This is a genomic window from Microbispora sp. NPDC004025, from assembly GCF_053604425.1.
On sequence record NZ_JBSGHN010000010.1, the window covers coordinates 57,672 to 113,822 of the forward strand.

Annotated in this window: 53 protein-coding genes (2 of these 53 running past the window's edge); 36 read left to right on the plus strand and 17 right to left on the minus strand. The window is 72.5% G+C overall.

Features of this window, described 5'->3' with window-relative positions; translation table 11 throughout:
* Together ACWEQG_RS23870 and ACWEQG_RS23875 are read left to right on the plus strand one after the other, a co-directional pair.
* Window positions 1–34, plus strand: the end of a protein-coding gene (locus ACWEQG_RS23870; RefSeq protein WP_452287845.1) for a heme o synthase. The gene continues 920 nt to the left of window position 1, outside the view; the window shows 34 of its 954 coding nt (coding positions 921–954); the start codon falls outside the window, past its left edge; its stop codon occupies window positions 32–34.
* Window positions 35–466: 432 nt separating this feature from the next.
* The gene (locus ACWEQG_RS23875) at window positions 467–2,695 is read left to right on the plus strand and encodes a protein kinase domain-containing protein (protein ID WP_452287847.1); all 2,229 of its coding nucleotides are present in this window, start codon (window positions 467–469) and stop codon (window positions 2,693–2,695) included.
* A 34-nt stretch (window positions 2,696–2,729) separates the two neighbouring features.
* Here ACWEQG_RS23875 and ACWEQG_RS23880 read toward each other — a convergent pair whose 3' ends face one another.
* On the minus strand, window positions 2,730–4,292 hold the full coding sequence (locus ACWEQG_RS23880; protein ID WP_452287849.1) for a N,N-dimethylformamidase beta subunit family domain-containing protein: 1,563 nt from the start codon (window positions 4,290–4,292) through the stop codon (window positions 2,730–2,732).
* A gap of 137 nt (window positions 4,293–4,429) precedes the next feature.
* Here ACWEQG_RS23880 and ACWEQG_RS23885 point away from each other — a divergent pair, with 137 nt between their 5' ends.
* Window positions 4,430–5,776 (plus strand): PrsW family intramembrane metalloprotease, encoded by a 1,347-nt coding sequence (locus ACWEQG_RS23885; protein ID WP_452287851.1) that lies wholly within the window; start codon window positions 4,430–4,432, stop codon window positions 5,774–5,776.
* 21 nt (window positions 5,777–5,797) lie between these two features.
* Here the strand turns inward: ACWEQG_RS23885 and ACWEQG_RS23890 are convergent, their stop codons facing one another.
* Both ACWEQG_RS23890 and ACWEQG_RS23895 read right to left on the minus strand, forming a co-directional pair.
* Window positions 5,798–7,252: a carboxyl transferase domain-containing protein gene (locus tag ACWEQG_RS23890; RefSeq protein WP_452287853.1), complete on the minus strand. Its 1,455-nt coding sequence runs from the start codon at window positions 7,250–7,252 to the stop codon at window positions 5,798–5,800.
* Between the two features lie 217 nt (window positions 7,253–7,469).
* A complete protein-coding gene (locus ACWEQG_RS23895) occupies window positions 7,470–8,117 on the minus strand; it encodes a winged helix-turn-helix transcriptional regulator (RefSeq protein WP_452287855.1) in 648 nt (215 codons plus the stop codon).
* A gap of 112 nt (window positions 8,118–8,229) precedes the next feature.
* On the opposite strand from ACWEQG_RS23895, the gene ACWEQG_RS23900 reads away from it, so the two are divergent.
* The 4 genes from ACWEQG_RS23900 (at window position 8,230) to ACWEQG_RS23915 (ending at window position 12,349) form a co-directional block, all read left to right on the plus strand.
* Window positions 8,230–8,772, plus strand: a complete 543-nt coding sequence (locus ACWEQG_RS23900) for a dihydrofolate reductase family protein (RefSeq protein WP_452287857.1) — start codon at window positions 8,230–8,232, stop codon at window positions 8,770–8,772.
* Window positions 8,773–8,801: 29 nt separating this feature from the next.
* Window positions 8,802–9,635 carry an alpha/beta fold hydrolase gene (locus ACWEQG_RS23905; RefSeq protein WP_452287859.1) on the plus strand — a complete coding sequence of 278 codons (834 nt, stop codon included), beginning with the start codon at window positions 8,802–8,804 and terminating at the stop codon, window positions 9,633–9,635.
* 203 nt (window positions 9,636–9,838) lie between these two features.
* Entirely contained in the window at window positions 9,839–11,065 is a 1,227-nt protein-coding gene (locus tag ACWEQG_RS23910) for a CaiB/BaiF CoA transferase family protein (RefSeq protein WP_452287861.1), read from the plus strand.
* 216 nt (window positions 11,066–11,281) lie between these two features.
* Entirely contained in the window at window positions 11,282–12,349 is a 1,068-nt protein-coding gene (locus ACWEQG_RS23915) for a lytic polysaccharide monooxygenase auxiliary activity family 9 protein (RefSeq protein WP_452287863.1), read from the plus strand.
* 374 nt (window positions 12,350–12,723) lie between these two features.
* Here ACWEQG_RS23915 and ACWEQG_RS23920 read toward each other — a convergent pair whose 3' ends face one another.
* Both ACWEQG_RS23920 and ACWEQG_RS23925 read right to left on the minus strand, forming a co-directional pair.
* Entirely contained in the window at window positions 12,724–13,422 is a 699-nt protein-coding gene (locus ACWEQG_RS23920) for a SanA/YdcF family protein (RefSeq protein WP_452287865.1), read from the minus strand.
* 5 nt (window positions 13,423–13,427) lie between these two features.
* Window positions 13,428–14,423 (minus strand): COX15/CtaA family protein, encoded by a 996-nt coding sequence (locus ACWEQG_RS23925; RefSeq protein WP_363470482.1) that lies wholly within the window; start codon window positions 14,421–14,423, stop codon window positions 13,428–13,430.
* Between the two features lie 26 nt (window positions 14,424–14,449).
* Between ACWEQG_RS23925 and ACWEQG_RS23930 the strand changes: the two genes are divergently transcribed.
* Complete coding sequence (locus ACWEQG_RS23930) at window positions 14,450–15,259, plus strand: GntR family transcriptional regulator (protein WP_452287867.1); 810 nt, start codon at window positions 14,450–14,452, stop codon at window positions 15,257–15,259.
* Between the two features lie 19 nt (window positions 15,260–15,278).
* On the opposite strand, the gene ACWEQG_RS23935 is transcribed toward ACWEQG_RS23930, so the two are convergent.
* The 3 genes from ACWEQG_RS23935 to ACWEQG_RS23945 form a co-directional block, all read right to left on the minus strand.
* Window positions 15,279–16,190: an EamA family transporter gene (locus ACWEQG_RS23935; protein WP_363470487.1), complete on the minus strand. Its 912-nt coding sequence runs from the start codon at window positions 16,188–16,190 to the stop codon at window positions 15,279–15,281.
* Window positions 16,191–16,275: 85 nt separating this feature from the next.
* A complete protein-coding gene (locus ACWEQG_RS23940) occupies window positions 16,276–16,992 on the minus strand; it encodes an ABC transporter permease (RefSeq protein WP_452288207.1) in 717 nt (238 codons plus the stop codon).
* 56 nt (window positions 16,993–17,048) lie between these two features.
* Window positions 17,049–17,996, minus strand: a complete 948-nt coding sequence (locus ACWEQG_RS23945; protein WP_452287869.1) for an ABC transporter ATP-binding protein — start codon at window positions 17,994–17,996, stop codon at window positions 17,049–17,051.
* Window positions 17,997–18,347: 351 nt separating this feature from the next.
* On the opposite strand from ACWEQG_RS23945, the gene ACWEQG_RS23950 reads away from it, so the two are divergent.
* The 10 genes from ACWEQG_RS23950 to ACWEQG_RS23995 all read left to right on the plus strand — a co-directional run bounded on the left by ACWEQG_RS23950 (window position 18,348) and on the right by ACWEQG_RS23995 (window position 28,820).
* Window positions 18,348–19,079, plus strand: a complete 732-nt coding sequence (locus ACWEQG_RS23950) for a helix-turn-helix transcriptional regulator (protein WP_452288209.1) — start codon at window positions 18,348–18,350, stop codon at window positions 19,077–19,079.
* Entirely contained in the window at window positions 19,076–20,488 is a 1,413-nt protein-coding gene (gene sufB, locus ACWEQG_RS23955) for a Fe-S cluster assembly protein SufB (protein ID WP_452287871.1), read from the plus strand. Before ACWEQG_RS23950 ends, sufB begins: the two co-directional genes overlap by 4 nt.
* The gene (gene sufD, locus ACWEQG_RS23960) at window positions 20,488–21,612 is read left to right on the plus strand and encodes a Fe-S cluster assembly protein SufD (protein ID WP_363470493.1); all 1,125 of its coding nucleotides are present in this window, start codon (window positions 20,488–20,490) and stop codon (window positions 21,610–21,612) included. Before sufB ends, sufD begins: the two co-directional genes overlap by 1 nt.
* Window positions 21,609–21,938 carry a non-heme iron oxygenase ferredoxin subunit gene (locus ACWEQG_RS23965; RefSeq protein WP_363470496.1) on the plus strand — a complete coding sequence of 110 codons (330 nt, stop codon included), beginning with the start codon at window positions 21,609–21,611 and terminating at the stop codon, window positions 21,936–21,938. The genes sufD and ACWEQG_RS23965 overlap by 4 nt, the downstream gene beginning before the upstream one ends.
* 7 nt (window positions 21,939–21,945) lie before the next feature.
* Window positions 21,946–22,722: a Fe-S cluster assembly ATPase SufC gene (gene sufC, locus ACWEQG_RS23970; RefSeq protein WP_452287873.1), complete on the plus strand. Its 777-nt coding sequence runs from the start codon at window positions 21,946–21,948 to the stop codon at window positions 22,720–22,722.
* Window positions 22,722–23,984, plus strand: coding sequence for a cysteine desulfurase (locus ACWEQG_RS23975; protein ID WP_452287875.1), 1,263 nt, complete (start codon window positions 22,722–22,724; stop codon window positions 23,982–23,984). The genes sufC and ACWEQG_RS23975 overlap by 1 nt, the downstream gene beginning before the upstream one ends.
* Window positions 23,985–23,987: 3 nt before the next feature.
* Window positions 23,988–24,425, plus strand: a complete 438-nt coding sequence (gene sufU / locus ACWEQG_RS23980) for a Fe-S cluster assembly sulfur transfer protein SufU (protein ID WP_169985945.1) — start codon at window positions 23,988–23,990, stop codon at window positions 24,423–24,425.
* Window positions 24,426–24,492: 67 nt separating this feature from the next.
* A complete protein-coding gene (locus tag ACWEQG_RS23985; RefSeq protein WP_452287877.1) occupies window positions 24,493–24,882 on the plus strand; it encodes a metal-sulfur cluster assembly factor in 390 nt (129 codons plus the stop codon).
* Window positions 24,883–25,252: 370 nt separating this feature from the next.
* Window positions 25,253–26,764 carry a DEAD/DEAH box helicase gene (locus ACWEQG_RS23990; RefSeq protein WP_452287879.1) on the plus strand — a complete coding sequence of 504 codons (1,512 nt, stop codon included), beginning with the start codon at window positions 25,253–25,255 and terminating at the stop codon, window positions 26,762–26,764.
* Between the two features lie 226 nt (window positions 26,765–26,990).
* Window positions 26,991–28,820: an alpha/beta fold hydrolase gene (locus ACWEQG_RS23995; protein WP_452287881.1), complete on the plus strand. Its 1,830-nt coding sequence runs from the start codon at window positions 26,991–26,993 to the stop codon at window positions 28,818–28,820.
* On the opposite strand, the gene ACWEQG_RS24000 is transcribed toward ACWEQG_RS23995, so the two are convergent.
* From ACWEQG_RS24000 to ACWEQG_RS24010, 3 genes are all read right to left on the minus strand, one after another.
* Entirely contained in the window at window positions 28,778–29,737 is a 960-nt protein-coding gene (locus ACWEQG_RS24000) for a carbohydrate ABC transporter permease (RefSeq protein WP_452287883.1), read from the minus strand. The two genes, ACWEQG_RS23995 and ACWEQG_RS24000, sit on opposite strands and share 43 nt — an antisense overlap.
* On the minus strand, window positions 29,737–30,651 hold the full coding sequence (locus ACWEQG_RS24005) for a carbohydrate ABC transporter permease (protein WP_452287885.1): 915 nt from the start codon (window positions 30,649–30,651) through the stop codon (window positions 29,737–29,739). The genes ACWEQG_RS24000 and ACWEQG_RS24005 overlap by 1 nt, the downstream gene beginning before the upstream one ends.
* Before the next feature lie 139 nt (window positions 30,652–30,790).
* Window positions 30,791–32,047, minus strand: coding sequence for an extracellular solute-binding protein (locus ACWEQG_RS24010; protein ID WP_452287887.1), 1,257 nt, complete (start codon window positions 32,045–32,047; stop codon window positions 30,791–30,793).
* Between the two features lie 331 nt (window positions 32,048–32,378).
* On the opposite strand from ACWEQG_RS24010, the gene ACWEQG_RS24015 reads away from it, so the two are divergent.
* From ACWEQG_RS24015 to ACWEQG_RS24030, 4 genes are all read left to right on the plus strand, one after another.
* Window positions 32,379–33,344 carry an acetylxylan esterase gene (locus ACWEQG_RS24015; RefSeq protein WP_452287889.1) on the plus strand — a complete coding sequence of 322 codons (966 nt, stop codon included), beginning with the start codon at window positions 32,379–32,381 and terminating at the stop codon, window positions 33,342–33,344.
* Between the two features lie 100 nt (window positions 33,345–33,444).
* Window positions 33,445–33,708: a phosphoribosyl-ATP diphosphatase gene (locus ACWEQG_RS24020; protein WP_363469446.1), complete on the plus strand. Its 264-nt coding sequence runs from the start codon at window positions 33,445–33,447 to the stop codon at window positions 33,706–33,708.
* A 60-nt stretch (window positions 33,709–33,768) separates the two neighbouring features.
* Window positions 33,769–34,614, plus strand: coding sequence for an ATP phosphoribosyltransferase (gene hisG / locus ACWEQG_RS24025; RefSeq protein WP_363469444.1), 846 nt, complete (start codon window positions 33,769–33,771; stop codon window positions 34,612–34,614).
* 80 nt (window positions 34,615–34,694) lie between these two features.
* Window positions 34,695–35,234 carry a hypothetical protein gene (locus ACWEQG_RS24030; protein WP_452287891.1) on the plus strand — a complete coding sequence of 180 codons (540 nt, stop codon included), beginning with the start codon at window positions 34,695–34,697 and terminating at the stop codon, window positions 35,232–35,234.
* Between the two features lie 54 nt (window positions 35,235–35,288).
* Here the strand turns inward: ACWEQG_RS24030 and ACWEQG_RS24035 are convergent, their stop codons facing one another.
* Window positions 35,289–36,362, minus strand: coding sequence for a PP2C family protein-serine/threonine phosphatase (locus ACWEQG_RS24035; RefSeq protein ID WP_452287893.1), 1,074 nt, complete (start codon window positions 36,360–36,362; stop codon window positions 35,289–35,291).
* Window positions 36,363–36,582: 220 nt separating this feature from the next.
* Here ACWEQG_RS24035 and ACWEQG_RS24040 point away from each other — a divergent pair, with 220 nt between their 5' ends.
* The 4 genes from ACWEQG_RS24040 to ACWEQG_RS24055 all read left to right on the plus strand — a co-directional run bounded on the left by ACWEQG_RS24040 (window position 36,583) and on the right by ACWEQG_RS24055 (window position 40,065).
* Window positions 36,583–37,467 (plus strand): ABC transporter ATP-binding protein, encoded by an 885-nt coding sequence (locus ACWEQG_RS24040; RefSeq protein ID WP_452287895.1) that lies wholly within the window; start codon window positions 36,583–36,585, stop codon window positions 37,465–37,467.
* Window positions 37,468–37,469: 2 nt separating this feature from the next.
* Window positions 37,470–38,207: an ABC transporter permease gene (locus ACWEQG_RS24045; protein WP_452287897.1), complete on the plus strand. Its 738-nt coding sequence runs from the start codon at window positions 37,470–37,472 to the stop codon at window positions 38,205–38,207.
* A gap of 86 nt (window positions 38,208–38,293) precedes the next feature.
* Window positions 38,294–39,463 carry a sensor histidine kinase gene (locus ACWEQG_RS24050; RefSeq protein ID WP_452287899.1) on the plus strand — a complete coding sequence of 390 codons (1,170 nt, stop codon included), beginning with the start codon at window positions 38,294–38,296 and terminating at the stop codon, window positions 39,461–39,463.
* Window positions 39,460–40,065 (plus strand): response regulator, encoded by a 606-nt coding sequence (locus ACWEQG_RS24055; RefSeq protein WP_452287901.1) that lies wholly within the window; start codon window positions 39,460–39,462, stop codon window positions 40,063–40,065. Before ACWEQG_RS24050 ends, ACWEQG_RS24055 begins: the two co-directional genes overlap by 4 nt.
* A 21-nt stretch (window positions 40,066–40,086) precedes the next feature.
* On the opposite strand, the gene ACWEQG_RS24060 is transcribed toward ACWEQG_RS24055, so the two are convergent.
* Window positions 40,087–41,388: an EAL domain-containing protein gene (locus ACWEQG_RS24060; protein ID WP_452287902.1), complete on the minus strand. Its 1,302-nt coding sequence runs from the start codon at window positions 41,386–41,388 to the stop codon at window positions 40,087–40,089.
* Window positions 41,389–41,506: 118 nt separating this feature from the next.
* Between ACWEQG_RS24060 and ACWEQG_RS24065 the strand changes: the two genes are divergently transcribed.
* The 5 genes from ACWEQG_RS24065 (at window position 41,507) to ACWEQG_RS24085 (ending at window position 47,480) form a co-directional block, all read left to right on the plus strand.
* Complete coding sequence (locus tag ACWEQG_RS24065) at window positions 41,507–42,202, plus strand: acVLRF1 family peptidyl-tRNA hydrolase (RefSeq protein ID WP_452287904.1); 696 nt, start codon at window positions 41,507–41,509, stop codon at window positions 42,200–42,202.
* A gap of 198 nt (window positions 42,203–42,400) precedes the next feature.
* Window positions 42,401–43,999: an ABC-F family ATP-binding cassette domain-containing protein gene (locus ACWEQG_RS24070; RefSeq protein WP_363469428.1), complete on the plus strand. Its 1,599-nt coding sequence runs from the start codon at window positions 42,401–42,403 to the stop codon at window positions 43,997–43,999.
* 115 nt (window positions 44,000–44,114) lie between these two features.
* A complete protein-coding gene (locus ACWEQG_RS24075; protein ID WP_030507271.1) occupies window positions 44,115–44,330 on the plus strand; it encodes a helix-turn-helix domain-containing protein in 216 nt (71 codons plus the stop codon).
* 199 nt (window positions 44,331–44,529) lie between these two features.
* Window positions 44,530–45,396: an enoyl-CoA hydratase/isomerase family protein gene (locus tag ACWEQG_RS24080; protein WP_452287906.1), complete on the plus strand. Its 867-nt coding sequence runs from the start codon at window positions 44,530–44,532 to the stop codon at window positions 45,394–45,396.
* Between the two features lie 197 nt (window positions 45,397–45,593).
* Complete coding sequence (locus ACWEQG_RS24085) at window positions 45,594–47,480, plus strand: ABC transporter ATP-binding protein (RefSeq protein WP_452287908.1); 1,887 nt, start codon at window positions 45,594–45,596, stop codon at window positions 47,478–47,480.
* Window positions 47,481–47,488: 8 nt separating this feature from the next.
* Here ACWEQG_RS24085 and ACWEQG_RS24090 read toward each other — a convergent pair whose 3' ends face one another.
* Window positions 47,489–48,367, minus strand: a complete 879-nt coding sequence (locus tag ACWEQG_RS24090; protein ID WP_452287910.1) for a sulfotransferase family protein — start codon at window positions 48,365–48,367, stop codon at window positions 47,489–47,491.
* A 31-nt stretch (window positions 48,368–48,398) separates the two neighbouring features.
* On the opposite strand from ACWEQG_RS24090, the gene ACWEQG_RS24095 reads away from it, so the two are divergent.
* Window positions 48,399–49,361 (plus strand): S66 peptidase family protein, encoded by a 963-nt coding sequence (locus tag ACWEQG_RS24095; protein WP_452287912.1) that lies wholly within the window; start codon window positions 48,399–48,401, stop codon window positions 49,359–49,361.
* A gap of 44 nt (window positions 49,362–49,405) precedes the next feature.
* Window positions 49,406–50,311, plus strand: coding sequence for a hypothetical protein (locus tag ACWEQG_RS24100; protein ID WP_452287914.1), 906 nt, complete (start codon window positions 49,406–49,408; stop codon window positions 50,309–50,311).
* 19 nt (window positions 50,312–50,330) lie between these two features.
* On the opposite strand, the gene add is transcribed toward ACWEQG_RS24100, so the two are convergent.
* Window positions 50,331–51,332: an adenosine deaminase gene (gene add, locus ACWEQG_RS24105; protein ID WP_452287916.1), complete on the minus strand. Its 1,002-nt coding sequence runs from the start codon at window positions 51,330–51,332 to the stop codon at window positions 50,331–50,333.
* Window positions 51,329–52,282: a nucleoside hydrolase gene (locus ACWEQG_RS24110; RefSeq protein ID WP_452287918.1), complete on the minus strand. Its 954-nt coding sequence runs from the start codon at window positions 52,280–52,282 to the stop codon at window positions 51,329–51,331. Before ACWEQG_RS24110 ends, add begins: the two co-directional genes overlap by 4 nt.
* A 141-nt stretch (window positions 52,283–52,423) precedes the next feature.
* Here ACWEQG_RS24110 and ACWEQG_RS24115 point away from each other — a divergent pair, with 141 nt between their 5' ends.
* The 3 genes from ACWEQG_RS24115 (at window position 52,424) to ACWEQG_RS24125 (ending at window position 54,836) form a co-directional block, all read left to right on the plus strand.
* The gene (locus ACWEQG_RS24115) at window positions 52,424–53,404 is read left to right on the plus strand and encodes a LacI family DNA-binding transcriptional regulator (protein ID WP_452287920.1); all 981 of its coding nucleotides are present in this window, start codon (window positions 52,424–52,426) and stop codon (window positions 53,402–53,404) included.
* Window positions 53,405–53,459: 55 nt separating this feature from the next.
* Complete coding sequence (locus ACWEQG_RS24120; RefSeq protein ID WP_452287922.1) at window positions 53,460–54,338, plus strand: GNAT family N-acetyltransferase; 879 nt, start codon at window positions 53,460–53,462, stop codon at window positions 54,336–54,338.
* Between the two features lie 126 nt (window positions 54,339–54,464).
* Window positions 54,465–54,836: a hypothetical protein gene (locus ACWEQG_RS24125; RefSeq protein ID WP_452287924.1), complete on the plus strand. Its 372-nt coding sequence runs from the start codon at window positions 54,465–54,467 to the stop codon at window positions 54,834–54,836.
* A 156-nt stretch (window positions 54,837–54,992) separates the two neighbouring features.
* Here ACWEQG_RS24125 and ACWEQG_RS24130 read toward each other — a convergent pair whose 3' ends face one another.
* Window positions 54,993–56,151 carry the 3' portion of a glycoside hydrolase family 15 protein gene (locus ACWEQG_RS24130; RefSeq protein WP_452287926.1) on the minus strand. The gene runs 602 nt beyond the window's last position, so only the last 1,159 of its 1,761 coding nucleotides appear in the window; its start codon lies beyond the right edge, outside the window; it ends in the stop codon at window positions 54,993–54,995.

A 56,151-nucleotide genomic window follows, 5' to 3' on the forward strand; every position in this document is an offset into this window, starting at 1 on the left:
CCTCGCCGTCGCGATCGACTCCCTGCTCGTCTGAACCTCCCTGCTCGTCTGAACCACCCGGATCGGCGCTCACGGCCGGTGGAGAGCCCTCCGCCCCGCCTGAGCGGGCCGGCATCGCCCGCCCTCCGCCGGCCCCGTCCGAGGGCGCCGATCCGTCGGTCCCGGTCACGGCGTAGCCGCCATCCCTCGCCCGGGGCGCCGTCCGCTCCTCCCCAGCCCTCGGTCACTCCCAGCCGTCGGGTGCGCGGTGGAGGAGACCCGGAGGTATGTCACCTTCCGTCTTCTGTCTCGGGTGTAGCCCTGCCTGGCGCTGTCACTCCCTTATGTGGATAATCTGCCCCGCACTGATCGAATATGACGTGAAGTAGGGCTTCGTGACCACTCATCCCCGACCTGGTCCCGGTTGGCGGTTCAGCGCACCGCCCGGGTGGCCGCCCTCTCCGGAGAACCGCGGCGAGGCCGGGATTTGAGCGGCGCCATCCCCCCTCGGCCGGCGGGCGATGGGTGGTCGTTCAACCCGCCGCCCGGATGGACCGTTCCCGACGACTGGGAACCTCCCGCCGACTGGGAGGGACCGGATCCGGACTGGCCCTCCGCACCGCCGTACTGGCTGTGGTGGAAGGAGCCGCCACGTCCTGCGGCTGTCGCAGCGGCGGCGATCGGTCCGCTGAACGCGGCCGACCCCACGAGGATCGGCGGGTACCGGCTGGTGGGACGGCTCGGATCGGGCGGCATGGGAGTCGTCTACGCGGGAGTCGGCGCCGACGGCCGCAGGGTGGCGGTCAAGGTCGTCCACCCGGCCTTCGCCGGAAACGAGGAGTTCCGCGCCCGGTTCGCGCGGGAGACCGCGGTCGCCGGCAGAGTCGCCGGTGCGTGCATCGCCCATGTGATCGAGGCCGACACCACGGCCGAGAAGCCATGGCTGGCCACCGAGTACGTTCCCGGGCCGACGCTGGACGCCTACGTCCGCGGACACGGCCCGCTGGCCGGAGACGGCCTGTACGGCCTGGCCGCCGGTCTGGCGGAGGCCATCGTGTCCATCCACGCCGCGGGCGTGGTGCATCGCGATCTGAAGCCCGCCAACGTCATCCTCGCGCCGGACGGACCGCGCGTGGTCGACTTCGGCATCGCCAGGGCCCTGGACGAGACCGCGATGACGAGCACCGGTGTGATCGTCGGCTCGCCCGGGTGGATCAGCCCGGAGGAGTACCGCGGGGACGACGCCGGGCCGCCCGCCGACGTCCACAACTGGGGCCTGCTGGTCGCCTACGCCGCGATCGGCGCTCCTCCGTTCGGGACGGGCCGCCCCGAGGTGCTCGCCTCCCGGGTGATGAGCGGCACGGCCGACACGAGCGCCGTTCCCGAGGGCCTGCGCGAACTGGTGGACCAGGCGCTCGCGAAGGCGCCCGAGGACCGGCCGGACGCCCCCGGGCTGCTCGCCCGGATCGCCACGCTCTGGCAGGAGGCGGCGCAGGAGGAGACCGCCACCCTGGTCGAGGACCCCGCGGGGGACGTCACGGCACGGCTCGACCGGACCTGGGTCCTGGCCGGCGTCGACGTGACGCCCTGGCCCTCGGCTCAAGCCACCCCTGACCCTGCTTCTGCCTCCGCTCGGCGCGGTCGCCGGGCATTGGCGGTCGCCGGTGCCGGTGTCGTCGCCGCGGCGCTGCTGATCTACGCGCTCCTTCTCCCGGACGCGCCATCGGCGCACCGGGAGGCGGCCCCCGGCGTCACGCGCACGCTGCCTGCCGCGGCCGGAGCGATCCCGGCCTCCGTCACCTCGCCGAGCCCCGCGGCGCCGCCCAGTCCACCGCCACTGGCCTACGCGGCGGCCGACAAGAACAAGCTGGTCGCTTTCGACTCGGAGACCGGCGAGGTGCTGAAGAGCGTCACACTGCCGGTCGAGGAGATCAGTGACTTCCGATTCGACCAGACGAACGGCACGCTCTATTTCACCGAGAACCGGTACGACGGGGACCCCGTCACCGGAACCCCTCTCGGGGGTCACCTCTACCGAATGGGGGAGAACGGAACGGCGGAAGTCATCGCCACAACCGAGAGGAAGGTCAGCATCGGCGTGATCGCCGCCCGCGGAGCGACCGTGGTCTACGCCTCCTTCGCCGCCGGAAAGGCGTCCTATGACTCGGAGACGAACCTCCACGTGGTGGAGAACGGCGAAGAAGTGCGGCGTGTCTACGTCGGTGCGATCGCCGTCATGGACCTCTCGCTGGCGCCGGACGGCAGCATCGGGGTGACCACGCATGATCTCGGCGCCGGTGGTACCACCCACGTCTTCGTCATCGCGCCGGGCAGAACCGACCTTGGCGACGGAGCGGAGGTGTCGCCCGGCGGTGATCCGGATTGCCGCTTGTCGGGGATCACGTGGGTGGGTGAGCAGTGGGTGGCGCTGGAGGACCGTCTCGAACGGGGAGGGGGGAAGTGCCGGGACGGCGCTCACCTGGTCGCGATAGATCCCGCCACGTACGAGATGACGTCGGTCGGCCCCAAACTGCCGAAGAACCCTCCCTACGCGCTTCAGGAGGATTTCTACGGACGGGTCTACGCCTGGGGGGCCGGGCGCTTCATCGTGAACGGATCGGAGTTCAGGGGCGTCCCGGGCCCTCGGTACCAGTGCGGCAAAGCCGAGGACTCCTGTCTCGAAGAGGGCGGGATCTGGCCTGCCGCCGCTCTCTAGTGCGCTGCCGGCCGGCTCCGGCGCCGGGCGGTCATCAGCGGCGGTAAGTCTTCCGTACGTTGTCGTCGGGGGCGGGCAGGCGCTCGGCCGCCGGTCCCTCCGCGAAGCCCTTCAGCAGGTTGGCCGTCGCGGTGGTGACGAAGGCCCGCGTGCGCGCGCCGATGCCGTGGGCCCGCGGCAGGTCGCGGGTGCCGGCCATGAGGGTCTCGGCCCACCGCATGGTCCCCGAGGCGAACACCCCGGCCCCGCTCGGCGCGGTGTAGTAGGCGGCGTCGGCGAAGCTGGGCCGCCCCACGCAGGTCACCGGCGAGTGGGCGAGGATCTGCAGCGGCCTGGGCGTCGGCACGTCCGTGTTCACCCGGTCGTACTCCACGCCCACCAGGTGCGGGAACGCGTCGCCGCGGCGGACGCCGGTGCCCGCGAAGATCCAGTGGCCGGGCTCGTGCACCACGAACGGCGCGTCCACGGGATACCCGTCGTAGTACACGCCGATGAGAGACGACTCGGGGTCGGCCTTCGGAGCCGCCCGGAAGTCGGTCGTCGCCAGCGACGGGCGCGTGCGGACCAGCGGGTCGCGGTCCACCGCGGTCTTGTAGCAGACCACCGTCCTGCCGTCCTCCTCCAGCCGGACGCGGCGGTAGCAGGTGTTGGCGCCCAGGAAGGCGAGGTTGGCGCCCGCGTCGCGGGCCTCGGTCACGGTGCGCCGCATGCCGGGCGTCCAGTACTCGTCGTGCCCGAGGAAGATCACCGCCGACGCGCCGGCGAGCACGCCGTCGCCCGCCTCCAGGTCGCCGCCCGTCGTGTACGCCAGGGGGAGGCCGAGCCGTTCGGCCAGCGCCACCACCGGCCGCTCGTGGATGAGGAACTTCTCCATCCCGGTGCGGTCGTAGGGGCGGTCGAAGCTGACCGCGAGCGAGCGGCTGTCGTAGCGGCCGTCCTCGCCGTAGTAGAGGCTGTAGCCGCCCCACCGGTTGTACGCCTGCCACGTGGGGGTGGCGTGGACCAGCACCGTGCGCCCGGCGCCGGAGGCCGAGCGCACGACCAGTGGCACGTACCGCTGGTGGCCGCGCTCGGTGTCGAGGCGCAGCAGGTAGGCCCCCTCCGGCCAGCCGTCCGTGGACACGGTGAGGGATCGCCGCCACCCCGCGCGTACGGTGCGGGTGTCCCCGGTGAGCCGCCCGCGGCCCTGGTCGCGTCCCCTCATCCACCCCGAGCGCCACACTCGGCGGGCGAGCGTGCCGCCGTACCAGCCCATCCGGTACGCCGTGACCCGGTAGCGGCCCTCGGTGGTGGAGACGTGCAGCCCGAACGACTCCCCGGGCAGCACGCTCGCCCGGTTGCCGTAGCCCTCGATCGCCTCGTCGGGGCCGCGCCCGCGCACCCGCCAGTCCGGGTCTCCGGGCAGCAGCCGTTCCGGCGCCGGCCTCGCGGGCGACGGCGTGGGGGCGGCGGAGGGCGGCGGGGAGGCGGGCGCGGAGGCGTCCCGGGACCCGGGCGCGCACGCGGCGACGGAGCCGGCGACCGAGCCGACGGCCGCGGCGCACGCGACGCGGAGGAAACCGCGTCGTCCGAGCCCGTCACGTGGTGCGACATCCATGATCGCCCATTGTGCCGGTAACCGGGACGTGTTCCGGACGACCGGCCCGGCGCGCGAGACGATCGGCGGACGCAATCCAGGGGATCTTTTGGGGCCGGAGGAGGACCACGGCGGGCCTGTTCGGTTACAGTCGCACAGTGGCAGGCCTCGACCCCCGCGCCGTCCTCAGGGAGCGTCCGTCCATCGGTCTCATCGTGGGTCTGGTCGTCGCCGGGATCTGCGCCCTGGTGTCGTTCTCCTTCGACATCATCAACGGCGAGCCGGTCCAGTTCTTCATCGCGCTCGGGCTCGCCGTGGCCCCCGTGCCGCTGCTGCTCGCGGGCGTCCTCGCCCTCGACCGGATGGAACCGGAGCCCCGCAACAACCTGATATTCGCGTTCGCCTGGGGCGCCGGCATCGCCGTCCTGCTCGCCGGCGTGCTCAACTCGCTCAACCTCGTCTACGTGGCCCACCAGCTCGGGGACATGACCAACGCCCGCAACCTGGTCGCCACGTTCGGCGCCCCGCCGGTGGAGGAGACGGCCAAGGGGCTGGTCCTGCTCGGGCTGCTGTGGTTCCGGCGGCATGAGCTGGACGGGCCCACCGACGGGATCATCTACGCCAGCATGGTCGGGCTCGGCTTCGCCATGTCGGAGAACGTCAGCTACTACCTGGCCGCGCTGGAGGAGAACGGCGCGCAGGGACTGGCCGCCACGCTCGTGCTGCGGGCCGTGCTGTCGCCGTTCGCCCATCCGCTGTTCACCTCCCTGATCGGGATCGCGGTCGCGTACGCCGCCCAGCGCGGGGGCGCGGTGGGAGTCGTCGTGATCGTCATCGGGTGGATCGGCGCCATGCTGCTGCACGGCCTCTGGAACGGCTTCGCCTCCTTCGGCGGCCTCGGCGGGCTCGCCATCGCCTACCTGCTGCTGATGATGCTGCTCATCGTCGAGCTCGTCGTGATCTTCCGGGACAGGCGGCGGATCGTCGGGCTGATCCAGCACTACCTGCCGCCGTACGAGCGCAACGGGCTGATCAACCAGGCCGACATCTTCATGCTGTCGTCCCTGCGCCGCCGGCGGCAGGCCAGGGCGTGGGCCAAGGCCCACGGCGGCAGGGCCGGGGCACGGGCCATGATCGACTACCAGGTCGCCTCGACCGAGCTCGGGCTGCTGCACGCCCGAGCGGCCCGGGGCGGGGTGGACGAGCAGACCTTCCGCGACCAGCAGCGGTCGCTCGCGGACCTGATGGCCTACGCCCGGCTGTCGTTCCCGCTGCCGGAACGCCACCAGGCGAGCGCCGCGCGAGGGGTGCCGCCGCCGGGGTACGCTCCGGGCGCCCCACCACCCGGCAAGTGGCCGGGCGGCGGTCCCGCCGTGCCGCCCTGGTATCGGCAGGGGCCGGGCGGGCCGGGCCGCGGCCCCGCGCAGGGCCCGCCGCCCCCGGGCCACGGGCGCCCGCAGGCGCCTCCGCAGAACGGGCCGCAGGGCCCCGGATGGGGCAACTGAGGGCGGCGTCCCGCAGGCCTCTCACTCCGCGGTGTGGCGCTGGCTCTCGATCTGACGCAGGCATTCATCGGCGACGCGGCGGGCGAACCCGGCCGGATCGACGTGCGCGGGCACCGGCTCCGGCACGACGGCGTGCACGACGCCCGCGGCGAGCAGGTCGGCCGCGCGCACCCGCTGCCGGCGGGCGACCTGGGGCGCGAGTCCGGGGTCGCCGTGCAGGATCGCGCTGGCGCCCTCCGGCGGCAGGGGGGACAGCCACGCGTTGCCGGCCGCGATCACCCGGCGGGACGGCAGCAGGGCCAGCGCGCCACCGCCGCTGCCCTCGCCCAGCAGCACGGAGACGGTGGGGATGGTGAGCTCCACCATCTCGGCCAGGCAGCGGGCGATCTCCCCGGCCAGCGCGCCCTCCTCGGCGGCGGCGGACAGGTCCGCCCCGGGGGTGTCGATGACGCAGATCAGCGGCAGGCGCAGCTCCTGGGCGAGGCGCATGCCGCGCCGGGCGCCGCGCAGCGCGGCCGGGCCCAGGGGACGGTGCTGGGACTGGGGGCGCCGGTCCTGCCCGACCAGCACGCAGGCAGTGCCGCAGAACGAGGTGAGCGCCAGCAGGAGCGCGTCGTCGGTCTCCCCGGATTGGGTGCCGTGCAGCGGCAGGACGTCGTCGGCGGCGTGCCGCAGCAGCTCCCGTACGCCGGGCCGGTCGGGCCGGCGGGTGAGGGTGATCGAGGACCAGGCGTCGCCGCCGGCGTCCACCGCGCCCGTCTCCGCCGGCGTCTCTCGCGGCGGCGTCTCCGCCGCCGGACGGCGTGCCCCGGAGAGAAGGGCGAGCGCGCGGGCGGCCACGCCGGCCAGCTCATCCGTGGGGACGACGGCGTCGAGGATCCCCTTGGCGACGAGGTTCTCGGCCACCTGGACGCCCTCGGGGAACGGCTCCCCGCGCAGGGTCTGGTAGACGAGCGGGCCGAGGAAGCCGATGAGCGCGCCGGGCTCGGCGACCGCGACGTGCCCGAGAGACCCCCAGGAGGCGAACACGCCGCCGGTCGTGGGATGGCGCAGGTAGACGAGGTAGGGCAGGCCGGCGGCCTTGTGCGCGACCACCGCCCGGCTGATCTCGATCATCCGGACGAACGCCGGCGTGCCCTCCTGCATGCGGGTGCCGCCCGAGGCCGGCGCGGCGATCAGCGGCAGCCGTTCGCGGGTCGCCCGCCGTACGGCGGCGACGATGCGCTCCGCCGTGGCCACTCCGATGGAGCCGCCGAGGAAGCGGAACTCGCTGACGACGAGCGCGGCCGCGTGCCCGCGGATCAGCGCCCGGCCGGTGAGCACGGCCTCGTCGGTGCCGGCCTTCGTCTCCGCCCGCTCCAGCAAGGCGCGGTAGCCGGCGTCGTGTCCGGTGCGGTCGATCGGCTCGTCCCAGGAGCGGAAGGTGCCGGGGTCGACCGTGGCGTCGATCAGCGCGCGGGCGCCCAGCCGGGTCATGCGCCGCGCCCCCGGACGTCGTCGCCGGCGATCCGGTCGCGCGCCGCGGCGAGGCGTCCGACCTGGACCGGGCCGCCGTCCCGGCGGATTCCCGCGATTGTCATCGGTCATCTCCTCCAGCACGGTATCGCGCGAATCGCAGCACACCATGCTGCGTACCCCGCCCCGCGAGGCGGCAGGTCTCGGCGCGGTCCGTTCCGCGCCGCGAGGGGAGCGGTCAGAAGCGGAACGTCTCGACGAACCGGTGGAGAAGCGCGGGGTCGCCCTCCACACTCACGCTGCCGTCGGCCAGTGCTTGCCCGGGTGTCTTGGCACCGGTCATCAACGCGTGGACACCCTGGTCGCCCAACCTCTCGACGACGAGGTCGGGGGCGGGGTGCGGGCCGACGCCGACCGTCAGGACCCCGTCGGTGATCTGCAGGCGGAGGGTGAAGTCGCCCATCCGGACCTCGTAGCCGACGGTCGTGCCCCGGGCCGCTTCCGGCCGGTAGGTGGTGCGGAAGGCCATGGCCACCGACTCCGGCGTGATGACTTCGCCGGGGCGGGGCTCGGTCATCGTCCGGGAGCCCCAGCGGCCCAGCGCGACCAGGGCCGGCTCGAGTTCGCGTCCGTATCCGGTGAGCTCGTACACGACCGCGCGCTCGGGATGCGGCAGCGCGCGGCGCGTGACCAGTCCCGCCTCCTCGAGCTGTTTGAGGCGGGCCGACAGGATGTTGGTGGGGATGGCGGACAGGCCCTTGCGCAGGTCGGTGTAGCGCTGGGGTCCGGAGAGCAGGTTGCGGACGATCAGCAGGGTCCAGCGTTCCCCGACCATCTCCATCGCGCGGGCCAGCCCGCAGAACTGCCCGTACTCACGAACCGTCATGCTGCAGATCCTACTCCATGCTTCGGTTGACAAACTCTGCTTGCAAAAGACAAGCTTGCTTCTCGTTCGGCCACTCGGCCGGTCAGCAGAGTTCTTCCTGAGGAGTTATCGCGTGACTGCGAGGAAAGTCGTCGCCGGGCTGTTCGTGTCGCTGGACGGCGTCGTGGAGGCGCCCGAGACGTGGCACTTCCCCTACCTGAACGAGGAGATGGGCGCGGCGGTCGGCCAGATGTACGCCGAGGCCGACACCCTGCTGATGGGCCGTGTCACCTACGAGGCGTTCGCCGCCGTCTGGCCGCACCAGACCGGTGAGATGGCCGACGCGATCAACGGCATCCGCAAGCTGGTCGCCTCCAGCACCCTGACGACGGCCGGCTGGGCCGGCACCGCCCTCATCGGGGGCGACGTCGTCGCCGCCGTGAAGGAGGTCAAGGAGCAGCCCGGCGGCACGATCGCCCTGGCGGGCAGCATCAGCCTGGTTCGCGCTCTCCTGCGGGCCGGAGTCCTGGACGAGCTGCGCCTGCTGGTCCACCCGCTCGTCGTCGGCACCGGGCGGCGCCTGTTCCCCGAAGACGCCGCCCCCGTGCCTCTCGAGCTCACCCGGTCCACCGCCTTCACCACCGGCGTGCTCGACCTGACCTACCGGCCCGCCTGACCCCTGCGCGACACGAACGGAGAACACCGATGAACGACGCCGAGATCAGGACGCTCGCGGTTCCCGGGGCACGCCTGCACTACGAGGTCCGGGGGACCGGACCGCTGCTGCTGATGATCCCCGGCGCGCCCGCCGACGCCGGAGCGCTGGCCGGGCTCGCCGCGAGCCTGTCCGGCCGCTACACCGTCGTCACCTACGACCAGCGCGGCCTGTCCCGCAGCCCCCTCACGGAACCGCCCGCCGACCAGGACGTCGCGGTTTTCGGCGAGGACGCCTGCCGCCTGCTGGCCGCGCTGGGCGACGAGCCGGCTTACGTGCTGGGCAACAGCGGCGGCGCGCTCACCGCCTTGGACCTGGCGGTCCGCCACCCCGGCCGGGTGCGTGCCCTGGTGGTGCACGAGCCGCCGATCCCCGAGCTGCTGCCCGACCGGGAGCACTGGCGGGCGACGTTCCAGGACGTGTACGACACCTACCGCGACCAGGGCGCGGATCCGGCGATGCGGAAGTTCGTCTCCACCGTCCAAGGAGAAGGCGGCACGCCCCCCACGCCGCCCGATTTCGCCCACATGCCGCCCGAGGCGCTGGAGATGATGGGCCGCATCCAGCGGAACCTCGAGTACTTCCTCGCCCACGTGCTGCTGCCCGTGCTGCGCTTCGAGCCCGACGTCGCCGCGCTGCGCTCCGGCCGCGTGCCGATCGCCGTCGGCGTGGGAGCGGACTCGGGCGGCGGCGTTCCCGCCGCGTCCGCCAGGGTGCTCGCGGAGCGGCTCGGGGTCGAGCCGCTCGTCTTCCCCGGTGACCACCAGGGCCTGGCGCTCGACGTCGCCACCTGCGCCGAGATCGTCCACAAGGCCCTCGGCTGACCCCGCCGGCGGGCCGGCGGCTCCGTCTCCGCCGCCCCGATGCCCCTCCTCCGCGTCCGCGTCCGCCGCCGTAGGCTGACGTCGGCGCGGAGGCCGTACGCGCCGGTCGGTGCCGGGGGCGTGCGGACATCCCACGCCCGCTGCCCCACCCAGCTCGCCCGGGGACGAAGGCGACCCCGGCTGACGCAAGGATCGGAGTCACCGTGTCCGGACCGCTCGACGGAGTGCTCGTCGTCGATCTGACCCGCGCCCTCGCCGGGCCGCACGCCGCGATGATGCTGGGCGACCTCGGCGCCCGCGTCGTCAAGGTGGAAAACCCCGGAGGCGGGGACGACACCCGCGGCTGGGGGCCGCCATTCGTGCAGCCTGAGACCGGCGGCCGCGAGTCGACCTACTTCCTGTCGGCCAACCGCAACAAGGAGTCGATCGCCCTCGACCTCAAGGACGACGCCGACCGGGAGGTGCTCACGGATCTGCTGCGCCGCGCCGACGTGCTGCTGGAGAACTTCCGGCCCGGCACGCTGACCCGGCTCGGGTTCGGCACCGACGTCCTGGCCGAGCTGAACCCGCGGCTGATCACGCTGTCGATCAGCGGCTTCGGGCACGACGGACCGGAGGGCGGCCGGGCGGGCTACGACCAGATCGCCCAGGGCGAGGCCGGGCTGATGTCCCTGACCGGGCCGGGGCCGGACGACCCGCAGCGCGTCGGCGTGCCCATCGGCGACCTGCTGGCCGGCATGTACGGCGCCTACGGCGTGCTGGCCGCGCTGTACGAGAGGGAGCGCACCGGACGCGGCCAGGTGGTGCGCACCTCGCTGCTCGCGGCGATCGTCGGCGTGCACGCCTTCCAGGGGACGGCGTGGACGGTCGCCGGGCAGGTCGGGCGGCCGCAGGGCAACCACCACCCGTCGATCGCACCGTACGGGCTGTTCCGCTGCAAGGACGGATCGGTGCAGCTGTCGTGCGGCAGCGAGTCGCTGTGGCGCCGGCTCTGCGACGAGTTCGGCCTCGACCCCGAGGCGCCGGGCATGGCGACCAACGGCGAGCGCGTGGGCAACCGGCAGCGGGTGATCGAGCTGATCGAGGACGCCTTCGCGGAGCATCCCGCCGAGGAGCTGCTGGCCCGGCTGGCCGCGGCGGGCATCCCGGCCGGCAGGGTGCGCACGATCGACGAGGTCTACACGTGGGAGCAGACCCTGTCACAGGGGCTGCTCGTCGACGTCGAGCACGCCACCCTCGGCCGGCTGCGGCTGCCCGGCCCGCCGCTGCGCTTCTTCACCCCCGGCCCGGACGGGGAGACCGAGACCACCCGCCGCGAGCACGCCGCGCCGCCCGTGCTCGACGCCGACGGAGCGGCGATCCGCGCCGAGGTGGCCCGGGACGCCGACGGCGCCCCCCGGCGGAGCCGGACGAGCTCAGCCGGCTCCTGAGCAGGCGCCCGGGCCGTACGGCCTGTCCGGCTCTTGGCCCGGGCGGCCCGCGCGTGCTTCAATCACTGTGCGCGGTGGCCACTTGATGGGTGGGCTCCAGGAGGGCGTGTGGCGATGCCGCATGCGTTCTTCTCGTACTACAGCCCCTGACGGCGCGACCTTCCCCGGAAGGCGTGCCCGCCCACCAAGAGGAGAACTTCAGTGCAATCCCCGCGTTTGAGATCGCTGTCCCTGAGATCCGGGCGCAAACTCGCCGTGCTCGCCGCGGTGGCGGCCGTGCTCGCCGGCGTCGTCGCGGTCCTGACGCAGACCGCGGCCGAGGCGCACGGCGCCCTGCAGGCCCCGGCGAGCCGGACGTACGCGTGTTACACCGACGGCCTCACCGGCGGCCAGATCATCCCCAACAACCCCGCCTGCAAGGACGCCGTGGCGGCCGGCGGCACCCAGCCCCTCTACGACTGGTACGGCGTGCTCCGCTCCGACGGGGGCGGCCGCACCCGGGGCTTCATCCCGGACGGCCAGCTGTGCAGCGGCGGTTTCAGCAAGTACGCCGCCTATGACGCGCCCAGGACCGACTGGCCGACCACCACGCTGAAGGCGAACAGCACCTACGACTTCGTCTACGGCGCGTGGGTGCCGCACCCCGGCGGCTTCAAGCTCTACGTCACCAAGGACGGCTGGAACCCGACCAAGCCGCTGACGTGGGCGGACATGGAGGAGCAGCCGTTCCTCACGGTCGACCCCGAGCCCGCGGTCAGCAACGGCGCCTACCGCTTCTCCGGCAGGCTGCCCGACAAGAGCGGCCGGCACATCATCTACGCCGTCTGGTTCCGGTCCGACAGCCAGGAGACCTTCTACGGCTGCTCGGACGTGAACTTCCTCCGCGACGGCGTCTCGCCCAGCCCCTCGCCGAGCCCTTCGCCGAGCCCCACGCCCGCCACGAACGACCCGTCGCCGACCCCCTCGCCCTCCCCGACGCCGGCGAACCCGGCGTGCACGGCCACGGTGAAGCTGACCAACACCTGGCAGGGCGGCTTCCAGGGCGAGGTCACGATCAAGAACACCGGGACGAGTCCGCTCAACGACTGGTACGTCCAGTGGGCGATGCCGCTGGGCACGACGCTCACGCAGGCGTGGAACGGGACGTCCATGCAGAGCGGGCCGTTCATGATGATCCACGCGCCGGAGTGGAACAAGACGCTGGCCCCCGGAGCCTCGGCCACGGCCGGTTTCCTCGGCAGCGGCTCGGCCACCCCGTCGATCAGCGACATCACCTGCGGCTGACGGCTTCCCGCGCCGCCGGGCGGACGGGCGCCGCCTGATCCGCCCGGCACTCGCCGGGGGCTTCGAGCCCTGGTGCCGGGGGAGACGCCCGGGGAGGCCGTCGCGGCGGCTCCCCGGGCGTTGCGCGATGGGTGGGCGGAGGAGGATCCGCCTCTCGTACCCGCGGTGCGATAGCCACTGTGGGTGTGGCCTCACCTCCCTGAGGATGGTGGGAGCGCTCCCACATGGCCCGGACCCTAATCGGCCGAAACGCATCGGACCAGCGGAGCCGCCCCGGCATGCCCTGTCCGCCCAGTTCACGGGCCGCCGCGCGATGAAAGTTTCGCCGCGGGCATCCCCGGCAGCCCGTCACGGCCGCTCGCCGGAGACGGAAGTCAGCGGGCCAGGGCGTGGTCGAGCGCGGTCTCGCGCCGGCCGAGGAACCGCGGGGAGGAGCGCAGCACCAGGCCGTCGGCCAGGCCCTTGGCCGAGGCGGGGATCTCCCTGACGGCGTAGGCCACCGTCTCCGCCGGCCAGTCGCGGCTCGAGTCGTCGCCGACCCCGAACGCGTCCAGCCCGGCCGTACGGCACAGCGCCACGGCCCGGGGGAGGTGGAACACCTGGGTCACGACGACGAGACGGGACGCGCCGAAGATCTCCTTGGCCCGCACGCAGGAGTCCCAGGTGTCGAACCCGGCGTAGTCGAGGACGATCCTGTCCGCCGGCACGCCGCCGGAGACCAGGTAGTCGCGCATGACCGAGGGCTCGTCGTAGTCCCTGCGGCTGTTGTCGCCGGACAGCAGCAGGGCCCGCACCCTGCCCGTGCGGTACAGCTCGGCCGCGATGTCGAGGCGGGCGCGCAGCATCGGGCTGGGCCGCCCGTCCCGGACGCCCGCGCCCAGCACGAGCGCGGCGGGCATCGCGGGCACCTCGGCGGTCCAGCGCGTGCCCGGCTCGGCGGTCACCCGGTGGCCGGCGCTCGCCAGCCAGGCCCAGGTCGTCGGCGCCAGCGGCAGCACGCTCAGGGCGACCAGCCCCTGGAAGCCCCGGCGCAGGGCCGTACGGGACCAGGTCCAGGGGCGCAGGACGCTCACCGGGGTCAGACCCCCGCGTGGTGGAGCTCCGGCCGCTCGGGCGCGGGGGCGGGCGCGGGGCCCCGGGACCGCAGCAGGAACACGACGCGCAGCGCGCAGATCCACACGAGCGTCGCTCCCAGCACGTGCAGGAGCACCAGCGCCGCGGGGACCGCGAGGAAGTACTGCACGTAGCCGACCACGCCCTGGGAAAGCTCCACCACGAGCAGCACGAGCGCGGCGCGCCGGGCCGGGCCGGGGGAGTCGGTGACGCGCAGGGCCAGCAGCAGGGCGAACGTCAGCCCGACGACGACGTAGGCGATGTCGGTGTGCAGCCGCACCACGCTCTGGATGTCGAAGCCGAAGCGGGAGGCCGCGTCGTCGCCCGAGTGCGGCCCGGTGCCGGTCACCACCACCCCGGCCAGCAGCAGCGCGAAGGCGGCCGCGGCCAGCACGTACCCCAGCGTGCGGATCTCCTTGCGGACCAGCCCCTCCGCCGGGGCGTCGCCCTCGCCCGCCCGCGCGAACAGCACGACGGCGGCGGCGATCATGCCGATGGACAGCAGGAAGTGGACGCTGACGGTCACCGGGTTGAGCATCGTGTGGACCACGAGCCCGCCCCACAGGGCCTGGACGACGACGCCGGCCGGCTGCACCAGCGCGAGCCGCAGCAGGACCGGGCCGCGCTCGCCCCGCGACAGCTTCCAGGCGGCGATCACACACGGCACCGCGACCGCGAGGACGAGGAACGCCAGCAGCCGGTTGCCGAACTCGATCGCCATGTTGAGCGGCGCGTGCGTGTCGATTCTCGCCGGCACGAAGCTGTCGGGCGTGCAGCGCGGCCAGGTCGGGCAGCCGAGCCCGGAGCCGGTGACGCGCACGGCGGCGCCGGTGACGGTGATGCCGACGTTGACCACGATCGCCGCCAGCGCCCACCGCCGCATCGACTCGTTCGTCGGGAACATGAACGAGCGGTAGAAGGCGAGCAGCGTGGCGCGGATCCGGCCGGTCGTGGGATTCACGGCATCAATCGTAGGTGGCCTTGTGGGTGGTCCCTTCTCCGGACCCCGCCGCCCGCGGTGATCATCTCCGCGGCCGGGCCGGGTACGATCGGCCGTACGGGACCGAGGAGGGCGGTGGCCGGTCGATGGGCGGGGCGTGGGACGGACCGGCGGGACGCACGAGCGACGACCTCCGCGCACCGGACGGAGGAACGCGGCAGAAGAACCTGCGCGAGCGGGTGGCGCAGGCGCTGCGCGACGCGGTGGTGGCCGGGGAGATGCGGCCCGGCGTCGTGTATTCGGCCCCCGCGCTGGCGGCGAGGTTCGGGGTCTCCGCCACACCGGTGCGGGAGGCCATGCTCGACCTCGCCAAGGAGGGCCTGTTCGAGGCGCTGCGCAACAAGGGCTTCCGGGTCGCGGAGGTGTCCGAGCGCGACCTCGACGAGATCATCGAGATCAGGCGGCTGCTCGAGGTGCCCACGGTGGCCCGGCTCGCCGGGCGGGCCCCGGCGGAGCAGGCCGAGGACCTGCGCCCGATCGCCGAGGAGATCGTCTCGGCCGCGGAAAGAGGCGACCTGCTCGCCTACGTGGCCGCCGACCAGCGGTTCCACCTCGCGCTGCTGGCCCTGTCGGGCAACGTCCGGCTGGTCGAGACGGTCAGGGACCTGCGCGCCCGGGCCCGGCTCTACGGGCTGCGCGGCCTGCCCGACGCGCGGCTGCTCGCGGCCCCGGCACGCGAGCACCTCGACCTCCTCGACGCCCTCGTACGCGGCGACGCCGCGGCGGCCGAGAGCCTGATGAACCACCACCTCCGGCACGTGCGGGGGATCTGGTCGGGCGGCCCTGCCGCGGAATGAGCCGCCCGAACGGGCCGGGTCAGCCGTCGCCCCGGCGCGTGGCGCCGATGGAGGCGACGACCACGCAGCCGATCGCCGCCCACTCGCGGACCTGGAGCACCTCGCCCAGGACGAACAGGCCGACGAGGGCGGCGACGGCGGGCTCCAGGCTCATCAGGATCCCGAAGACCCGCTTGGGCATCCGGCGCAGCGCCTCCAGCTCGAGCGAGTAGGGGATGACCGAGGAGAGCAGGCCGACCCCGGCCCCGATGAGCAGGATCTCGGGCCGCAGCAGGTCGCTTCCGCCCGCGGTGACGCCGATGGGCGCGATGACGACCGTCGCCACGATCATGGCGAACGACAGCCCGCTCGCGCCGGGGAATCGGGCCCCGGTGGCCTGGGAGAACACGATGTAGGCGGCCCAGAACGCCCCCGCCATCGCGGCGAACCCGATCCCCGCCCAGGTCGCGGTCCCCGCATCGCCCCAGGGGGCGAGCAGGACCACGCCGGCGGCGGCCAGCGCCACCCACAGCAGGTCGAGCCTGCGCCGGGAGGACACCACGGCCAGGGTGAGCGGCCCGACGAACTCGATGGACACCGCGATCCCGATCGGCAGCCGGGCGAGGGCCTCGTAGAACGACAGGTTCATCAGGCCGAGGCTGAGCCCGAAGGCGGCGCCGACGGCGAGGTCGCGCCGCGACAGCCCGCGCACCCGGGGCCGGACGACGGCCAGCAGCATGACCGCGCCGGTGGCGATGCGCAGGAACACCACGGCCGTAGGAGGCAGCTGGGTGAACAGGTTCTTGGCCAGCCCGGCGCCCACCTGGACCGACAGGACGGCCAGCAGCACCAGGCCCGGCGGCGGTATCGCGTCCGACGCGGCCCGCAGCGCCCTGCCCGGCGACGGCCTCATTCGGTACGGCTCGGCCCCCGGAAGGGATTCAGCGGTCATGCCGGCGACCCCACACTGCCATTGATCACGGACAACGCCCGCAATCATATGCAGGGGCCCTCAGGCAGCGGGTACGCCCCCTGGGTCATTCCCAGCGGAACGTGCGGGCGGCCAGGGCGAGCGCGGCCACCGTCCAGCACAGCAGCACGAGCAGCGCGCCGCCGGGGAAGCCGCCGCCGGCGCTCAGGACGGTCCGCAGGCCGGAGGTGAGCGCGCTGATCGGCAGCAGTTCGAGCACGTGCCGGACACCGGCGGGGAACCGGTCCAGCGGGAACAGCACGCCGCCGACCCCGAGCAGCACCAGGTAGACCAGGTTGGCCCCGGCCAGCGTGGCCTCCGCCCGGAGCGTGCCGGCCATGAGCAGGCCGAGGCCGCTGAAGGCCGCCGTGCCCAGCAGCAGGAGCGGCACGGCCCACAGCGGATCGCCGTGCGGCGACCAGCCGAGCGCCAGCGCCACCGCGACGATCACCACGACCTGCAGCGCCTCCACGGCGACGACGGCGACGGTCTTGGCCAGCAGCAGCCCGGACCGCGACAGCGGGGTCGCGCCCAGGCGCTTGAGCACGCCGTACCGCCGCTCGAAGCCGGTCGCGATCGCCTGCCCGGTGAACGCGGTCGACATGACCGCGAGCGCGAGGATGCCGGGGGCGACGAAATCGACGCGCCGGCCGTCGCCGACGTCCAGCAGCGGGGCCGTGCTGAAGCCGGCCAGCAGCAGGATCGGGATGATCATCGTGAGCAGGAGCTGCTCGCCGTTGCGCAGCATGGCCCGGATCTCCGCGCCCGCCTGGGCGAGGACCATCCGGCGCAGCGGCGCGGCCCCCGGCCGCGGCGTGAGGTCCAGCGTGGCGAACGTGGTCACCGCAGCTCCCTGCCGGTCAGTTCGAGGAAGACGTCCTCCAGCGTGCGCCGCTCGATGCGCAGATCCTCGGTGGTGACGCCCTCGGTGGCGCACCAGGCGGTGACGGTCGCGAGCAGCTGGGGGCCGACCTGCCCCTCGATGATGTAGTGCCCCGAGGGCGACTCCTTGGCGGCGCTGCCCGGCGGCAGCGCGGCCAGCAGCTCCTCCAGATCGAGCCCCTGCCGCGCGCGGAACCTGAGCTGGCGCTCGGCGCCGGTCAGCGACTCCGGCGTGCCCTCGGCCACCACGCGGCCGTGGTCGATGACCACCACGTGGTCGGAGAGCTTCTCCGCCTCGTCCATCTGGTGGGTCGTCAGCACCACCGCCACCCCGGCGGCGCGCAGGGCCGTGACGAGGTCCCAGCAGGCGTGGCGCGCCTGCGGGTCGAGCCCGGCGGTCGGCTCGTCGAGGAAGACCAGTTCGGGCCGCCCGATCACCGCCGCCGCGAGCGACAGGCGCTGCTGCTGCCCGCCCGACAGCCGCCGGTACGGCGTGCGCGCGTGCCCGGCCAGGCCGAGCAGGCCGAGCAGGGCGTCCGGGTCGAGCGGATGGGCGTAGAACCGGGAGATCACCCGCAGCCACTCGCCCGCGCGGGCGGCGGGAGGCACCCCGCCCGTCTGCGGCATGATTCCCAGGCGCGGTCTGAGGGCGGGGTCGGCCGGGTCCAGGCCGAGCACGCGGACGGTCCCGCCGTCCGGCCGGCGGAAGCCCTCGCAGATCTCGATCGTGGAGGTCTTGCCGGCGCCGTTGGGCCCGAGGATCGCCGTGACGGCGCCCCGGGCGCAGGTGAGGGTCAGCCCGTCGACGGCCGTGGTGCTCCCGTACCGCTTGACCAGCCCGTCGATCTCGACCGCGGGAGCGCCGTCGTCCGCGCCGCCACGCGTGCTGTCAAGCGTGCTGTCCACCCCCGGCACTCCACCGGCCTCCCCTCACGGACCGACCGCCAGAGCCGGCCGGATGCGGGTCGTCCTGGTCAGTCGTCGACGGCATCGAGTCTAGGGAGCGGGAAGCGCGCTCTCGTCGGGGAGTGCCGTCATTCCAGACCTCCGAGGTAAAGGATGGGGAAAAGTCTCGTCGTCGCAGGTTAGGTAAGGCTTACCTGCGTGAGAAATTACATTCTCGTGGACCTCGGCTTGGGTTTGTCGGCCGGGAAGGAATTACGGCACACTGATGTTGTGAAATACGTGCAGGGGAAGCAGAACGCCGAGAAGGCCGTGGTGACGCGGCCGGTTCCGGCGACCCCTGCGCACAGAGACATCGCGCACAGAGACGTCGTGAACAAGGACATCGGCGCCGAGCGGGGGACCCGGGCCAGGGTGGCGCGGCTCATCCTGGAGCACGGTCCGGTCACCGCCGCGGCGCTGGGGGAGCGGCTCGGCCTTACGCCGGCCGCGGTCCGCCGTCACCTCGACGCGCTGCTGGCCGAGGGCATGATAGAGCCCCGTACGGCCCGCCCGCGCGGCCAGCGGGGGCGCGGCAGGCCCGCGAAGATGTTCGCGATCACCGACGCGGGCCGCAGCGCCTTCGTCCACGCCTACGACGACCTGGCCGGCAGCGCGCTGCGCTTCCTGGCCGAGCGTCTCGGCGGCGAGGCGGTGTCGGAGTTCGCGCGGGCGCAGGTGTCCGGACTGGTCGGCCGGCTCGAGGCGCTGATGCGCGAGGTCCCGGCCGAGCAGCGGGTCCGCGTGCTGGCCGAGGCTCTGTCCACGGAGGGCTACGCGGCCTCGGCCACGGCGACGGGCAAGGGCGGCGAGCAGTTGTGCCAGCACCACTGCCCGGTCGCGCACGTCGCGGCGCAGTTCCCGCAGCTGTGCGAGGCGGAGACCGAGGCGTTCGCCCGGCTGCTGGGCACCCCGGTGCAGCGGCTGGCCACGATCGCCAACGGCGACGGGGTCTGCACCACCCATGTGAGTTCCCACGCGCTCGCCGCACGGCACGCGCGTACCGACCTATCGAGCACATCGACGAGCAAGGAGTCCGGAAGGTGACTGTCACCGACCGCCCGGAGCTGGAAGGCCTCGGGAATTACAAGTTCGGCTGGGCCGACACGGACGTGGCTGGGGCCACGGCCCGGCGTGGGCTGTCCGAAGAGGTCGTCCGCGACATCTCCGCGCTCAAGAACGAGCCGGAGTGGATGCTCGACCTGCGCCTCAAGGGCCTTCGGCTGTTCGGGAAGAAGCCGCTGCCGACCTGGGGCTCTGACCTCACGGGCATCGACTTCGACAACATCAAGTACTTCGTCCGCTCGACGGAGAAGCAGGCCGCGTCCTGGGACGAGCTGCCCGCCGACATCAAGAACACCTACGACAAGCTCGGCATCCCCGAGGCGGAGAAGCAGCGCCTCATCGCCGGCGTCGCCGCCCAGTACGAGTCCGAGGTCGTCTATCACAAGATCCGTGAGGACCTCGAGGAGAAGGGCGTCATCTTCGTCGACACCGACACCGGGCTGCGCGAGCACGAGGAGCTCTTCAAGGAGTACTTCGGCTCGGTGATCCCGGTGGGCGACAACAAGTTCGCCGCGCTCAACACGGCCGTGTGGTCGGGCGGCTCGTTCATCTACGTGCCGCCGAACGTGCACGTCGAGATCCCGCTGCAGGCCTACTTCCGGATCAACACCGAGAACATGGGCCAGTTCGAGCGGACCCTGATCATCGTGGACGAGAACTCCTACGTCCACTACGTCGAGGGTTGCACCGCGCCGATCTACTCGTCCGACTCGCTGCACTCGGCGGTCGTCGAGATCATCGTGAAGAAGGGCGCCCGCTGCCGCTACACGACGATCCAGAACTGGTCGAACAACGTCTACAACCTGGTCACCAAGCGCGCCGTGGCGTACGAGGGCGCGACCATGGAGTGGATCGACGGCAACATCGGCTCCAAGGTCACGATGAAGTACCCGGCCGTCTACCTGATGGGCGAGCACGCCAAGGGCGAGACGCTGTCGGTCGCCTTCGCCGGCGAGGGCCAGCACCAGGACGCGGGTGCCAAGATGGTGCACCTCGCGCCCAAGACGTCCTCCACGATCATCTCCAAGTCCGTGGCGCGCGGCGGCGGCCGCACGTCCTACCGCGGCCTGGTGCAGATCGACGAGGGCGCGGCCGGCTCGGCCTCGACCGTCAAGTGCGACGCGCTGCTCGTCGACCAGATCAGCCGGTCCGACACCTACCCGTACGTGGACGTCCGTGAGGACGACGTGTCGATGGGCCACGAGGCCACGGTCTCCAAGGTGTCGGAGGACCAGCTGTTCTACCTGATGAGCCGCGGCCTCGGCGAGGACGAGGCGATGGCCATGATCGTGCGCGGCTTCGTCGAGCCGATCGCCCGCGAGCTGCCCATGGAGTACGCCCTGGAGCTCAACCGCCTGATCGAGCTGCAGATGGAAGGAGCGGTCGGCTGATGGGCCTGGAGACCAAACCGCTGTCGACGCTGCACGAGAAGGCGTCGTACGACGTGGCGGACTTCCCGGTGCCGACGGGCCGCGAGGAGGAGTGGCGGTTCACGCCGTTGTCGCGGCTCAAGGGCCTGCACAACGGCACGGCCGCCGTCACCGGCGGCGTCGTGGCGGACGTCGAGGCCGCGCCCGAGGTGCGCGTCGAGACCGTCGGCCGCGACGACGCCCGGCTCGGCAAGGCCTACACGCCGGCCGACCGGGTCAGCGCGCAGGCGTACTCGTCGTTCGAGAAGGCCACCGTCGTCACGGTGCCGAAGATGACGGCCGCCTCCCGGCCCACCGTGATCACCCTGCGGGGGTCCGGGGCGGGCGCGTCGGCGTACGGGCACATCCTCGTGTCGGTGGAGCCGATGGCCGAGGCCGTGCTGGTCCTGGACCACCGCGGCAGCGCCGTCTACGCCGACAACGTCGAGTTCGACGTGGCCGAGGGCGCGACGCTCAAGGTCGTCAGCCTGCAGGACTGGGACGACGACGCCGTGCACGTCTCCCACCACCACGCGCGGCTCGGCAAGGACGCGACGTTCCGCTCGTTCGTGGTCACCCTCGGCGGCGACCTCGTACGGCTGTCGCCCTCGGTGTCGTACACCGCCCCCGGCGGCGACGCCGACCTCACCGGGCTGTACTTCGTGGACGCCGGCCAGCACCTGGAGCACCGCCTCCTGGTGGACCACAGCGTGCCGAACTGCCGCAGCAACGTGACCTACAAGGGCGCGCTGCAGGGCGACGCCGCGCACGCGGTCTGGATCGGGGACGTGATCATCCGGGCGGAGGCCGAGGGCACCGACACCTACGAGCTGAACCGGAACCTCATCCTCACCGACGGCGCCCGCGCCGACTCGGTGCCGAACCTGGAGATCCTCACCGGCGAGGTCGCGGGAGCGGGCCACGCGTCCGCGTCCGGCCGCCTCGACGACGAGCACCTGTTCTACCTGCAGGCCCGCGGCATCCCGTTCGACGAGGCGCGCCGCCTGGTCATCCACGGGTTCTTCGCCCAGCTCATCGAGCAGATCGAGGTGCCGGAGATCCGCGAGCGGGTCCTGTCGGCCGTCGAGGCGGAGCTGGCCCGATGAGCGCTGAGACCGTCCACTGGGAGAAGGTCTGCCAGGTCGGGGACATCCCCGACGGCGGCGTCCTCGGCCTGGAGGTCGGCGAGACGCCGGTCGCGCTGGTGCGGACCGGCGGCGAGGTCTTCGCCCTGCACGACGTGTGCTCCCACGCGGAGGTGCGGCTCAGCGAGGGCGAGGTCTACGACCACACCCTGGAGTGCTGGCTGCACGGCTCCTGCTTCGACCTGCGCAGCGGCAAGCCCACCGGGCCGCCCGCGACCAGGCCCGTCAACGTCTACCGTGTCAAGATCGAAGGCGACGACGTGTACGTCTCGCTCTCGAAGGAGTAAATAACTCGTGTCCACTCTTGAGATCCGTGACCTGCACGTCGCCGTGGGCGACAAGGAGATCCTGCGCGGCGTCGACCTGACGGTCCGCAGCGGCGAGACGCACGCCATCATGGGCCCGAACGGCTCGGGCAAGTCGACGCTGGCCTACGCCGTCGCCGGCCACCCGAAGTACACGATCACCTCCGGCTCCGTCCTGCTCGACGGCGAGGACCTGCTGGAGATGTCGGTGGACGAGCGCGCCCGCGCCGGCCTCTTCCTCGCCATGCAGTACCCGGTCGAGGTCCCCGGCGTCAGCGTGTCGAACTTCCTGCGCTCGGCGATCACCGCGGTCCGCGGCGAGGCGCCCAAGCTGCGCGACTTCGCCAAGGAGCTGAAGTCGGGCATGGACGCGCTGTCCATCGACCCGGCCTTCGCCCAGCGCAACACCAACGAGGGCTTCTCCGGCGGTGAGAAGAAGCGCCACGAGATCCTCCAGCTGGAGCTGCTCAAGCCCAAGATCGCCGTGCTGGACGAGACCGACTCCGGCCTCGACGTCGACGCCCTGCGCGTGGTCTCCGAGGGCATCAACCGGTTCCGCGCGAGCGGCGACACCGGCGTGCTGCTGATCACCCACTACACCCGCATCCTGCGTTACGTGAAGCCGGACTTCGTCCACGTCTTCGCCGGCGGGCGCGTGGTGGAGGAGGGCGGCCCCGAGCTGGCCGACAAGCTGGAGAACGAGGGCTACGAGGCATACGTGCGGGACGCGCGAAAGGCTGACTCGGCGAAGGCGGCGTCCGCCTGATGAGTGCGCCCGGCTTCGACGTGGAGAGGATCAGGAAGGACTTCCCGGTCCTCGGCCGCGAACTTCCCGGAGGCAGGTCGCTGGTCTACCTCGACTCCGGCAACTCCTCCCAGAAGCCGACCCAGGTGATCGAGACCATGCGCGATCACCTGACCTGGCACTACGGCAACGTCGGCCGGGCGCTGCACGTGCTGGGCAGCGAGTCGACCGAGGCCTACGAGGCCGCCCGTGACAAGATCGCCGCGTTCGTGAAGGCCCCGTCGCGCGACGAGATCGTCTTCACCAAGAACGCCTCCGAGGCCCTCAACCTCGTGGCCTACGCCTTCGGCAACCCCGTCGGCGAGGACGAGCGGTTCCGGATCGGCCCCGGCGACGAGATCGTCATCTCGGAGATGGAGCACCACTCCAACATCGTGCCGTGGCAGCTGCTCGCGCAGCGGACCGGCGCGACGCTGCGCTGGTTCCCCGTGACCGACGAGGGCCGCCTCGACGTCGAGGGCCTGGAGGAGCTGGTCAACGAGCGCACGAAGATCGTGTCGATCACGCACCAGTCGAACGTGCTGGGCACGGTCAACTCGGTCTCGCCGATCCTGGCCCGCGCGCGCGAGGTCGGCGCGCTGATGCTGCTCGACGCGTCGCAGTCGGTGCCCCACCAGCCGGTGGACGTGACCGAACTGGGCGTCGACTTCGTCGCGTTCACCGGCCACAAGATGGTCGGGCCATCCGGCATCGGCGTGCTGTGGGGCCGTCGCGAGCTGCTCGACGCGATGCCGCCGTTCCTCGGCGGCGGCGAGATGATCGAGGCGGTCTGGATGGACCGCTCGACCTACGCGCCGGTGCCGCACAAGTTCGAGGCCGGGACGCCGCCCATCGTCGAGGCGATCGGCCTCGGCGCCGCCGCCGACTACCTGACCGCCGTCGGCATGGACCAGATCAAGGCGCACGAGAAGGAACTCGTCGCGTACGCGCTGGAGGCGCTGCCGGAGGTCCCGGGGCTCAGGATCATCGGCCCGCGTACGCCCATCGCCCGCGGTGGCACGATCTCGTTCACCCTGGAGGGGATCCACCCCCACGACGTGGGGCAGATCCTCGACGACGTGTACGGGATCGCGGTCCGGGTAGGTCATCACTGCGCCCGGCCGCTGCACCTCAGGTTCGGAATTCCCGCGACCACCCGGGCGTCTTTCTACCTGTACAACACGACGGCCGAGATCGACGCACTGGTCCGCGGCCTCCACCACGTGCAGAAGGTGTTCGGCTGAGCCATGATCGCTGAATCGATGTACCAGGAGCTGATCCTGGAGCACTACAAGCATCCCCAGGGGCGCGGCCTGCGCGACCCGTACGACGCCGAGGTGCACCACGTCAACCCGACCTGCGGCGACGAGGTGACGCTGCGGGTGAAGGTGGCCGACGGCGGCAAGGTGCTCGACGTGTCCTACGACGGTCAGGGCTGCTCCATCAGCCAGGCCGCCGCCTCGGTGCTGCACGAGCTCGCCACGGGCTCCACCGTGGAGGAGTCGCTGTCGGTGGTGGAGGAGTTCACCCGGCTCATGCAGGGCAGGGGCCAGGTGGAGCCGGACGAGGACGTGCTGGGCGACGCGGTGGCGTTCGCCGGTGTGGCGAAGTTCCCCGCCCGCGTCAAGTGCGCGCTGCTGGCCTGGATGGCCTACAAGGACGCGCTCATGAGGAGCCAGGGATGACCGGCGGCCTCCGCCGCGTTGGGAAGTACGGCGTCGCTCCGCGGGCGCCGCGAGGTGAGGAGACGACGTGAGCAAGCCGACCGAGACCCCGACGGGAACCGCGACCGAGGCCGCCCCCGGCACCTACGACGGGGAGACCAGCCTCGACGACGTGCTCGACGCGCTGAAGGACGTCGTGGACCCCGAGCTGGGGATCAACGTGGTGGACCTCGGCCTCGTGTACGGCGTCAACCTCGACCCGGCCGGCGAGGGCGAGCGCCCGATCGCCACCATCGACATGACGCTGACCAGCGCCGCCTGCCCGCTGACCGACGTGATCGAGGACCAGGCCAACTCGGCGCTCGCCGACCTGGTCTCCAACGTGGTCATCAACTGGGTCTGGCTGCCGCCGTGGGGCCCGGACAAGATCACTGAAGAGGGCCGCGACCAGCTCAGGATGCTCGGCTTCAACGTCTGATCCCGGCGGCCTCCGGCCGGAGAGAACCCGCACCGTCCCGCCGCGTCCGCACGCGGCGGGACGCGCGCTTGTCCCCGCACGCGGAGCGTGTCCCGGGCCGGGACGGCCGATGCGATGCGGGAATGCCGTACGATCGTTCTTTGCTCTTCCTTGTGCGACGTGAGTGAAAGGCGTCCGTGAGAGCCGCCCCCGGCGGTCTCCACTTCTGCGGGACGTGTGCTCACGGCATCGTGCGGGCCGCAGGCCGTCGTTATTCGGCCCGTGACGCCCGTAGGCACGGCACGCCTGCCGTGCCTGACCCGGCTCGTCCTTTCGCAGAAGTGACGCGCCCGCGTGTTCCGGCACGTCTTTCTTCGAAAGGCACGATTTCGTGACCATCTCTGCCCTCGACGAGGGCACGACCACCCCTGCCGAGTTCGGGACGCTGGGGCTGCCCAGACCGCTCGTGACAGGGCTCGCCCGGCAGGGCATCACCACGCCGTTCCCGATCCAGCGGGCGGCCATCCCCGACATCCTCGCCGGGCTCGACGTCCTCGGACGCGGCCGGACCGGTTCCGGCAAGACCCTCGCCTTCGGCCTGCCGACGCTGGCCAGGATCGCGGGGGACAAGTCGGCGCCCCGCCGGCCCCGCGCCCTGATCCTGGTGCCCACCCGCGAACTCGCCTTCCAGGTCGCCGCCACCATCGAGCCGCTCGGCCGGGGGCTGTCGCTGCGCACCAGGACGGTCGTCGGCGGCATGCCGATGGGCCGCCAGATCGAGGACCTGCGCCGGGGTGTGGACGTCGTGGTCGCCACGCCCGGCCGCCTCACCGATCTGATCGAGCAGGGCGCGTGCGCGCTCGACGACGTCCAGATCACGGTCCTCGACGAGGCCGACCACATGTGCGACCTCGGTTTCCTCCCCGTGGTGAGCGCGCTGCTCGCGCGCACGCCCGCCGACGGGCAGCGCCTGCTGTTCTCCGCGACGCTCGACGGCGACGTGGACACGCTGGTCCAGCGGTTCCTGACCGACCCGGTGGTCCACTCGCTGGATCCGGCCACCTCCCCGGTCGAGACGATGGAGCACCACCTGCTCCAGGTGCAGCGCGACGACAAGGCCGACGTGACGGCCGAGATCGCCAACCGGGACGGCCGTACGATCCTGTTCGTGCGCACCCAGCACGGCGTCGACCGGGTCGTCAAGCAGCTGGCCCGGGCGGGGGTCCGCGCGGGCGGCCTGCACGGCGGCAAGCGGCAGAACCAGCGCACCCGCATCCTCGACGGGTTCCGCCAGGGCAAGATCGGGGTGCTCGTGTGCACCGACGTCGCGGCGCGCGGCATCCACGTCGACGACGTGAGCCTCGTGCTGCACGTGGATCCGCCCGCCGACCACAAGAGCTACCTGCACCGGGGCGGACGTACGGCCCGTGCGGGCGAGCGCGGCGTGGTGCTGACGCTGGTGCTGCCGAGCGAGCGTCGCTCCACCGAGTCGATGACCCGCAAGGCGGGGGTCGCCGCGTCACGGCACCGGGTGGCGCCGGGCGACCCGGTCCTGAACGAGATCGCCGGGGCCCGGCGGCCGAGCGGCGAGGCCGTGGCCGTGTGGGAGCCCGACGTGCGCGCGCCGCTGCGGCCCGGGCACGACGACAGGCAGCGGGACGACAAGCCGCGGGGCCGTCGCCGTTTCGGCGACCGTCCCCGTGGCGGCGACCGCCCCGGCGAGGGCGACGGCCGGCACAGGTGGCCCGAGCAGGGTGAGCGGTCCCGGGCGCCGTGGGCCGGTGACGGACGCGGCGAGTCCCGCGGCGGGCGGGGCGGCGGTCACCACCGCGGCCGGGCCGGCGGGCAGGCCGGGTACGGCGCGGGCGAAGGCGGTCGCGGCCGCCGGTTCACCGGCCGCTGATCCCACCCCTCTTCCCACCACCGGGCCGTCCGTACGGGCGGCCCGGTGGCATGTGGGGACCATCCTCACGCACCCTCCGCACGGCGATAACCCGGACACCTCTTGACGCGAACTATGTAGACCGGTCTAGTGTTGGCGGCGTGATCGAAACATCAGGAGCCGGGATCGGCGGGCGGCTCGTGGAGCCGATGCCCGAGCTGAGCCACGAGGACACGGAGGTCTCGTCGTGAGCGCCGTGGACAGGCACGCGCTGGTCCTGGGCGCGACCGGCTTCGTCGGACGCCACCTGGTCCTCGCGCTCGGTCAGGCGGGCGTCCGGGTGAGCGCGGGCTGCCGCGGTCACGAGTCCTACCGGCGGCTCGCCCGGTGGCTGGCCGAGCACGGGCACGGCGCGGCCCCGGCCGACCTCCGGGTCGATCTCGCCGGGCCGTCGCTGATCGACGGGGAGGCCGGCGACGTGACGGAGGTCTACAACTGCGCCGGCGCCTACCGGTTCGGCATGCCGGCCGACGAGGCCCGCCGGGCCAACGTCGACAGCGTCCGCGCGGTCGTCGCCTTCGCGGCGCGGCTGCCGCGCCTGCGCCGCCTCGTCCACGTCTCGGGGTATCGCGTGGGCGGGCAGGACCCCCGTCCCTGGAGCGAGGAGCAGCGGCGGGAGGCATACCAAGCCCTCGGCGCGTACGAGGCGTCCAAGGTGGAGGCGGACGCCGTCTTCCGGTTCGAGGCGGAGCGGCTGGGCGTGTCCTGGTCGGTGGTCAACCCGGCCAGCGTGATCGGTGACAGCGTCACCGGCGAGGCCGGCCAGTACCTCGGGCTCGCGTCGACCCTGCGCGACCTCTGGCGGGGCGGTCTCGCGGCGGTTCCGGGGAACGCGCGGACGTTCGTCCCGGTGGTCGCGGTCGACTACCTCGCCCGGTTCATGACCCTGCTGCCGATGGACGAGACCACCGAGCGCGCGTCCTACTGGCTGCTGGACGACGACACCCCCGCGCTGCCTGACCTGATCGAGCTCGTCGCGGAGCACTACCAGGTCAGGGTGCCCCGCCTGAGGGTTCCGGTGCCCCTGGTTAAGCGCCTGCCCCGCAGACTCACGAAAGCCGATCCGGAGACGCTGACGTTCCTGTCGGCCGACCGCTATCCCACCGGCCCGGCGCGTGCCTTCGCGGCCCGCCACGGGCTGACCATGCCGGACACCGCCACGACGATCCGCCGCTGGGCCGACCACCTGGCGGCCGGCCGCTTCGGGGACGCCCCCGCCGGTGGCAGGCGGTTCGTCGACGCGGGCGGGGTGCGGACGTTCGAGCTCGGCGAGCAGGGCGCGCCCACGGTGGTGCTGCCGGGCCTGCCGGTCAACGCCGACACCTGGGCGCCGGTCGTCACGGCGCTGGGGCGGGCCCGCGCCGCCGACCTGCCGGGGCTGGGGATGAGCGCGGGAGGCCGCGACGACTGGCCGTCCTGGCTGACCGCTCTCGTGACCGGGACCGGCGCGCGTCACATCGTCGGGCACTCCATCGGTGCCGCGGCGGCCGTGGAGGCCGCGGCCGCCCATCCCGGCGCGGTGGACCGGCTCACGCTCGTGGCCCCTTTCTTCCTCCAGGCGCGCTCGGCCTCCACCCCCCGACTTCTGGCCCGCTGGTATCTCGGCCGGGTCTCGCCCCGGGCGCTGGCCGAGCGGCTCACCGCAGACCCGGCGCGCGCGGCCGCCCTCGAGTCGAGCGTGGCGGATCTGCGGCGCGGTACCGCAGGCGCCGTCGCCCGGCTGCTGGCCGCCGCGGCGTCGCCGGGGTGGCGGGCGAGCCTGCGGGCCGCGCTGGCGCGTTACCCGGGGCACGTGCACGTCGTCGTGGGCTCCCGCGACCCGCTCGGCCCGGAAGGACGGGCCCTCGTGGACACGCTGCCCCGGGTCACCGTGACGGTGATCCCGGGCGCGGGCCATCACCCCCAGCTGACGCACCCGGAGGAGGTCGCCGAAGCCGTCGGCGCGGACGCCCCCTCCCCGGGCGCGCCGGCCGTTCAGCCCTTCAGGCCGCTCAGCACGATGCCTCGGGTGAAGTAGCGCTGGAAGGCGAGGAAGAAGGCGATCGACGGCAGGGAGGCGAGCAAACCGCCCGCCATGATCGCCCCTTGGTGCTGCGAGCCGGCGAAGTACGAGTTGAGGCGGGCGAGCGCGACCGGGATGTTCGCCATCTCGTCGCTCTGCACGATGATCAGCGGCCAGAGGAAGTTGTTCCACTCGGCGAGCACGATGAAGATCGACATCGCGGCGAGGGCCGGGCGCAGCAGCGGCAGCACGATCCGCCACCAGATGCGCCACTCCCCGGCGCCGTCGACCCGGGCGGCCTGGATGAGCTCGTCCGGGATCGAGTGGAGGAACTGCACGAGGAAGAACAGCACGAAGGCCTTGGCCAGCGCCGGGATGATGTAGCCCTGGTAGGTGTCGAGCCAGCCCAGGTTCCGCATGATCACGTAGTTCGGCACCAGGGTGGTCTGCCAGGGCACCATCATCGAGGCGACGATCAGCACGAAGATCAGCCGCCGCCCCGGCACCCGGTGCTTGGTGATCACGTACGCCGCCAGCGAGGCGATCAGCAGCGACCCGGCCGTGATCGTGATGGTGATCACCAGGCTGTTGAACATGAAGCGGCCGAACCCGAAGTCCACCTGGAACCGCTGGAAGATGCCCTGAAGGTGACCGGGGTTGACCCGCGTGGGGGAGTAGCCGGGGTCGTAGAAGTTGCTCAGCGTCGCATGCTCGGGCACGAAGGACGGGGGCTGCCGGTTGAGCTCCGTCACCGGTTTGAACACCGTGATCAGCATCCAGTAGAACGGCGCGATCATGGTGAGCGACAGCAGGTAGAACGGCAGGCGCAGCAGGTGCCCGCGCCAGGTGGTGCGCGACGCGGCGGCGGGCGCCCGCCGGGGTGCGGCGGCGGGGTCGGAGACGATCGGCGTGGTCGTGGGGGCGGCGGCCATCACAGCTCCTTCAGGGCGCGGCCGATGCGGAGGTTGACCATGCTCAGGGCGAAGATGATCAGGAAGAGCACCCACGCGATCGCCGAGGCGTAGCCGAGCTTGAAGTGCGTGAAACCCTGGTCATAGAGATAGGGCACGATCATCAGGCCCGAGTCGAGCACGCCGCCGATGTTGTTGGTGCCCCGGAACACGATGTAGACGGCTTCAAAGACCTGGAAGGCCCCGATGAGGCCGGTCACGACCACGTACGTGGTGACCGGGCGCAGCAGCGGCAGCGTCACGCGGCGGAACTGCTGCCAGGTGGTGGCGCCGTCGATGCGGGCCGCCTCGTAGTACTCCTGCGGGATCGTGTTGAGCCCGGCGACGTACAGGACCATGCCGTAGCCCATCCCGCCCCACACCGACATGAGCACGAGGATCGGGATCGTGAGCCCGGGGGTGGCCAGCCACTCGACCGCCCTGCCGCCGAACCAGGCCACGACCGTGTTGGCCAGGCCGAAGTCACCCGGCGCGAAGATCCACTTCCAGAGCAGCATGAGCGCGATCGACGAGGTCACCGAGGGCAGGAAGAAGATCGTCCGCATGATGCGGTGGGGCCAGCTCGACCCGCTGAACGCCAGCGCGAGGCCGAGCGACAGCAGCGTGCCGATCCCGATGGACGCCACGACGTAGAGGAACGTGTTGCCGAGGGCGTGCCGGAACCGGTCGTCGTCGAACAGCAGATGCCGGAAGTTGTCCAGCCCCTCGAACTCCGGGGCGTTCACGCCGTCGAACTTCGTGAAGCTGAGGTAGAGCGAGTTGACCAGCGGCCAGACCAGGAAACCGGCGAACAGGCCGAGGAACGGCAGCAGCATCAGATAGGAGGTGCCGTAGCGGCGCCATCGGCGCCGGGGCGCGGCGGCGTGAATTGCCATGTCGTCTCCAGTCGAAGGGAAGCCGAGGACGGACCCGGGCCGGTGAGAGGTCGGGTGTCACCGGCCCGGGCCTGGTTGGGGGACGGGTGCCGCGGCCGGTGAGGGGTCAGGCGTCACCGGCGGGCCACGGCCGTCCCGGCTATCCGGCGTTGCGCTCCATGACCTTGGCGGCCTCGGCCAGGGCCGTCTTCACGTCGGCCTTGCCGAGGATCGCGGCCTGGAACTGCTTGGCCACGTCGGACGCGCTCTCGTCCCAGCCGGGACATCCGGGCGCCGCCGCGCCGGTCTTGATGATCTCGGCGAACACCGCCGAGTGCTCCGGCGTAAACGGCGAGTCGGCGACCTTGTCCGGGCGGGGCGGGATGTAGGCGATGTTGCGGGCCTTCGACTCCGTCGCCACCGCGTCGACGGCCTCGTCGGTGTAGAGGAACTTGACGAAGTCCGCCGCCTGCTGGATGTGCTTGCTGTACGACGTGACGCCGACGGCCCGGCCCCCGATGAAGGTCGTCGGTCCCGCCGGGCCGGCCGGCAGCGGGGCGACCGCCCACTTGCCCTTCAGCTCGGGCTTGCTGGTGTCGATGCCGAGGGCGTTCCAGTTGCCGCCGTAGACCATCGCGGTGCCCGTGCCCAGCGCGTCCGGGGTCGCCACCGTGTCGGTCGGCGCGCTGTGCTCGCGGTGCAGGTCGATCCAGTACGCCAGCGCCTGCTCGGCCTGCGGGGTGTTCAGCGAGGGCTTGCAGTCCGGCGTGTAGAAGGTGCCGCCCGCCTGGTAGAGGAAGTTGAAGTAACCGATCCAGTCGAGATTGCCCCAGTCGATGCTGAACGGCGTCCTCACCCCGGATTTCTTGAGTTTCTCGATGTCGGCGGTCAGTTCCTCCCAGGTCTTGGGCGGCTCCTTGATACCCGCCTTGTCCAACAGGTCGGTGCGGTAGTAGAGCGCCTCGGTGGACATGTCGAGGGGGATGCCGTAAATGGTCCCGTCGGGGGAGACGGCCGATTTCCACTGGGCGGGTTGCGCCTGGGCCTGGAGCTGCTCGATGCCGTACTTGCGCAGGTCCACCATGCCGCCGCGCAGGCCGAACTGGATGGTCCAGGTCATCCCGCCGGAGATGATGTCGGGCCCGCTGCGGCTGGTCGAGGCCGCGAGCAACTTCGCGTACGCGTCGTCCCAGGCGAGCGTCTGCACCTTGATCGTCACGTTGGGGTGCGACTTCGTGTACAGGTCGGCGGCCTTCTGGAAGGCCGCGCTCTCGTCGTCGCCCCCGGTGGACCACCACGTGATCGCGGCGGGGGCGCCGGCGTCCGCCTGCTTGGTCTCCGGTGTGCCGCCGGTCGCGCAGCCCGCGCCGAAGGCGGTGATCAGGGCGGCGCACGTGGCCGCCGTCGTTCGTCGCATGGACGTCTCCGATCTCTACGGAAAGTGATCGACTGACATGTCGTGCCCCCCGAAAGGCGGACCGCGAAGGCAACGCCGGCGCGGCCGAACCTCCCACGCTTCGAATTCGTGCAGAGTCCAGCACTAAACCGGATTAGTTTCAAGAGGGCGTTTCATCCCGTCAATTCGGGCTTAACGCCGTCGTGAGCGTCATTCCGCAGGTCATCGGCAGGGATGATCTGGAGTCGAATCCCGGCGGACGACCCTTAACCGGGTCAGAAGTCTGAAACAAGGTGTTTGTGTAACCTTGCGGCGTACCACGAGCCAGGCCCACCACCCACGGGAGTCCCCCATGTTCGTCGACATGCCTCTCGACCAGCTGCGCGCGTACCTGCCCGAGCGCCGGGAGCCCGCCGACTTCGACGCCTTCTGGGACCGCACGCTGGCCGAGGCCCGCGCGCACGACCTGAACCCCGTCTTCGAGCCGTACGAGGCGGACCTCGCGTTGATGGACGTGGCCGACGTGACGTTCGCCGGCTTCGGCGGGCATCCGATCAAGGGATGGTTCCTCGCTCCCGCGGGCGCGTCGGGCCCACTGCCCTGCGTGGTGGAGTTCATCGGCTACGGCGGCGGCCGGGGCCGGCCGCACGACTGGCTGCTGTGGCCGGCCGCCGGATACGCGACGTTCGTGATGGACACCCGCGGGCAGGGCGGCACCTGGCGCTCCGGCGACACCCCCGACCCGGTCGGCGGCAACGGCGCGCAGATCCCCGGCAAGCTCACCCAGGGCGTGTTCGACCGGGACGGCTACTACTACCGGCGGCTCTACACCGACGTCGTGCGCGCGGTCGAGGCGGCCAGGTCGCACCCCCTCGTGGACGCGGGGCGCGTGGTGGTGACCGGCGGCAGCCAGGGCGGCGGCATGGCGCTCGCCGCCGCCGCGCTCGTGCCGGATCTCGCCTTCGCGTTCGTCAACGTGCCGTTCATGTGCGACATCCGGCGCGCCGTCGAGATCACCGACGAGGAGCCGTACGCGGAGCTGGGCCGGTTCTGCGGGATCCACCGGACCCGGGTCGAGGAGATCTTCGCGACCCTCGGCTACTTCGACGGCCTGCACTTCGCGGCGCGGGCCGCCACGCCCGCCCGGTTCTCCGTCGGCCTGCGCGACGGCGTCACCCCGGCCTCGACCGTGTTCGGGGCCTACAACCACTACGCCGGGCCCAAGGACATCACGGTCTGGCCGTTCAACGGCCACGAGGGCGGGGAGTCGCAGCAGGCGCTGGAGCAGCTCAGGCTGGCCAGGAAGATCCTCGGCTGAGACGGATCTCGCAGGGTGGACGCGGGGCGCGGAGGTGCGCCCCCGCGACTACCCTGGGGCCGATAACCTGGTTGCGCAGGCCCACGACGCGAGAGAGACCATGAAGACCTTCGAAGAGCTGTACGCCGAGCTGGCAGAGAAGGCGCGCCTTCGGCCCGAGGGGTCGGGCACCGTGGCCGCCCTGGACGCCGGCGTCCATGCCATCGGCAAGAAGGTCGTCGAGGAGGCCGCGGAGAGCTGGATGGCGGCCGAGCACGAGTCGGCGGACCGGGCGGCGGAGGAGATCTCCCAGCTGCTCTACCACGTCCAGGTGCTGATGCTGGCCCGCGGGATCGGGCTGGACGAGGTCTACAAGCATCTGTAGCCGCCGCGGCGGCCACAGATCGTCCATCGACCTCGTTCCGGCTGAAAGGATCTCCCACCCATGCTGCGCATCGCCGTACCGAACAAGGGCGCGCTCTCCGAGGCCGCCCAGACCATGCTGAAGGAGGCGGGCTACCGCCAGCGCCGGGACAGCAAGGAGCTCGTGGTCGTCGACTCCGACAACTCCTGCGAGCTGTTCTTCCTCCGCCCGCGCGACATCGCCGTGTACGTCGGCGAGGGCACCCTGGACGCCGGGATCACCGGGCGCGACATGCTCTTCGACTCCGGCGCCCCGGCCGAGGAGGTCATGCCGCTCGGCTTCGGCCGGTCGACGTTCCGCTTCGCCTCCACGCCGGGCGCCTACTCCGGCGTCGCCGGCCTGTCCGGCCTGCGCATCGCCACCTCGTACGCCGGGCTGCTCGGCAAGTACCTCGCCGACCAGGGCGTGGACGCCCGGGTCATCAAGCTCGACGGCGCGGTCGAGACGGCGATCAGGCTCGGCGTCGCGGACGCGATCGCGGACGTGGTGGAGACCGGCACGACGCTGCGCAACGTCGGCCTTGAGGTGTTCGGGGAGCCGATCGCGCACTCCGAGGGCATTTTGATCAAGCGGGCCGGCGCCCCGGAGGCGAACGGGTTCCAGCAGCTCATCCGGCGGTTGCAGGGCGTGCTCGTGGCCCGCGACTTCGTCATGATCGACTACGACATCCGGGCCGAGCGCATCGACGAGGCCATCGCCATCACCCCGGGCATGGAGGGGCCGACCGTCTCGCCGCTGCACCGCGAGGGCTGGGTCGCCGTGCGGGCGATGGTCCCCCGCAAGGGCCACCAGCAGGTGATGGACCAGCTCTGGGAGATCGGCGCCAAAGCCATCCTCGTCACGGCCATCTTCGCCTGCCGCCTCTGAACCGGGCTTCGCCGACCCGCTGTCGCGGTGGGCGAGCCGTGTGTCAAGATCGCGTCATGACTCGATTACACCGTTTGTTGGTGCCGTTGATCTGCGCGCTCACCCTCGCGGCGGCCGCGCCCGCCGTCGCGGCGGGGCACTCGGCGAGCGTGGCGGCGGCCGATGTCCCCGCGACGCAGCTCGACGCGATCCGCAGGCTCGACTTCATGGTCGGGCGCTGGGCCGGTTCGGGGTGGGTCGACACCGCCTCCGGCCGGCAGCAGTTCCTCCAGACCGAGAAGGTCGCCTACAAGGCGGGCGGCCAGGTGATCACGGTGGAGGGTCAGGGCCGGGACAAGGCCGATCCGCGCAGGATCGTGGACACCGCGCTCGCGGTCGTCAGCTACGACGACCAGAGCGGGCAGTACCGCTGGGAGGCGTTCTCGCAGGGGCACGTCACCGCCACCGTCCCCGTGGTCGGCGACCACTTCTTCCAGTGGAGCATCCAGACCGCGGGCCCGACCGTCCGGTACACCCTGCGCTTCACCGGCAGGGACTGGCACGAGATCGGTGAATACACGCTCGACGGCGGCGCCACCTGGCGGCAGAACTTCCAGATGGACCTGCGCCGCGTGGCCTGACGACTGCGCGCCCTCCTTTCTCCCGGCGGGGAGGAGGGAGGGCGCTGACGAACGTCAGGGTGCCCGCGTCGGCAGGCGTTCGATCGCGATCATGGCGGTGTCGTCGTCCAGCCGGCCGTCCACGTGCTGGAACAGGCGCGCGCAGAGCCGTTCGACGAGGGTGCCGACGTCCTCGCCGGCCCGTTCGCCCAGGCGCGCGGGGAGGTCGAAGAACGTGCCGGTACGGTCGCGGGCCTCGATGACGCCGTCGGTGTAGAGCAGGAGGATGTCGCCGGGCTCGAAGGGGAACGTCGCCGGCCGGGGTTCGGACGCCGTCAGCAGTTCGAGTCCCAACGGGGGGGCGACCTGGTCCGGTTCCAGCGTCAGCACCCGGTTCCCGTGGAGGAGGAGCGGCGGCGGGTGACCACAGGCGATCACGCGTACCGTCGGTTCGGCGTCGGGGATCTCGGCGACGGCCGCGGTGACGAAGCATTCCTGGGCGTCGATGTCGGATGCGGCGTGCTCGATGAGGTTCTGCCGGATGCTGTTCTCCATGCGCGTCATCAGCTCGGACAGGGACGTGGGCCCGTGTGACGCCTCGCGGAAGGCGCAGAGCGACGCCGCGGCGTCACTGATCGCGGACAACCCCTTTCCGCGTACGTCTCCGATCAGCAGACGGGTGACGTCGTCGCTCCGGGCGGCCGCGTACAGATCGCCGCCGATCCTCGCCTCCGCGGCCGCGGGCAGATAGATCGATGCGATGCGCAACGGGCCGACCGTCCGGGGCAGTGGCCGCAGCAGGACGCGTTGGGCGACCTCGGAGACCGACCGGACCTGATGGAGCACGGCCCGGTGCCGCTCGTACCCGACGCGGAAGACGACCACGACGGCCGACACGGCGAACAGGGCGAGCATCTCGACGTGGTGCTCGGCGCTTCCGAGGACGCCCTGTCCCAGACCGCTCACCACGTCGGCCGCCAGCGCCAGCGCTCCGATCACCGCCGTGCACCTCGGACCGGCGAACGACGCGGTGAGCGCGGGCGCGACGACGAGCAGCGGCCCCAGGTGCACGCTCCGCGGCAGCGCGAGGTCGAGAGCCGCGATGACCACGATGAGCCCGAGCGGGATCACCACCAGGATGTGATTCACCTGGAGATCCCGGCGGTAATCCCGGATCGCCGCCATGAGGCGCATCTTTCCTGGTTATCACGCTGTGGACATCGCCCGGCGGCCAGGGGCGGGGCGGAGAGGGGAAGCCGGTCGCGCCGGCGGCAGAGGAACCGGCGGCCCGCCGGATGACAAAAGTCATCGCGAAGGCCGGAGGCAGGGCACTGACGGCAGACGGGCCCCGATTCCTACCGTGAAGCCCATGAACGCCATCGCCTTCACCGAGGTCACCAGGAGATACGGTGACGTGGTCGCGGTCGACGGAATCGACCTGGAGGTCCCGGCCGGCGCCACGGTGGCGCTGCTGGGGCCCAACGGGGCCGGCAAGTCCACCTCGATCACCATGCTGCTCGGCCTGCTGCGGCCCACGTCCGGCGAGATCCGGGTCTTCGGCGAACCGCCGCGGACCGCCGTCGCCAACGGGGAGATCGGCGCGATGCTCCAGGAGGGCGCGTTGATCCCCGAGCTGAGCGTCGCCGAGACCGTGGACTTCGTCCGGCGGCTCTACCCCCGTCCGCTGCCGCTGGAGGAGATCCTCCGGCTCGCCGACCTGACCGAGATCGCCCGGCGGCGGGCCGACCGGCTGTCCGGCGGGCAGACCCAGCGGGTCCGGTTCGCGCTGGCCATCGCGGGCGGGCCGAAGCTCCTGCTGCTCGACGAGCCCACCGCGGCCATGGACGTCGAGTCCCGCCGCAGGTTCTGGGACAACATGCGGGCGTACGCCGCGAAGGGACGGACGATCCTGTTCGCCACCCACTATCTGGAGGAGGCCGACGAGAACGCCGACCGGGTCGTCGTCATCGCCCGCGGCCGGATCGTGGCCGACGGCAGCGCCGCCGGGATCAAGGCCGGCGTCGCCGGGCAGGCGGTGAGCTTCCTGCTGGGCGAGCAGCCGGTTACCGGGCTCGACGCCCTCCCCGGGGCGACCGGCGTGGAGCTGCAGGGCGCCCGGGTCACGCTGCGCACGACCGACCTCGACGCCACCGTCGCCGCGCTGTACCGCACGACCACCCTCGACATCCGCGATCTCCAGCTCCACGAAGCCGACCTGGAGGACGCCTTCCTCGCCCTGACCAAGGAGGCCTGACGATGCGGCACTACATCAAGGTCGAACTGCTGCGGATGCTGCGCAACAAGCGCTACGTCGTCTTCGTGGTCGCCTTCCCCGTCGGGTTCTACCTCCTCTACGCCAACCTCTGGGGGGCGGAGTCCGACCAGGCGACCGGGCTGCGGGGCAGCGTCATGCTGATGGTCTCGATGGGGGCGTACGGCGCGCTGGCCGCCGCCATGATGTCGACGGCCGTGCCCTGGTCGCAGGAGCGGCACAGCGGCTGGCTGCGGCAGCTCCAGATCACCCCGCTGCCCGGCCGGGCGATCATCCTGACGAAGCTGGTCTCCTCGCTGCTGCTGGTCCTGCCGTCGCTGGTGCTGGTCGGCCTGGCCGCGGTGCTGACCCAGCACGTGTCGCTGCCGCCGGCGCGGTGGGCGGCGCTGATCCTGGCGATGTGGGCCGGCACGATCCCCTTCGCGGCGCTCGGCCTGATGATCGGATCCCTGCTGCCGCCCGACACCGCGCAGCCCGTCGCGATGGTCGGCATGTTCGGGCTGGCCATGCTGGGCGGGCTCTGGTTTCCCGAGAGCATCATGCCCGCGGCCATGAAGAGCGTCGCCCACGTGACTCCGGCGTACGACTACGCGAGCATCGGGTGGCGGATCGCGGGGGGAGACGCCCCGCACCCGGCCCACGCGGCCGGCATCCTCGCCTGGGGGGTGGCGCTGGTGGCGCTGGCTCTCGTCGCCTACCGGCGCGCGACGACGCGTGCGTGACCGGACAGAGCGCGACGACACGTGCATGATCGGACAGGGCGCAGCGACGCGCGCCTGATCCGTCACCTGCGGGGAGGGACAGCGGGATGAGCCGGCTGGCCAAAGTGTTCACCTTCGGCGGCCCGGACGGGGGCGCCCCCCGGCTGAGGCGCCTGCTGGGCATGTCGCTCGGCCTGATCTACCTCTTCTACCCGGTGTCCGAGGTGGTCGACGGGACGGTGAGCGGCGCGCAGGCGGTCTGGCGGATGGTGGCGCTCGCGGCCTTCCTGGCCGTCTACCTGGGAGTCGTGCTGGGGCCGCGCGACCACGACGACCATCCCCGGTGGATGTTCCCCCTGCTCGGCGTCGCCACGGCGATGGGGGTGGTCTTCCCGCTGCTCTTCCGCAGTGGAGGCTGGCTGACCCTGCCGGTCTTCCTGGTGATCGTCTACGCGATGGGCCTGCCGCCCCGCCGCGCCCTGATCGGAATCGCGGCCATGGCCGTGCTGGTCGTCGTCCAGGGCGAGATCATCGGCGCGGACGACGGCGCGCCGTGGGTGCTCGTGCTGCAGGTCGTCACGCTCGGCGTGCTGTTCATGAGCGTCCGCAACACCCGCGTTCTCATCGTCCAGCTGCGCCAGGCGCAGGGCGAGGCGGCCCGCCTGGCCGCCACGGAGGAGCGGCTGCGGATCGCCCGCGACCTGCACGACCTGCTGGGGCACAGCCTCTCGCTCATCGTGCTCAAGAGCGAACTGGCCCGCCGCCTGGGCGAGCAGGGCTCGCCGAGGGCGGCCGCCGAGGTGGCCGACATCGAGTCGGTCGCGCGGCAGGCGCTGGCCCAGGTACGGGAGGCGGTCAGCGGATACCGCCGGCGCCGCCTGTCGGAGGAGATCGACGGCGCCAGGTCCGCGCTGGCCGCCGCCGGCGTCGCCCTCACCGTGCGCACCCGCGGCACCCCGCTGCCCGAGGACCTCGACGGCCTGTTCGCCTGGGCCGTACGCGAGGCGACCACCAACGTCGTGCGCCACTCCGGGGCCACCCGTTGTGAGATCGACCTGTCGTACGGCGAGGGGGGCGCGGTGCTGGAGATCACCGACAACGGCGGCGGCGGGCCGTACGAGCCGGGCAACGGCCTGACCGGGCTCGGCGAACGGGTGCGCGCGGCGGGCGGCGAGCTGGAAGCCGAGGCCGGGAGGCGGGGGTTCCGGGTGCGGGCCGAGGTTCCGCCGCCCCCGGGCCGTACGGCGGAGATGATCGCGGATAGGTTGGCCGAGTGATCAGGGTCGTGCTGGCGGAGGACCAGAGCATGGTGCGGGGAGCGCTCGCCTCCCTGCTCGGCCTGGAGCCCGACATCGAGGTGGTCGGAGAGGCGGCGAACGGGGACGAGGTGATCACCGTCGCCGAGGCGACCCGGCCGGACATCGCGCTGCTCGACATCGAGATGCCCGTCAGGGACGGGATCGCCGCCGCCGAGGAGCTGCGCCGCAGGGTCCCCGGGTGCCGGGTGGTGATCCTCACGACCTTCGGCAGGCCCGGCTATCTGCGCCGCGCGATGGAGGCGGGGGCGGTGGCCTTCCTGGTGAAGGACAGCCCCGCGAGCGAACTGGCCGCGGCGATCAGGCGGGTGCTGCGGGGCGAGCGCGTGATCGACCCCGGGCTGGCCGCCGCCGCGCTCAGCGCGGGGCCGAACCCGCTGTCGCCGCGTGAGCGCGACGTGCTGTCCGCCGCGGCGGACGGCTCGACGATCGGCGACGTCGCCGCACGGCTGCACCTGTCGGAGGGCACGGTGCGCAACTACCTGTCCGCGGCGATCCACAAGACCGGGGCGCGCAACCGCATCGAGGCCGTCCGCAAGGCCCAGGCCCAGGGCTGGCTCTGACCCGTCCCCCGGATCGGCGCGTCAGCGGGCGGGCCGCAGGTCGGCGGCGTGCCGCAGCAGGTCGCCGACCCGGACCACGCCCATGCACCTGCCGACCTCGTCGACCACCACGAGGTCGTCGTACACGCGGGCGTTGTCCCGCCCCGCCACCTGCATGGCCGCGATCACCGGAGTCGTCTTCGCCACGATCTTCGCGGTGTCCGCCAGGCGGCCGGCCGGCTTCCTCGCGTGCAGCGCGTGACCGTAGGCCCCGGCCATGAACAGCAGGAACCGGCTGCGGTCGATGCTGCCCTGGGGCCGCTGGTACTCGTCCACCAGGATCACGCTCGTGATCGAGGGCTCGGCGCTCAGCACGGCGACCACCTCCTCGGCGGTCGACTCGGCCGGCAGCGTCACCGCGGGAAGCAGGAGCTCCTGCACCCGGGGACCCAGTGCGGCCGTGGGGGCGGCGGCCTCCGGCACCGGCAGTGGGACGTGGACGCGGTTGTAGCCGTGGGAGGGCCGCCAGTCGGACGGCGCGAGCAGAGGGCCCTGGGCGAGCCTGATGCCCCAGCCGCGTACCGCCGCGAGCTGCGCCTCGTCCCGCACGCCCGGGGCGAGCACGTGCGCGCCGACGCCGCGCGCCAGGTGGACCAGCGACTCCGCGAGCGCCCCGCGCCGGGGATCCCGAGGCCCCCGCGCGACCAGGTCGGCGGACAGCGCGACCACGTACGGCGAGGCGTCGGCGAGCAGGTCGAGCGGCAGCGCGGCGGTGCCGAGCCCGGCGAACGCGATGAGGTAGCCCACCGCGCGCAGACCGTCGATCCCGGACAGCAGGGCCGTGCGCTCCGCGGGCACCGGATCGCCCTCGATGGCGAGGATGACCTCGCGCGGGCGCCGGCCGCACATCCGCATCGCCTCGTGCAGCGGCGCGAGGCCCGCCGACCCCCCGGCCACGGCGGCGGCGTGGATCGGCAGGACCAGCGGCAGCAGGGCCTCCTCCCGGGCGGCGGCCAGCACACCGTTCACCGTGGCCGCCACACCCGGGGCCGCGGGGGAGGCGCCCTCGGCGATCACCTCGACGGCCACCGCGCCGCCGGTGTCGAGGTCGACCACCGGAAGGAAGAGCGGGCCCGCCGGACGCCCGGCGGGAAAGCCGGGCGCGTACGCGCGCCGGTCGTACGGCTGGGGGGAGGCCGCGGGGGTGTACCTCCGCACGATGTTCGCCGGGTCGTGTTCCAGGGCGGTGTCCGCGGGCAACGGGGTCGCCGGGGCCGGGCCGGGCGCCGGGACGTGCTGCGGGGTCGCGGCGGACGGCGCCGCCGATGGTGAGGGGAGCGACACGATTGAATTGTGGGACGCCGTGCCCCGGACGTTGACGTTCGCAGGGGGAAATTCACCTATATTTCCCCGTTAGTTGGAGGGGATCCGGCAGACAACCGCATGGGTAGGCTGATCGGCCATGACGGCACGGCCCGCCGCCGGCGGCGGCAGGTGGATCCCGGTCGCCCCCGAGCGGCTCGCGGGGTGGATCGGGCGCTTCGCCGAGCGGCACGGCGCGGTCGAGGCCGTGGTGCTGCCGGACGTGGTCCGTCTCGACGCCGCGGACGGCGCGGTCGCGGAGTGCCACGTGCCGTTCCCGCCGCTGCGGCCCTCCCCCGACGGCCCGGCCGGCGACGGACACGAGGACGGGTTCCGCCTTCCCCCGCCCGCGGCGGCGCTGGTGGCCCACGCGTGCCGTGAGCGGACCGTCGGCGTGCTGCTGGCCCGGCTCGGCGGGTACGCCGCCGGTGTCTTCACCGGAGCCCGCCTCGTCGCCGGCAAGGCCGGCTCCCGCCAGGTCCACGGGCGCAGCGCGGCGGGCGGGTGGTCGCAGCAGCGCTTCGCCCGGCGCAGGGACAAGCAGTCGGCGGAGGCGCTGCGGGCCGCCGCCGACGTGGCCGTCCGGGTGCTCGTGCCGAGGCTCGGGGAGTTGGAGGCCGTCGTGCTCGGCGGGGACCGGCGCTCGATCGACGAGATCGGGCGGGACCGGCGCCTCGCGCCGCTGTTCGCCCTGGAGACCGGGCCCTTCCTCACCGTTCCCGATCCCCGGCCGGCGGTCCTGGAGGCCACGCCGGAGCAGTTCCGCGCCGTACGGATCCGCCTGGTCGACCCCTGACCGGCGGCACGACGGGGCGGCCGGCGGAGCCCCGGGGAGTCGCAGGTGGGCGTGGGCGTTCCGCGCCGCCGGGAGGCGGGTTTCGCCGCAGGCGGCCGTGGGGACGGCGGCATTACACTTGAGCCCATGCGCACTCCCGATTGATCGCTCCCGGTCGCCGATCCTGACCTCATCACCTACGGGAGTGTCCCCTTCATCATGATCATCGCTGCAGACATCGAACTTCGCGCGGGCTCGCGCCTGCTCATCGAGGGCGCCTCGTTCCGGGTGAACCCGGGCGACAAGATCGGTCTCGTGGGCCGCAACGGCGCCGGCAAGACCACCCTCACCAAGGTCCTGGCCGGAGAAGGGCTGCCCGCCGCGGGCACGGTCACGATCTCCGGCAGCGTCGGCTACCTGCCGCAGGACCCCCGCACCGGCGACCTGAGCGTGCTGGCGCGTGACCGCATCCTGTCGGCCCGCGGCCTCGACGAGGTGCTCCGCGAACTGCGCGAGGCCGAGGCCGGCATGGCCGCCGACGACCCGCGCGCACGCGACCGGGCGGTGCGCGCGTACGGCCGCCTGGAGGACCGCCTGCACGTCCTCGGCGGCTACGCGGCGGAATCGGAGGCGGCCTCGATCGCCTCCAGCCTCGGGCTGCCCGACCGCGTCCTCGGCCAGCCGTTGCAGACCCTGTCCGGCGGTCAGCGACGGCGGGTGGAACTGGCCCGCATTCTTTTCTCCGGAGCGGAGACTCTCCTGCTCGACGAGCCCACAAACCACCTCGATGCGGACTCGATCGGCTGGCTTCGTGATTTTTTGCGCTCGCACCAGGGCGGCTTGGTGATCATCAGCCACGACGTAAACCTTCTTGAGGCGACGGTAAACCGGGTGCTCCACCTCGACGCCAACCGCTGCGTGATCGACACCTACAACGTCGGCTGGAAGGCCTATCTCGCCCAGCGGGAGACCGACGAGAAGCGGCGAAAGCGCGAGCGGGCCAACGCCGAGCGGCAGGCGTCCGCCCTGCTGTCCCAGGCCGACCGCATGCGGGCGAAGGCCACCAAGGCCAAGGCGGCCCAGGATATGGAGCGGCGCGCCCGGCGGCTGCTCTCGGGCGTCGAGGGGGAGCGCCGTTCCGACCGCGTCGCCAAGCTCCGCTTCCCCGACCCGGCGCCCTGCGGGAAGACCCCGCTGACGGCCCGCGGCCTGTCCAAGTCGTACGGCTCGCTGGAGGTGTTCACCGACGTCGACGCGGCGGTCGACCGGGGCTCGCGGATCGTCATCCTCGGCCTGAACGGCGCGGGCAAGACCACCCTGCTCCGCCTGCTCGGCGGCATCGAGAAGCCCGACACCGGCGAGGTCATGCCCGGCCACGGGCTCAAGATCGGCTACTACGCGCAGGAGCACGAGACGCTCGATCCCGGGCGCACGGTCCTGGAGAACATGCGGTCGGCCGGACCCGACCTGGCCGACGTCGACCTGCGCAAGGTGCTGGGGTCGTTCCTGTTCACCGGCGACGACGTGGACAAGCCCGCGGGGGTCCTGTCCGGCGGCGAGAAGACCCGTCTCGCCCTCGCGACGCTGGTGCTGTCGAGCGCCAACGTGCTGCTGCTCGACGAGCCCACCAACAACCTCGATCCGGCCTCCCGTGATCAGGTGCTGGCCGCCCTCGGCTCCTACACGGGCGCGATTGTGCTGGTCACACACGACGAGGGCGCCGTCGAGGCGCTGAAGCCGGATAGGGTGATTCTGTTGCCAGACGGAGTCGAGGACGCATGGAGCGACGAATTTTCCGATCTTGTGGCGCTTGCCTGATCTTAATTTGAGCGGGTAGGGATCTTTTCCCGCGGAGTAGGTAGCCGATCCCGTCGAAATGACTGATCATGGGCTGAAGTAACGCTGCGGAAGTCTGGCACTACAGGAGGTACTCGTGGCCGAGACTCTGAAGAAGGGCACCCGGGTGACCGGGGCCGACCGGGAAAAGCTGGCCGCCGATCTCAAGAAGCGCTATTCCGCGGGTGAGAGCATCCGCGCTCTGGCTGCTTCCACCGGCCGGTCGTACGGGTTCATCCACCGCATCCTGAGCGAGTCCGGGGTGACTCTGCGCGGGCGCGGCGGCGCGACCCGGGGCAAGTCCAAGCGCTAAAGATCCACCTCAAGACGCGCGACCGCAGCCGCTCGTTCCTGCAGGAGGAGCGGTCGCGTCCAACTCGCCAGAACGATGTTCGGTAAGCTCGGGCGCGACCGCGAGATGAACAGGAGGGCGGACGCCGGCACGGACGGTGCGCCGCACCGGACCGGCCGTGCGAGGCGACGTCACTCCGCACAGGACGCAGGAGCATGGCATGGCGGAAGCGGCAATGGGGGGGAATCCGGAGCACGTCCCCGCGACGGGCGGCGGCTCCGATGTGTCGACGATCTCGGCGGCCGCGCCGGCCGAGGTCGGAGTGCGCTTCGAGGTGGACGGCGAGATCGCGACCGTCACTTTGGACCGGCCGGACAAGCGCAACGCGCAGACGTTCGCCACCTGGTCGGCCCTGGCCCGGATCGGGGAGACCCTTCCGGAGCAGGTGAGAGTGGTCGTGGTCAGAGGCGAGGGGCCGTCCTTCTCAGCCGGGATCGACCTGCGCATGTTCACGCCGGAGGGAGTGCCCGGACAGGGGTCGTTCGCGAGCGCCGCCGCGCTCGGCGACACCGAGTTCGAGCAGCGGATCGCGGAGGCCCAGAAGGGCTTCCTGTGGCTGCGCAGGCCGGAGATCGTGTCGATCGCGGCCGTACAGGGCCACGCGATCGGGGCGGGCTTCCAGCTCGCGCTCGCGTGTGACCTGCGAGTCGTCGCGGACGACGTGAAGTTCTGCATGAAAGAGCCCGCGCTGGGGCTGGTTCCCGACCTGACCGGGACCAAGCCCCTGACCGACATCGTGGGCGTTCCCCGGGCCGTCGAGATGTGCCTGACCGCGCGTACCGTGGGGGCCGCCGAGGCCGTACGGCTCGGCCTGGCCGAGATCGCGGTGCCCGTGTCCGAGCTGGCCCAGGCCGTGGACGACCTGGCCGCCGCGCTGCTGTCCACCGACCGCGCCGCCGCGGCCGCCACCAAGAGGCTGCTGCAGGCCGCGCCGGGACGCACGCTGGAGGAGCAGGCCGCCGCCGAGCGGGCCGAGCAGGTCGCGCGCATCCGGGCGCTCGTCGGGGGCGCGTCCGCCCCGGACTGAGGGCGGCGTCCGTTCCGGGCTGACGGGCGAGGTCCGCTCCGGGCCGACGCGCGGTGTTCGCCTCGCGTCCGTGGGCAGTGGTCGCGTGAACGGACGGGCGGCGGTCGGGTGGAATCCACGGGCGCTGTTCGCTTCGAGCTGACGGGGGAATCGGGGGAGTCCTCCCACCGCTGCACGGCTGGGAGGATGTACGGCATATGTCGATGATGAACGGGGGCTACGGTCTCCAGGTGATGCGGTCCTTACGGCGTGACAGCTCCGTGACGAAGGAGCGGATCGCGCCGGGGACCGTCCGGCGCATCGCCGGTTACGCCCGGCCGTTCCGCAGGCAGATCGCCGGTTTCCTCGCGCTGGTCGTGGTCGACGCGGTCATCGTGGTCGCCAACCCGCTGCTGATGAAGGCGATCATCGACTACGGGATCACCCCCAAGCGGGTCGACGTGGTCGTGTGGCTCGCGGTGGCGATCGGGGCGCTCGCGGTGCTGGACGCCGGGCTCGGCCTGCTGCAGCGCTGGTATTCCGCCCGCATCGGCGAGGGCCTGATCTACAACCTGCGCACCGAGGTCTTCGACCATGTGCAGCGGATGCCGGTCGCGTTCTTCATGCGCGCCCAGACCGGCGCGCTGGTCTCCCGGCTGAACACCGACGTCATCGGGGCGCAGCGGGCCCTCACCAGCACCCTGTCGTCGGTGGTGTCCAACGTCATCAGCCTGGTCATGGTGCTCGGCACCATGCTCGTGCTGTCGTGGCAGGTCACGTTGGTCGCGCTGGTCCTGCTGCCGATCTTCGTCTTCCCGGCCAAGTGGGTCGGCCGCCGGATGTCCGCGCTGACCCGCGAGCAGATGCAGCTAGACGCCGAGATGAGCTCGGTGATGACCGAGCGGTTCAACGTGGCCGGGGCCATGGTCGCCAAGCTGTACGGCAGGCCGGACGACGAGGCGGCCCACTTCGCGGAGCGCGCGGGCCGGGTCCGCGACGTCGGCGTGATCGTCGCCATGTACGGCGCGGTGTTCCGCATCGCGCTCGGCCTGGTCGCCGCGCTGGCGACCGCGCTGGTCTACGGCCTCGGCGGCGTGCTCGCGATCTCCGGGGCCTTCGCGCTCGGCACGTTGGTCGCCCAGTCGTCCCTCCTCATGCGCCTGTACGGCCCGCTGACCAGCCTGTCGAACGTCCACGTGGACGTGATGACCGCGCTGGTGAGCTTCGACCGGGTCTTCGAGGTGCTCGACCTCAAGCCGATGGTGGCGGAGAAACCGGACGCCCGGCCGATCCCCGAGGGACCGGTCACGATCGAGTTCGACGACGTCCGCTTCCGATACCCGGCCGCCTCCGACGTGTCGCTGGCGTCGCTGGAGTCGGTGGCCCGCCCGGACACCGGGCCCTCGCAGGAGGTGCTCAAGGGCGTGTCCTTCACCGCCCACCCGGGCGAGCTGGTGGCGCTCGTCGGCCACTCGGGCGCGGGCAAGACGACCATCACCCAGCTGGTGTCCCGGCTGTACGACGTGGACGAGGGGACCGTCCGGATCAACGGCATGGACGTCCGCGACGCCACCCTCGACGGCATCAGGGACACGGTCGGCGTCGTCATGCAGGACGCCCACCTGTTCCACGACACGATCGGCAACAACCTCCGCTACGCCCGTCCGGAGGCGACCGACGAGGAGGTCTGGGAGGCGCTGCGCGCGGCCCAGATCGCCGACCTGGTGAAGAACCTGCCCGAGGAGCTGGAGACGGTCGTCGGCGACCGCGGCTACCGGCTGTCGGGAGGGGAGAAGCAGCGCATCGCCCTGGCCCGGCTCCTGCTCAAGGCGCCGCGCGTGGTGGTGCTCGACGAGGCCACCGCCCACCTGGACTCCGAGTCCGAGGCCGCCGTGCAGCAGGCGCTGAAGACCGCCCTGCGGGGAAGGACGTCGCTGGTGATCGCCCACCGGCTGTCGACCATCCGTGAGGCCGACACGATCCTGGTGGTCGAGGACGGCCGGGTCGCCGAGCGCGGGCGGCACGAGGAGCTGCTGGAGCGGGGCGGCGCCTACGCCGAGCTGTACCGCACCCAGTTCACCGGTTCGGACCCCGGCGGGTCCTGAGACGGCCCTCAGCGGTAGCCGAGGCGGGTGAGCTCCTCCCTGGCCACCTTCTCCACCAGCTCGGCGTCCTCGGCCGACAGGCGGCGGCGCCAGCCGCCCGGCCTGGGGATGCTCGTGCCGTACAGCGCGATCGTGGAGACCTTGGCCTCGAGGAAGGACGACACCGCGTCGATGGCCTCTCCCGGCGAGGCCACCACGTCCTCGTACCGCAGGGTGAGCAGGTGCTCGGCGGGCAGTTCGCGGCGCAGGGCCGCGCTGAGCCGTACGGCGCCGCGCCAGCGCAGGGCGCACTTGCCCGCGGGCGGCATCCCGGCCCAGCGCTCGCGGTGCTCGGCCGAGCGCACGCCGAGGAACGGGTTGGGAAACTCGGCGTCCTCGCTGAGCATGTGGGGCTTGACCCAGGTCATGCAGGCGGGGTCGGCCAGCATGTCGGCGACCACGTCACGGCCGTCGCGGATGATCTGGATGAGCCGGGCGTCGGGGAACGCCCGCAGCAGCACCGGCGCGCTGTAGAGCAGGTCGGGACTGGCGTCGCCGAACCGGGTCAGCGTGCCCGGCCCCACGCACGGCCCCGCGCCGACGATGCCGCCCGCCTCCCGGCAGGCGGACGTGCACTCCGCGCAGGCCGCCGGGACCACCTGCCAGGCCTCCGCCAGCACGTCGCGCAGCACCTGCGGCGCGCCGCCGCTGCGGGCGATCGACGGTCTCCTGGCGAAGGCGTAGACGACCCGGGCCACCGGGCCCCTGCCCATCGTCACGTGGAAGCCGGGCGAGCGCTTGAGTGCACGGCCCAGCAGGTCCGCGCCGGAGTGCGGCGCCGCGACGACGAACACCGGACGGCGGACCTTGACACCGTTGACCACGAGGATGTGCGTCGGAGGTCGCATAGATACCGCTAAGTCTGACACCCTTTGAAGGGTGAGCGAGCGCTTCCCGGGCAGGGCGGGCGGTGACGCCTCGGTAACGGTCCCGGGCCTGCCCCGGCGGCTGCGGCCCGGTGACACGGTCGCGCTGGTCGCGCCGGCCGGCCCGGTCGATCCCGTACGGCTGGAGCGCGGCACCGAGGTCCTGACCGGGCTCGGGCTGCGGGTCGTGCACGGGGCGTCGGTCCTCGCGCGGGAGGGCTACCTCGCAGGCTCCGACGCCGCGCGGGCGGCCGACCTGCGGGACGCCTGGTGCGATCCAGGGGTGGCGGCGGTCGTCTGCGCACGAGGCGGCTACGGCACCACCCGGCTGCTCGGGCTGCTCGACTGGGACGCGATGGCGGCGGCCGGGCCGAAGATCCTGCTCGGGTCGAGCGACGTCACCGCACTGCACCGGGCCTTCGCCGACCGGCTCGGGCTGGCGACGCTGTTCGGGCCGATGCCCGCGACGGCGGCGATCGGCGGCGCGGAGGGGCCCGAGCCGGTCACCTTCGCCCACCTGCGGGAGGCCCTGTTCGAGGGCGGCACGCCGGCGCCGATCAAGGGTGACCGGGTGATCGTGCCCGGCCGGGCCGAGGGCCGGCTCACCGGCGGCAACCTCGCCCTGCTCGCCGCCCTGTGCGGCACGCCGTACGCGCTGCGCGCGCGGGGCCGTGTCGTGCTGCTGGAGGACGTGACCGAGGAGCCGTACCGGATCGACCGCATGGTGACGCAGCTGCTGCAGGCGGGCTGTCTCGACGGCGCGGCGGGCATCGTGCTGGGATCGTGGGTGGACTGCGGCGACCCGCTGCCCATGCTGGCGGAACGCCTGGCCCCGCTGGGTGTGCCGGTGCTGGCGGGGCTGCCTGTGGGCCATGGCACACCACAGTTGAGTGTGTGGTTGGAGACGAATGTGGCTATTGTTGCCGAATCGTGTTCTCTCCTGGGCATGTTCCGCGACTCGGACGCGGCAACCTGAGACCCGCCCCGGAGGCATCCGGGCGGCGGCGAAGGGATGGTGCGTTGGGACTCTTGCGGCGACTGCTCAGCCGGACGCGGCCGGACCATCCCGCCCCGAGAGCCGTCGAGGACGTCGATCTCGACTCGCTGCTGGCCCTGGTCGCCGAGACCATGGGCTACACCTGCGTGTTCGCGGCCGACGGCACGTCGCTGACGCTGACCTCGGCCGAGCGTGAGCGATCGGTGAACCTCGTCGGCCTGCGCCGGGAGGCCGGTCGGCGTGCCCGCGAGGACTGGCCGATGCTGGTCTCCGAGCACCTGGCCCACGCGGTGTCCGGCGAGCCGTTCGACGCCTGCAACCTCGCGCCGATCAAGCCGCTGCTGCGCACCCGGGTCCACGCCGCCGACGACCCCGCCTTCCCCGACCCCTCCCGGATCATCGGCCGTCACCTCAGCGCCGACCTCATCGAGGTGCTGACCATCGGCGCCCGGCCCGTACGCCCGGAGGAGGCCTTCTGCTGGCCGATCCCGCCGGCCGAGGCGCTCGACGTGGCCGTCGGCAACGCCCTGACCGACGAGCGGCCCACCGTGTCGCGGCTCGACCTCGCCGGGACCGAGGTGTCGCTGCTGACCGCGCCCAGCGCGGCGGCCCACCTGCGCCGCCTGACGGCGTACATGGAGGTGCCCGAGGACGGCATGCTCGCCGTGCTGCCGCACCGGGGCATGGTCGCGGTGCACCCGGTGGCCGGCATCGGCGTGGTCCGCGCGATCGAGCGCCTGCGCATCTTCGCGCACCGTGAGCACGCCGGCCGGGCCGACGGGCTCAGCCCGCACGTGTACTGGTGGCGCCGGGGCAAGCTGACGCGCATCCAGGCCGACCTCATCAGCCACGACGGGCAGACCCGGCTGGTCGTCGCCCCGCCGCCCGAGTTCGCCCGGCTGCTCGCCCGCATCGCCGGCCAGGGGTAGCCCGTACCCGGGGCCGTGATCAGCCCCTTCCCGTGCCCTGCCGGGTGTCCGGCGGGGCCGCGGGCCACGCGAAGGCGGCGGCCGCCGCGTGCGCCTGACAGGCCGCCTCCTCGCCGGCCGTCCATCCGAACGTCTCCCGCAGCCCTTCGAACTCCCGGCGGAGCGTCGTCGCCGAGGTGGTGCGCGTGTCGGTGCTGATGGTGACGCTCAGGCCCGCCGTCAGGAGTGCGTGGGCCGGGTGGTCGGCCGGCCGGGGAACCGCGGCGGTCTGGACGTTGCTGGTGGGGCACATCTCCAGCGCGATCCGCTCGCGTCCGAGCCGGTCGAGCAGGGCGCGGTCGGCGGCGGACCGCACGCCGTGTCCGATGCGCCGCGCGCCCAGGACGTCGATCGCCTCCCAGACGCTCTCCGGTCCCGCCGCCTCGCCCGCGTGGACGGTGCAGGGCAGTCCCGCCGCGTGCGCGACGGCGAAGGCGGGCAGGTGCGGCGCGCCCGGATGCAGGCGTTCGTCGCCCGCCAGGTCGAGCCCGGCCACCTTGTCGCGCTGGCGCACCGCGGTCTCCGCGACGGCGAGGCTCTCGTCCGGGGTCTGGTGCCGCAGGCAGCACAGCACCAGCCCGGTGCGCACGCCCGTGGCCGCGGCGCCGGAGGCCAGCCCGGCGGCGACGGCGTCCACCGCCTCGTCCAGGGTCAGGCCCTGACGGCCGTGCAGTTGCGGGGCGAAACGCGCCTCCCCGTACAACACGCCGTCCGCGTGCCAGTCCTCGACGAGCTCGTGCGCCGCGCGTCGCAGGGCGTCCGGCGTCTGGAGGACGCGCAGGGGAAGGTCGAGGAAGGTGAGGAACCGGGCCAGGCTGCCGCACCGGGCGGGCGCGGTCACGAGGGTGTGCGCGGGCCGTGTCAGCGTGATCCCCTGCGCTCTCGCGAGCTCCGCGACCGTCTCGGGGCGAACCGATCCGTCGAGATGGCAGTGCAGCTCGAAGCGCCCCGCCGGCCGCGGGGCGGACGATGTGATCGTCATGCGGCCCGGCCCGTTCCGGCGCACGTGGCGAAGAGCAGGTCCTTGAAACCGGCCTCGTCGACGTGGCGCACCATGGTCAGATTTGGCTCGGGGGCCGTACGGCGGCGATCGACGATCGTCTGACCCCGCGCCTCGTCGCCGAGGGCGACCGTCACGTGCGCCCGCTCCTGTCCGACGATCAGGTCGGGCCGCAGCGCCACGGCCATCGCGACCGGGTCGGGCAGGTCGTACCCGGCCAGGCCGGTGACCTCGCTCGCCCATTCGGCGACCGTCCGGTTGATCCGATGGGCGAAGGCGGCGAGGGGAGTGCCGAGCCCTTCGAGACGCCGCTGATCCTCCGGCGTCATGACGGCGTACGTGCGGGAGACGTCCCAGCCGATCCAGGTGACCGTGTCCGGGCGCGCCGCCCGCAGCACCACGCCGGCCGCCTCGGGATCCGCCCACACGTTGAACTCCGCGGTGGCGGTGACGTTGCCGTGGGCGTCCGCCGCGCCCGCCATGCAGTACACGTGCCGGAATCGGCCGAGCAGGCCGGGCTCCCGCAGGAGGGCGGCGGCGAGGTTGGTCAGCGGGCCCAGGGTGACCAGGGTCAGCTCGCCGGGGAAGCGGCGGGCGTAGGACGTCAGGACGTCGGCCGCGTGCCCCGGTTCGGGACCGCGCCGCGGGCCGGGCAGGCCGATGTCGCCCATGCCGTCCTGCCCGTGCACGTGCTGCGCCGTGGACAGGGGTCGCAGCAACGGGCGGTCGCACCCTTCGTATACGGGGACGCCGGCCGCTCCCGCTATCTCCAGGGAGATCAGCGCGTTGCGGGTGGCCGTCGGCAGCGGGACGTTGCCGGCCACGGTGGTGACGGCCCGCACGTCGCCCAGGCCGCTGGCGGCCGCCAGCAGCAGGGCCACGGCGTCGTCGGACCCGGTGTCGGTGTCGATCAGGAGAGGTGTCGGAGGCATGCGAGGACCTTCTTCGCTGGGGGGTGACAGGGACGGGCACGGGGACGAGGCGGGGAAGCCGACAGGATCGGAACGGGCTCGCGTGGCAGTTCTAATCGTTTAGATGAGAAGATGCAAGCCGCACGGAGGAAAGGAGCCCCCATGGCCGTCACGCTCGCGGACGTGGCCCGCCGGTCCGGCACGTCCACGGCGGTGGTCAGCTACGTGATGAACAACGGCCCGCGGCCGGTGGCCCCGGCCACCAGGGAGCGGGTTCTCGCCGCGGCCGCCGAGCTGGGCTACCGCCCCAACCGCATCGCCCGGGCGCTGCGGGCCGGCACCACCGGGGTCGTCGGCCTCGTCCTGGCCGACGCGTCCAACCCCTACTTCGCCGCCCTCGCGCGCAGCGTCGAGCGTGCGCTGGAGCGGCGGGACACGCTGATGATGACGGGCAACGCGGGCTACCTCCCCGACAGGCAGCGGCTTTTGGCCGAGCGGTTCCTCGCGGCGCAGGTCGACGGTCTGGTCGTGGTCTCCGCCGACGGCGGCGCCGACGTCGCGGCCCTGGCGGCGACGGCGGGCGTGCCGTCCGTCTACGTCCATCACCGGCCGGGGCCGGGCCGCGCGCCGCTGGTGTCCGCCGACAACGACGCCGCGGTCCGCGCGGCCGTCGAGCACCTGCGGGGCCACGGGCACCGGCGCGTCGCCTTCCTGGCCGGGCCGCACGACGCCGGGCCGGTCGCCGAGCGCCGGGACGCCTGGCACCGCGCGGTCTCCGCCGACGATCTCGAACCCCTGCTGCTGCGCTGCGAGTATTCACGCGAGGCGGCGGCGCGGCTGACCGCGAGACTGATCGCCGAGGGCGCGATGCCGCACGCCCTGGTCGCGGCGACCGACGAGCAGGCCATGGGCGTCCTCGCGGGCGCGTCGGCCGCCGGGCTGCCCGTTCCCGGCCGGCTCGCCCTGATGAGCTGCGACGGGACTCCCGACAGCGCCTACACCGCCCCCGCGCTCAGCGTCACCGAGCAACCGCTGGACGCCATGGCCGAGCGGGCGGTCGCGCTGCTCCTCGACGGCGCGCCCGAGTCCGCCGCCCCCGCCGCGCGTCTGGTGCCGCGCCGCAGCTGCGGCTGCGAGGTGTGACTTCGCGCGGAAAACCGGGTGCGGGGGGACGCCCCGCCGGATGAGACTGACCGGCATGACGCCCGTGCCCTTCTCCCGCAGACCGTACGCCGGAGTGAAGGACCTGAGGGCAATGCAGGATCTCGCCGGCCGGTTGTGGTCGCCGGGGGCCACCTGGCACGTGGGCGACCTGGCGTGGGAACGCTTCCAGCACACGGGTGGGGAGCACGAGTGGCCGGCCATGCTCTGGGCCGCCGGCGGCGCGACCGCGGCCTGGGGGTGGGCCGATGCCGGGCGGCTGACCCTGCTGGCCGATCCCGCGCACGCCCTCCTGGCCGACGAGGTCCTGGACTGGTTCGCCGCGCGTGTGCCGGACCCGGCCCGTACGGTCGCGCTCTCCAGCGCGGAGACGCACCTGTTCCCCGCGCTCGACCGGCACGGCTATCGGCGTACGGACGAGGGTCCCTTCTTCCTGCACATGGTCATGGATCTGGACCACGGCCTGCCCGAGCCGATCCCGCCCGCCGGATACCGCCTGCGCGCGGTGGGGGATGGTGACGTCGCCATGCGTGTCGCGGCGCACCGCGCGGCCTTCCACCCGTCGCGGGTGACCGTGGAGAGCTACCAGGCGGTGCGTCGCGCCTGGCCGTACCGGCCGGACCTGGACTGGGTCGCCGAGGCGCCGGACGGAAGCGCCGCGGCGTTCTGCCTGGTCTGGCTGGACGAGGCCAACCGGGCCGCCCGGATCGAACCGGCGGGCACCGTGCCGGATCACCGCCGGCGCGGCCTCGCGCGGGCCGTCTGCCTGGCCGCGCTGCACGCGGCACGGCGGGCGGGGGCGCGGCAGGCGGTGGTGAGCCCACGCGGAGACGACGCCTACCCGGTGCCCGCCCGGCTGTACCGGTCGCTCGGATTCCGCGCGCACGCCAGGAGCCTGGCTTATCGCCGCACGTGACGGCCGCGATCCACAGGTCGAGCATCAGCGCAGGTCACAGAGACGAACAGGGAGCCTATACCAGGCCTATACCGCTCCGGGCTTGGCTCGTCGGCATCCGTTCCGCACGAGCCAAGGAAGAGAAGTATGGGTATTCGCAAGGGAATGGCGGCGGCCGCTCTGGCCTTCGGAGTCGGCGTGACCGTGCTGCCGGCGGCGCCGGCCTGGGCGGCGAACTCGGAGTGCACCGTTCAGAACTTCACGACGACCTGCTCCACGGGGACCCTTCCGGTCCCCAACGGATGGATCGAGGTGACGACTTTCGAGTCGTGGCTCGGCAACCCGCTGTGCGACGCGAGCGAGATCCGCTGGAAGGTCGTGGACGCCACCAACGGCCATGTCGTCGGCCGCGGCACGGGCGCCACCAACCGCTGGCGGATCCCCGGTCTGACGAACAGCTACTACGGCCGCTTGGACAACTGTCCCCGGATGACGATCCGCATCCACAACGCCTCGTAGCCGGCCACGGGCGGGCTGAGCGGCCGGTCCGCCAGTGGCGCACCTCATGGGCGGCGAAGCCGGCGATGCCGGCTTCGCCGCCTGAACGGCCGCTCGCCGACGCCGGTGCCACAGGGGTGCACGGGCCTCGGCGGATGGGCCGTCACGGCGAGGCGATCACGTCCGGCCGAGGGCCAGAGCGGTGCGGATGAGGTGGATGTGGGTGAAGGCTTGGGGGAAGTTGCCGAGTTGGCGGCCTGTTTTGGGGTCGTATTCCTCGGCGAGGAGGCCGACGTCGTTGGTGAGGTCGATGAGGTGTTCGAAGAGGTGGACGGCGTCGTCGTGGCGGCCGGTGAGGGCGCGGGCTTCGGCGAGCCAGAAGCTGCAGGCGAGGAAGGCGCCTTCGCCGCCGGGTAGTCCGTCGACGGGGTTGTCTTGGGCTATGGGGTAGCGCAGGACGAAGCCGTCGGTCATGAGTTCGCGTTCGATGGCGGTGATGGTGCCGGTGACGCGGGGGTCGTCGGGGGGCAGGAAGCCGACGATGGGGATCTGCAGGAGGGCGGCGTCCAGTTCGCGTGAGCCGTAGGACTGGGTGAAGGTGTTGCGTTCGGGGTCGTAGCCCTTGTCGCAGACCTCGGCGTGGATCCGGTCGCGCAGCGCGCGCCAGCGCTCCACGTCGCCGCGCCGGCCCAGCTCCTCGATGACGCGGACCATGCGATCGGCCGCGACCCAGGCCATGACCTTCGAGTGGACGAAGTGGCGGCGGGGGCCGCGCACCTCCCACAGTCCCTCGTCGGGCTGGTCCCAGTTGTGCTCGAAGAACTCCATGATCTTCGTGACCAGGGCCCAGGCGTGGTCGTCGGGTCCCATGCCCTGCTTGCGCGCCTGGTAGAGGGCGTCGACGAACTCCCCGTAGATGTCGAGCTGCAGCTGGGTCGCCGCGCCGTTGCCGATCCGCACGGGCGCCGAGTTCTCGTAGCCGGGCAGCCAGTCGAGCGTCATCTCCGGCAGCCGGCGCTCGCCGGCCACGCCGTACAGGACCTGCACGTCCTCGGGGCGGCCCGCGATGGCCCGCAGCAGCCAGGAACGCCAGGCGTCCGCCTCCTCGACGTACCCGGAACTGGTCAGCGCGTCGAGGGTCATGGCCGCGTCGCGCAGCCAGCAGTAGCGGTAGTCCCAGTTGCGCACGCCGCCCAGGTGCTCGGGCAGTGACGTGGTCGGCGCCGCGACGATGCCGCCGGTCGGGCTGTAGGTGAGCGCCTTGAGCGTGATGAGCGAACGGATCACGGCGTCGCGCCAGGGACCCCGGTAGCCGCACCGGGAGACCCACTCCTCC

What these genes read in the sequence shown, in the direction of transcription:
- ACWEQG_RS24045 (WP_452287897.1), top strand. Translation starts at nt 37,470, where the DNA reads ATGCGGCACTACATCAAGGTCGAACTGCTGCGGATGCTGCGCAACAAG.
- ACWEQG_RS24120 (WP_452287922.1), top strand. Translation starts at nt 53,460, where the DNA reads ATGACGCCCGTGCCCTTCTCCCGCAGACCGTACGCCGGAGTGAAGGAC.
- ACWEQG_RS24040 (WP_452287895.1), top strand. Translation starts at nt 36,583, where the DNA reads ATGAACGCCATCGCCTTCACCGAGGTCACCAGGAGATACGGTGACGTG.
- ACWEQG_RS23965 (WP_363470496.1), top strand. Translation starts at nt 21,609, where the DNA reads ATGAGCGCTGAGACCGTCCACTGGGAGAAGGTCTGCCAGGTCGGGGAC.
- ACWEQG_RS24110 (WP_452287918.1), bottom strand. Translation starts at nt 52,282, where the DNA reads ATGCCTCCGACACCTCTCCTGATCGACACCGACACCGGGTCCGACGAC.
- ACWEQG_RS23940 (WP_452288207.1), bottom strand. Translation starts at nt 16,992, where the DNA reads ATGGTCCTCGCCCAGGCGGGCGCGGAGATCCGGGCCATGCTGCGCAAC.
- ACWEQG_RS23935 (WP_363470487.1), bottom strand. Translation starts at nt 16,190, where the DNA reads ATGACCGCTGAATCCCTTCCGGGGGCCGAGCCGTACCGAATGAGGCCG.
- ACWEQG_RS24010 (WP_452287887.1), bottom strand. Translation starts at nt 32,047, where the DNA reads ATGCGACGAACGACGGCGGCCACGTGCGCCGCCCTGATCACCGCCTTC.
- ACWEQG_RS23975 (WP_452287875.1), top strand. Translation starts at nt 22,722, where the DNA reads ATGAGTGCGCCCGGCTTCGACGTGGAGAGGATCAGGAAGGACTTCCCG.
- ACWEQG_RS24090 (WP_452287910.1), bottom strand. Translation starts at nt 48,367, where the DNA reads ATGCGACCTCCGACGCACATCCTCGTGGTCAACGGTGTCAAGGTCCGC.
- ACWEQG_RS24125 (WP_452287924.1), top strand. Translation starts at nt 54,465, where the DNA reads ATGGGTATTCGCAAGGGAATGGCGGCGGCCGCTCTGGCCTTCGGAGTC.
- hisG (WP_363469444.1), top strand. Translation starts at nt 33,769, where the DNA reads ATGCTGCGCATCGCCGTACCGAACAAGGGCGCGCTCTCCGAGGCCGCC.
- ACWEQG_RS24000 (WP_452287883.1), bottom strand. Translation starts at nt 29,737, where the DNA reads ATGGCCGCCGCCCCCACGACCACGCCGATCGTCTCCGACCCCGCCGCC.
- ACWEQG_RS24065 (WP_452287904.1), top strand. Translation starts at nt 41,507, where the DNA reads ATGACGGCACGGCCCGCCGCCGGCGGCGGCAGGTGGATCCCGGTCGCC.
- sufD (WP_363470493.1), top strand. Translation starts at nt 20,488, where the DNA reads ATGGGCCTGGAGACCAAACCGCTGTCGACGCTGCACGAGAAGGCGTCG.
- ACWEQG_RS24115 (WP_452287920.1), top strand. Translation starts at nt 52,424, where the DNA reads ATGGCCGTCACGCTCGCGGACGTGGCCCGCCGGTCCGGCACGTCCACG.
- ACWEQG_RS23905 (WP_452287859.1), top strand. Translation starts at nt 8,802, where the DNA reads ATGAACGACGCCGAGATCAGGACGCTCGCGGTTCCCGGGGCACGCCTG.
- ACWEQG_RS24085 (WP_452287908.1), top strand. Translation starts at nt 45,594, where the DNA reads ATGTCGATGATGAACGGGGGCTACGGTCTCCAGGTGATGCGGTCCTTA.
- ACWEQG_RS23895 (WP_452287855.1), bottom strand. Translation starts at nt 8,117, where the DNA reads ATGACGGTTCGTGAGTACGGGCAGTTCTGCGGGCTGGCCCGCGCGATG.
- ACWEQG_RS24070 (WP_363469428.1), top strand. Translation starts at nt 42,401, where the DNA reads ATGATCATCGCTGCAGACATCGAACTTCGCGCGGGCTCGCGCCTGCTC.
- sufU (WP_169985945.1), top strand. Translation starts at nt 23,988, where the DNA reads ATGATCGCTGAATCGATGTACCAGGAGCTGATCCTGGAGCACTACAAG.
- ACWEQG_RS24080 (WP_452287906.1), top strand. Translation starts at nt 44,530, where the DNA reads ATGGCGGAAGCGGCAATGGGGGGGAATCCGGAGCACGTCCCCGCGACG.
- ACWEQG_RS23890 (WP_452287853.1), bottom strand. Translation starts at nt 7,252, where the DNA reads ATGACCCGGCTGGGCGCCCGCGCGCTGATCGACGCCACGGTCGACCCC.
- ACWEQG_RS23880 (WP_452287849.1), bottom strand. Translation starts at nt 4,292, where the DNA reads ATGGATGTCGCACCACGTGACGGGCTCGGACGACGCGGTTTCCTCCGC.
- ACWEQG_RS24020 (WP_363469446.1), top strand. Translation starts at nt 33,445, where the DNA reads ATGAAGACCTTCGAAGAGCTGTACGCCGAGCTGGCAGAGAAGGCGCGC.
- ACWEQG_RS24005 (WP_452287885.1), bottom strand. Translation starts at nt 30,651, where the DNA reads ATGGCAATTCACGCCGCCGCGCCCCGGCGCCGATGGCGCCGCTACGGC.
- add (WP_452287916.1), bottom strand. Translation starts at nt 51,332, where the DNA reads ATGACGATCACATCGTCCGCCCCGCGGCCGGCGGGGCGCTTCGAGCTG.
- ACWEQG_RS24015 (WP_452287889.1), top strand. Translation starts at nt 32,379, where the DNA reads ATGTTCGTCGACATGCCTCTCGACCAGCTGCGCGCGTACCTGCCCGAG.
- ACWEQG_RS24050 (WP_452287899.1), top strand. Translation starts at nt 38,294, where the DNA reads ATGAGCCGGCTGGCCAAAGTGTTCACCTTCGGCGGCCCGGACGGGGGC.